The organism is Novosphingobium endophyticum (assembly GCF_014640675.1).
In the GTDB taxonomy this organism is placed as follows: Bacteria; Pseudomonadota; Alphaproteobacteria; order Sphingomonadales; family Sphingomonadaceae; genus Novosphingobium; species Novosphingobium endophyticum.
The window spans coordinates 55,762-111,949 of sequence record NZ_BMHK01000010.1; the positions used below are offsets into that span (position 1 = coordinate 55,762).

Annotated in this window: 53 protein-coding genes and 1 other RNA gene (2 of these 54 running past the window's edge); 24 read left to right on the forward strand and 30 right to left on the reverse strand. The window is 64.1% G+C overall.

The window, feature by feature from the left end; translation table 11 throughout:
* Positions 1-336 carry the 3' portion of a phosphoribosylaminoimidazolesuccinocarboxamide synthase gene (gene purC / locus IEX32_RS09280; protein ID WP_188770750.1) on the forward strand. 447 nt of this gene lie to the left of the window's left edge, so only the last 336 of its 783 coding nucleotides appear in the window; its start codon lies off the left edge, out of view; it ends in the stop codon at positions 334-336.
* Positions 337-429: 93 nt separating this feature from the next.
* Entirely contained in the window at positions 430-3,270 is a 2,841-nt protein-coding gene (locus IEX32_RS09285; RefSeq protein ID WP_188770752.1) for a M16 family metallopeptidase, read from the forward strand.
* Positions 3,271-3,638: 368 nt separating this feature from the next.
* On the opposite strand, the gene IEX32_RS09290 is transcribed toward IEX32_RS09285, so the two are convergent.
* Together IEX32_RS09290 and IEX32_RS09295 are read right to left on the reverse strand one after the other, a co-directional pair.
* Complete coding sequence (locus IEX32_RS09290; RefSeq protein WP_188770753.1) at positions 3,639-4,517, reverse strand: isocitrate lyase/PEP mutase family protein; 879 nt, start codon at positions 4,515-4,517, stop codon at positions 3,639-3,641.
* A 109-nt stretch (positions 4,518-4,626) separates the two neighbouring features.
* Positions 4,627-5,328: an HAD hydrolase-like protein gene (locus tag IEX32_RS09295; protein WP_188770755.1), complete on the reverse strand. Its 702-nt coding sequence runs from the start codon at positions 5,326-5,328 to the stop codon at positions 4,627-4,629.
* Between the two features lie 59 nt (positions 5,329-5,387).
* On the opposite strand from IEX32_RS09295, the gene glmU reads away from it, so the two are divergent.
* The 4 genes from glmU to IEX32_RS09315 all read left to right on the forward strand — a co-directional run bounded on the left by glmU (position 5,388) and on the right by IEX32_RS09315 (position 12,041).
* Entirely contained in the window at positions 5,388-6,755 is a 1,368-nt protein-coding gene (gene glmU / locus IEX32_RS09300) for a bifunctional UDP-N-acetylglucosamine diphosphorylase/glucosamine-1-phosphate N-acetyltransferase GlmU (RefSeq protein ID WP_188770757.1), read from the forward strand.
* Between the two features lie 61 nt (positions 6,756-6,816).
* Entirely contained in the window at positions 6,817-7,647 is an 831-nt protein-coding gene (locus IEX32_RS09305; RefSeq protein WP_188770759.1) for a TIGR00266 family protein, read from the forward strand.
* A 111-nt stretch (positions 7,648-7,758) separates the two neighbouring features.
* Positions 7,759-9,582, forward strand: coding sequence for a glutamine--fructose-6-phosphate transaminase (isomerizing) (glmS, locus tag IEX32_RS09310; protein ID WP_188770761.1), 1,824 nt, complete (start codon positions 7,759-7,761; stop codon positions 9,580-9,582).
* Positions 9,583-9,680: 98 nt separating this feature from the next.
* Positions 9,681-12,041: a putative bifunctional diguanylate cyclase/phosphodiesterase gene (locus IEX32_RS09315; RefSeq protein ID WP_229736274.1), complete on the forward strand. Its 2,361-nt coding sequence runs from the start codon at positions 9,681-9,683 to the stop codon at positions 12,039-12,041.
* On the opposite strand, the gene purQ is transcribed toward IEX32_RS09315, so the two are convergent.
* Complete coding sequence (gene purQ / locus IEX32_RS09320) at positions 12,038-12,715, reverse strand: phosphoribosylformylglycinamidine synthase subunit PurQ (RefSeq protein ID WP_188770762.1); 678 nt, start codon at positions 12,713-12,715, stop codon at positions 12,038-12,040. The genes IEX32_RS09315 and purQ overlap by 4 nt on opposite strands.
* Entirely contained in the window at positions 12,712-12,948 is a 237-nt protein-coding gene (purS, locus tag IEX32_RS09325) for a phosphoribosylformylglycinamidine synthase subunit PurS (protein ID WP_188770765.1), read from the reverse strand. The genes purQ and purS overlap by 4 nt, the downstream gene beginning before the upstream one ends.
* 209 nt (positions 12,949-13,157) lie before the next feature.
* Here purS and IEX32_RS09330 point away from each other — a divergent pair, with 209 nt between their 5' ends.
* Together IEX32_RS09330 and IEX32_RS09335 are read left to right on the forward strand one after the other, a co-directional pair.
* Positions 13,158-14,063, forward strand: a complete 906-nt coding sequence (locus tag IEX32_RS09330; protein ID WP_188770768.1) for an SDR family NAD(P)-dependent oxidoreductase — start codon at positions 13,158-13,160, stop codon at positions 14,061-14,063.
* A 74-nt stretch (positions 14,064-14,137) separates the two neighbouring features.
* Entirely contained in the window at positions 14,138-14,809 is a 672-nt protein-coding gene (locus IEX32_RS09335; protein WP_188770770.1) for a DUF4328 domain-containing protein, read from the forward strand.
* Here the strand turns inward: IEX32_RS09335 and IEX32_RS09340 are convergent, their stop codons facing one another.
* Genes IEX32_RS09340 through IEX32_RS09355 form a run of 4 tightly spaced genes read right to left on the reverse strand, consistent with a single transcriptional unit; the run spans position 14,810 to position 17,867 of the window.
* On the reverse strand, positions 14,810-15,181 hold the full coding sequence (locus tag IEX32_RS09340) for a DUF2794 domain-containing protein (protein WP_188770772.1): 372 nt from the start codon (positions 15,179-15,181) through the stop codon (positions 14,810-14,812).
* Between the two features lie 5 nt (positions 15,182-15,186).
* Entirely contained in the window at positions 15,187-15,888 is a 702-nt protein-coding gene (epsC, locus tag IEX32_RS09345) for a serine O-acetyltransferase EpsC (RefSeq protein ID WP_188770775.1), read from the reverse strand.
* Between the two features lie 51 nt (positions 15,889-15,939).
* Entirely contained in the window at positions 15,940-16,569 is a 630-nt protein-coding gene (locus IEX32_RS09350; RefSeq protein ID WP_188770777.1) for an HdaA/DnaA family protein, read from the reverse strand.
* Between the two features lie 14 nt (positions 16,570-16,583).
* Positions 16,584-17,867 carry a heavy-metal-associated domain-containing protein gene (locus tag IEX32_RS09355; RefSeq protein ID WP_188770779.1) on the reverse strand — a complete coding sequence of 428 codons (1,284 nt, stop codon included), beginning with the start codon at positions 17,865-17,867 and terminating at the stop codon, positions 16,584-16,586.
* Between the two features lie 68 nt (positions 17,868-17,935).
* Here IEX32_RS09355 and purM point away from each other — a divergent pair, with 68 nt between their 5' ends.
* Complete coding sequence (gene purM, locus IEX32_RS09360; protein ID WP_188770781.1) at positions 17,936-19,030, forward strand: phosphoribosylformylglycinamidine cyclo-ligase; 1,095 nt, start codon at positions 17,936-17,938, stop codon at positions 19,028-19,030.
* Complete coding sequence (gene purN, locus IEX32_RS09365) at positions 19,023-19,976, forward strand: phosphoribosylglycinamide formyltransferase (RefSeq protein ID WP_188770783.1); 954 nt, start codon at positions 19,023-19,025, stop codon at positions 19,974-19,976. Before purM ends, purN begins: the two co-directional genes overlap by 8 nt.
* Here purN and IEX32_RS09370 read toward each other — a convergent pair whose 3' ends face one another.
* The 4 genes from IEX32_RS09370 to IEX32_RS09385 form a co-directional block, all read right to left on the reverse strand.
* Positions 19,977-20,222 (reverse strand): hypothetical protein, encoded by a 246-nt coding sequence (locus IEX32_RS09370; RefSeq protein ID WP_188770785.1) that lies wholly within the window; start codon positions 20,220-20,222, stop codon positions 19,977-19,979. It abuts the gene before it with no gap.
* Between the two features lie 294 nt (positions 20,223-20,516).
* Complete coding sequence (ndk, locus tag IEX32_RS09375; RefSeq protein WP_188770787.1) at positions 20,517-20,939, reverse strand: nucleoside-diphosphate kinase; 423 nt, start codon at positions 20,937-20,939, stop codon at positions 20,517-20,519.
* Between the two features lie 83 nt (positions 20,940-21,022).
* Positions 21,023-21,460, reverse strand: coding sequence for a DNA polymerase III subunit chi (locus tag IEX32_RS09380; RefSeq protein WP_188770789.1), 438 nt, complete (start codon positions 21,458-21,460; stop codon positions 21,023-21,025).
* 19 nt (positions 21,461-21,479) lie between these two features.
* Entirely contained in the window at positions 21,480-22,943 is a 1,464-nt protein-coding gene (locus IEX32_RS09385) for a leucyl aminopeptidase (protein ID WP_188770790.1), read from the reverse strand.
* Between the two features lie 107 nt (positions 22,944-23,050).
* On the opposite strand from IEX32_RS09385, the gene IEX32_RS09390 reads away from it, so the two are divergent.
* The 4 genes from IEX32_RS09390 to rsmA all read left to right on the forward strand — a co-directional run bounded on the left by IEX32_RS09390 (position 23,051) and on the right by rsmA (position 28,835).
* On the forward strand, positions 23,051-25,324 hold the full coding sequence (locus tag IEX32_RS09390) for an LPS-assembly protein LptD (RefSeq protein WP_188770791.1): 2,274 nt from the start codon (positions 23,051-23,053) through the stop codon (positions 25,322-25,324).
* A 241-nt stretch (positions 25,325-25,565) separates the two neighbouring features.
* Positions 25,566-26,924, forward strand: a complete 1,359-nt coding sequence (locus IEX32_RS09395) for a peptidylprolyl isomerase (RefSeq protein ID WP_188770793.1) — start codon at positions 25,566-25,568, stop codon at positions 26,922-26,924.
* Positions 26,925-26,944: 20 nt separating this feature from the next.
* The gene (pdxA, locus tag IEX32_RS09400) at positions 26,945-27,955 is read left to right on the forward strand and encodes a 4-hydroxythreonine-4-phosphate dehydrogenase PdxA (protein WP_188770795.1); all 1,011 of its coding nucleotides are present in this window, start codon (positions 26,945-26,947) and stop codon (positions 27,953-27,955) included.
* A gap of 49 nt (positions 27,956-28,004) precedes the next feature.
* Positions 28,005-28,835, forward strand: a complete 831-nt coding sequence (rsmA, locus tag IEX32_RS09405; protein WP_188770797.1) for a 16S rRNA (adenine(1518)-N(6)/adenine(1519)-N(6))-dimethyltransferase RsmA — start codon at positions 28,005-28,007, stop codon at positions 28,833-28,835.
* 49 nt (positions 28,836-28,884) lie between these two features.
* Here the strand turns inward: rsmA and IEX32_RS09410 are convergent, their stop codons facing one another.
* Positions 28,885-30,996: a malate synthase G gene (locus tag IEX32_RS09410; RefSeq protein WP_188770799.1), complete on the reverse strand. Its 2,112-nt coding sequence runs from the start codon at positions 30,994-30,996 to the stop codon at positions 28,885-28,887.
* 279 nt (positions 30,997-31,275) lie between these two features.
* On the opposite strand from IEX32_RS09410, the gene IEX32_RS09415 reads away from it, so the two are divergent.
* On the forward strand, positions 31,276-31,542 hold the full coding sequence (locus IEX32_RS09415) for a hypothetical protein (protein ID WP_188770800.1): 267 nt from the start codon (positions 31,276-31,278) through the stop codon (positions 31,540-31,542).
* Between the two features lie 79 nt (positions 31,543-31,621).
* On the opposite strand, the gene ssrA is transcribed toward IEX32_RS09415, so the two are convergent.
* Positions 31,622-31,984, reverse strand: a transfer-messenger RNA (tmRNA) gene (gene ssrA, locus IEX32_RS09420).
* 37 nt (positions 31,985-32,021) lie between these two features.
* Positions 32,022-32,462, reverse strand: coding sequence for a large conductance mechanosensitive channel protein MscL (gene mscL, locus IEX32_RS09425; protein ID WP_188770801.1), 441 nt, complete (start codon positions 32,460-32,462; stop codon positions 32,022-32,024).
* A gap of 188 nt (positions 32,463-32,650) precedes the next feature.
* Here mscL and IEX32_RS09430 point away from each other — a divergent pair, with 188 nt between their 5' ends.
* Genes IEX32_RS09430 through IEX32_RS09445 form a run of 4 tightly spaced genes read left to right on the forward strand, consistent with a single transcriptional unit; the run spans position 32,651 to position 35,280 of the window.
* Positions 32,651-33,241: a LemA family protein gene (locus tag IEX32_RS09430; protein WP_188770898.1), complete on the forward strand. Its 591-nt coding sequence runs from the start codon at positions 32,651-32,653 to the stop codon at positions 33,239-33,241.
* Between the two features lie 4 nt (positions 33,242-33,245).
* Positions 33,246-34,040 carry a TPM domain-containing protein gene (locus IEX32_RS09435; protein ID WP_188770802.1) on the forward strand — a complete coding sequence of 265 codons (795 nt, stop codon included), beginning with the start codon at positions 33,246-33,248 and terminating at the stop codon, positions 34,038-34,040.
* Positions 34,041-34,051: 11 nt separating this feature from the next.
* Positions 34,052-34,735, forward strand: a complete 684-nt coding sequence (locus IEX32_RS09440; protein ID WP_188770804.1) for a TPM domain-containing protein — start codon at positions 34,052-34,054, stop codon at positions 34,733-34,735.
* The gene (locus IEX32_RS09445; RefSeq protein WP_188770806.1) at positions 34,732-35,280 is read left to right on the forward strand and encodes an NUDIX hydrolase; all 549 of its coding nucleotides are present in this window, start codon (positions 34,732-34,734) and stop codon (positions 35,278-35,280) included. The genes IEX32_RS09440 and IEX32_RS09445 overlap by 4 nt, the downstream gene beginning before the upstream one ends.
* A gap of 469 nt (positions 35,281-35,749) precedes the next feature.
* Here IEX32_RS09445 and IEX32_RS09450 read toward each other — a convergent pair whose 3' ends face one another.
* From IEX32_RS09450 to IEX32_RS09460, 3 genes are all read right to left on the reverse strand, one after another.
* Positions 35,750-37,975, reverse strand: a complete 2,226-nt coding sequence (locus IEX32_RS09450) for a glycoside hydrolase family 3 protein (RefSeq protein ID WP_229736277.1) — start codon at positions 37,973-37,975, stop codon at positions 35,750-35,752.
* A 484-nt stretch (positions 37,976-38,459) separates the two neighbouring features.
* Positions 38,460-39,143 carry a phosphotransferase-like protein gene (locus IEX32_RS09455; protein ID WP_188770808.1) on the reverse strand — a complete coding sequence of 228 codons (684 nt, stop codon included), beginning with the start codon at positions 39,141-39,143 and terminating at the stop codon, positions 38,460-38,462.
* Complete coding sequence (locus tag IEX32_RS09460) at positions 39,140-40,081, reverse strand: DUF7064 domain-containing protein (RefSeq protein ID WP_188770810.1); 942 nt, start codon at positions 40,079-40,081, stop codon at positions 39,140-39,142. The genes IEX32_RS09455 and IEX32_RS09460 overlap by 4 nt, the downstream gene beginning before the upstream one ends.
* Before the next feature lie 376 nt (positions 40,082-40,457).
* Between IEX32_RS09460 and IEX32_RS09465 the strand changes: the two genes are divergently transcribed.
* Positions 40,458-41,318, forward strand: a complete 861-nt coding sequence (locus IEX32_RS09465) for an SDR family oxidoreductase (protein WP_229736278.1) — start codon at positions 40,458-40,460, stop codon at positions 41,316-41,318.
* Positions 41,319-41,376: 58 nt separating this feature from the next.
* Here the strand turns inward: IEX32_RS09465 and IEX32_RS09470 are convergent, their stop codons facing one another.
* The 6 genes from IEX32_RS09470 to IEX32_RS09495 form a co-directional block, all read right to left on the reverse strand.
* Positions 41,377-42,141 carry an enoyl-CoA hydratase/isomerase family protein gene (locus tag IEX32_RS09470; RefSeq protein WP_188770814.1) on the reverse strand — a complete coding sequence of 255 codons (765 nt, stop codon included), beginning with the start codon at positions 42,139-42,141 and terminating at the stop codon, positions 41,377-41,379.
* Between the two features lie 87 nt (positions 42,142-42,228).
* The gene (locus IEX32_RS09475; RefSeq protein ID WP_188770816.1) at positions 42,229-43,836 is read right to left on the reverse strand and encodes a GMC family oxidoreductase; all 1,608 of its coding nucleotides are present in this window, start codon (positions 43,834-43,836) and stop codon (positions 42,229-42,231) included.
* Positions 43,837-43,931: 95 nt separating this feature from the next.
* Positions 43,932-45,092 carry a DUF1214 domain-containing protein gene (locus IEX32_RS09480; RefSeq protein ID WP_229736279.1) on the reverse strand — a complete coding sequence of 387 codons (1,161 nt, stop codon included), beginning with the start codon at positions 45,090-45,092 and terminating at the stop codon, positions 43,932-43,934.
* 38 nt (positions 45,093-45,130) lie between these two features.
* Positions 45,131-46,162 (reverse strand): zinc-dependent alcohol dehydrogenase, encoded by a 1,032-nt coding sequence (locus IEX32_RS09485; RefSeq protein ID WP_188770820.1) that lies wholly within the window; start codon positions 46,160-46,162, stop codon positions 45,131-45,133.
* The gene (locus IEX32_RS09490; RefSeq protein ID WP_188770822.1) at positions 46,159-47,367 is read right to left on the reverse strand and encodes a sulfotransferase family protein; all 1,209 of its coding nucleotides are present in this window, start codon (positions 47,365-47,367) and stop codon (positions 46,159-46,161) included. Before IEX32_RS09490 ends, IEX32_RS09485 begins: the two co-directional genes overlap by 4 nt.
* Positions 47,364-47,960: a VOC family protein gene (locus IEX32_RS09495; RefSeq protein ID WP_188770824.1), complete on the reverse strand. Its 597-nt coding sequence runs from the start codon at positions 47,958-47,960 to the stop codon at positions 47,364-47,366. Before IEX32_RS09495 ends, IEX32_RS09490 begins: the two co-directional genes overlap by 4 nt.
* Positions 47,961-48,106: 146 nt before the next feature.
* On the opposite strand from IEX32_RS09495, the gene IEX32_RS09500 reads away from it, so the two are divergent.
* Positions 48,107-48,667, forward strand: coding sequence for a nuclear transport factor 2 family protein (locus IEX32_RS09500; RefSeq protein WP_188770826.1), 561 nt, complete (start codon positions 48,107-48,109; stop codon positions 48,665-48,667).
* Between the two features lie 97 nt (positions 48,668-48,764).
* Here the strand turns inward: IEX32_RS09500 and IEX32_RS09505 are convergent, their stop codons facing one another.
* The 6 genes from IEX32_RS09505 to IEX32_RS09530 are packed head-to-tail and all read right to left on the reverse strand — an operon-like array spanning position 48,765 to position 53,172.
* On the reverse strand, positions 48,765-49,406 hold the full coding sequence (locus IEX32_RS09505) for a 3-oxoacid CoA-transferase subunit B (protein WP_188770902.1): 642 nt from the start codon (positions 49,404-49,406) through the stop codon (positions 48,765-48,767).
* Positions 49,406-50,113, reverse strand: a complete 708-nt coding sequence (locus IEX32_RS09510) for a CoA transferase subunit A (protein WP_188770828.1) — start codon at positions 50,111-50,113, stop codon at positions 49,406-49,408. The genes IEX32_RS09505 and IEX32_RS09510 overlap by 1 nt, the downstream gene beginning before the upstream one ends.
* Positions 50,114-50,121: 8 nt before the next feature.
* Positions 50,122-50,868, reverse strand: coding sequence for an SDR family NAD(P)-dependent oxidoreductase (locus IEX32_RS09515; protein ID WP_188770830.1), 747 nt, complete (start codon positions 50,866-50,868; stop codon positions 50,122-50,124).
* Positions 50,869-50,912: 44 nt separating this feature from the next.
* A complete protein-coding gene (locus tag IEX32_RS09520; protein WP_188770832.1) occupies positions 50,913-51,920 on the reverse strand; it encodes an alpha-ketoacid dehydrogenase subunit beta in 1,008 nt (335 codons plus the stop codon).
* Entirely contained in the window at positions 51,917-52,939 is a 1,023-nt protein-coding gene (locus tag IEX32_RS09525; protein ID WP_229736280.1) for a thiamine pyrophosphate-dependent dehydrogenase E1 component subunit alpha, read from the reverse strand. The genes IEX32_RS09520 and IEX32_RS09525 overlap by 4 nt, the downstream gene beginning before the upstream one ends.
* Before the next feature lie 2 nt (positions 52,940-52,941).
* Entirely contained in the window at positions 52,942-53,172 is a 231-nt protein-coding gene (locus tag IEX32_RS09530; RefSeq protein ID WP_188770834.1) for a biotin/lipoyl-containing protein, read from the reverse strand.
* A 305-nt stretch (positions 53,173-53,477) separates the two neighbouring features.
* Here IEX32_RS09530 and IEX32_RS09535 point away from each other — a divergent pair, with 305 nt between their 5' ends.
* The 3 genes from IEX32_RS09535 to IEX32_RS09545 form a co-directional block, all read left to right on the forward strand.
* Positions 53,478-54,347 carry a MaoC family dehydratase gene (locus IEX32_RS09535; RefSeq protein ID WP_229736281.1) on the forward strand — a complete coding sequence of 290 codons (870 nt, stop codon included), beginning with the start codon at positions 53,478-53,480 and terminating at the stop codon, positions 54,345-54,347.
* Positions 54,344-55,495 carry an acyl-CoA dehydrogenase family protein gene (locus IEX32_RS09540; protein WP_188770837.1) on the forward strand — a complete coding sequence of 384 codons (1,152 nt, stop codon included), beginning with the start codon at positions 54,344-54,346 and terminating at the stop codon, positions 55,493-55,495. Before IEX32_RS09535 ends, IEX32_RS09540 begins: the two co-directional genes overlap by 4 nt.
* Positions 55,496-55,636: 141 nt before the next feature.
* Positions 55,637-56,188, forward strand: partial view of a 2-oxo acid dehydrogenase subunit E2 gene (locus IEX32_RS09545; protein WP_188770840.1) — the 5' portion only. It continues 192 nt past the right edge of the window; the window shows 552 of its 744 coding nt (coding positions 1-552); the start codon lies at positions 55,637-55,639; its stop codon lies off the right edge, out of view.

Below are 56,188 nucleotides of genomic sequence, written 5' to 3' on the forward strand. Positions count from 1 at the left end.
GACATCTCCTCGATGGCGATCCGCGTGAACGACTTCATGTGCGGCATGTTCGCGGCGATCAACATCCGCCTGATAGACTTCAAGCTGGAATTCGGCCGCGTATGGGACGGCGAATACAGCCGGGTGATCCTCGCCGACGAGATCAGCCCCGATGGCTGCCGCCTGTGGGACATGGCGACCGGCGAAAAGCTCGACAAGGACCGGTTCCGCCGTGACCTTGGCGGCGAAGAAGAGGCCTATCAGGAAGTCGCCCGCCGTCTCGGCCTGCTGCAGGACGACAACGGCCCGAGCGAGGTCTTCGATCTTTCCAAGCACCGCAAGCTTCGCGGCAAGTAAACTCTCACCGAACGAGGCCAGGGGGCGGGATCGCAAGGAAAAGGCGATCCCGCCCCTTGTTATATCCGGCCGGCTGCGGCAGGTCTTGGGGCGATGAGAGCATTCCTGATCGCGCTCCTCCTGCTGGTGCTGCCGGCTCCGCTGGTCGCCAGGGAGGCCGCGCCCCCCGCCGAAGACCATTCCTGGGCTTTCGAAACCAGCGACATCCCCGTCGATCCGGCGTTCCGCTTCGGCCGTCTCGACAACGGGATGCGCTACATCGTGCGCAGCAATGCAACGCCGGCGGGCACCGCCGTGGTGCGGATGCTCGTCGAGACCGGCTCGCTCGACGAAAGTGACAGCGAACGGGGCTATGCCCACTTCGTGGAGCACATGGCCTTCAACGGCAGCAAACGCGTCCCCGAAGGGCAGATGGTGGCGTTGCTGGAACGCAACGGCCTGGCCTTCGGCGCCGACACCAACGCCTCGACTAGCTTCGAACGCACCGTCTACAAGCTGGACCTGCCGCGTAGCGATCCCGCGCTGCTCGATACCGCGCTCATGCTGATGCGGGAAACGGCCAGCGAGCTGAGTATCTCGCAAGAGGCGGTCGATCGCGAACGCGGCGTGATCCTGTCCGAAATGCGCGACCGCAATACCTTCAGCCTTCGCAACACGATGGACAGCATCGAATTCTTCTACCCGGGATCGCGCTATCTGCTGCGCATGCCGATCGGCACGGCCGAAACGCTCAACGCGGCAAGCGCCGCAAGCCTGCGGGCATTCTATGAGCGCGAATACGTGCCCGCGCACGTGACGCTCGTGGTCGTCGGCGACTTCGACGTGGCCCAGATCGTCACCGGCATCCAGCGCCATTTTGGCCACTGGCCGGCAGCGCCGTCCGAACCGCAACCCGATGCCGGGCCGATCGCGCGCAAGGACAAGGGGCGAACCGACATCTACGTGGATCCCGCCCTGTCGGAACGGGTCAGCGTGGTGCGCACCGGCCGCTGGCTCGAGGAGCCCGACAGCGTGGCGCAGCGCCAGGAAAACCTGCTGCGCTCGATCGGCTACGACATCGTCAACCGCCGCCTGCAGAGGCTTTCGCGGCAGGCCAATCCGCCATTCCGGGGCGCGGGCTTCGGCACCGGTGATGTCTTCGAGACGGCCCGCTCGACACGGCTGATCGTCGATACCGTGGACCGGCACTGGCGAGCCGGCCTGCTGGCCGCCGCAGTCGAATACCGCCGCGCCCTCGCCTACGGTTTCGCGGCATCCGAAGTGGCCGAGCAGGTTGCCTCGATCCGCAACGCGCTGGTCAACGCGGCGGGTTCGGCCGACACGCGATCCAACGCGACGCTGGCCGGTTCCGCTCTCGCCCTCGTCACCGACAGGACGGTGCCGTCCACGCCGCAGACCGTGCTCCAGCGGTTCGAGGCCTTCGCTCCGCGGATCACGCCCAAAGCGGTGCTGGCCGCGCTCAAGCGGGAGGTGATCCCCCTCAGGAAGCCGCTGATCCGCTTCGAAGGCCGCTTTGCCCCCGAAGGCGGAGAAAAGGCACTGCGCAAGACGTGGAAAGAAGCCACGAAAGCGGCGATAGATCGCGAGCTCGCTGCTGACGCAAGCGCCTTCGGCTACACCGATTTCGGGCCGGCCGGAAAGGTCGTGAGCGACCGGGTCGATCCGCGCCTCGGTATCCGCGAAGTGCGTTTCGCCAACGGCGTCATGCTCAATCTCAAGCGCACCGACATCGAACAGGACAAAGTGCGCGTCAGCGTCAGCATCGACGGGGGCGACATGCTCGATACCCCGAGCGATCCGCTCGCGACCGAAATGGTGAGCTATCTCGACGAAGGCGGCCTCGGCAAGCACAGCCGGGACGACCTCGAAACGATCCTCGCGGGGCGAACGGTCGGCTTCGGACTGCGCAGCGACGAAGCGAGCTTCGACGGCCTCTACCGGACCACGCCGCGCGACCTGCAACTGCAGCTCGAACTGATCGCCGCGCTCATCACCGATCCCGGCTATCGGTCGGAAGGACAGGTGCAATACCGCCAGCAGATCAACAACTACTTCGCCCGATTGCGCGCCACCCCCGACTCTGCCCTGCAGGCCGATCTGGGGGCGATCCTTTCCGGTGGCGATCCGCGCTTCAGCCTGCAGCCGGTGGAGACCTATCGCCGGCTCACTTACGCGAAACTCGGGCAGGAAATCGGCGACAGGCTCGCCCACGGCGCCATCGAAGTGGGCATCGTCGGCGACTTCGACGAGGATCAGGCGATAGCGCAGGTCGCCCGGACGCTGGGCGCCCTGCCCCCGCGCGAAACCTCGTTTCGCGATTATGCCGATCAGCCCCCCCGTCCCTTCACCAACGACCGCGACCCGCGTCTGATCCGCCACGGCGGCGCCCCCGATCAGGCCCTGCTGCGCCTGACCTGGCCGACCCGCGACGACAGCGATCCGGTCGAGACGCTCAAGCTCGAACTGCTCGAACGGGTCATCCGTATCGAACTGACCGACGAACTGCGCGAAGCGCTCGGAAAAGCCTATTCACCCTCGGCCAGCAGCTCGCTCTCGCGTCACTGGAAGGGGTACGGCGTGTTCTCGATCAACGCCTCGGTCGACGTCGCCGACGTTGCGGCGACGGGCAAGGCGATCGGCCAGGTGGTGCAGTCGCTGCGCTCGGCGCCGGTCAGCGAAGACCTGTTGCAACGCGCCCGTCAGCCTATGCTCGAAAGTCTCCAGAACGGCCTCAAGTCCAACGCCGGATGGCTCTCGCTGGTCGACCGCGCCCAGACCGAAAGCGAGCGCATCGATCGCTATCTCAAGGCCACGGGACGACTGGAGGCGCTGACCGCATCCGATGTTCAGGCCATGGCGCAGCGCTACCTCGGCCCGGCGGAAGGTATCGAAGTGCTCGTCCTGCCGGAAAGCGCGGAACTGCCGGCATCCTGACCGGCTGACGATCACGCGAGGACAGGGCCTCTGGTCCGGGGTGCGCAGACAAGTTCCGACCTGGAGGAATGCCCGCTACCGGCGAGGCCGGTGGGTGGGGGGGGGTGCGGTAACTTGAAATCCTCCCCTTCCGGGGGAGGTGGCTGTCACGAAGTGACTGACGGAGGGGGCGCGGTCGGGCGCAATGCTGGCGTGTGCAAACCCCCTCCACCGCCCTGCGGGCGGTCCCCCTCCCCCGGTGGGGGAGGATCGGCAACGTCCGTTTTGTCGGCGGCCCCGGAAAGACCGCTTTCGAATTAGAATCTTGAAAAACCGTCGCCTGCATTGATGTCAGAAATTCTCCGCGCGACCTTGCCATCGCGATCCGCTCAGCGCGCGTGATTGGGCCGGGTCGGCTTGCCCATTCGTTCGGCCCAGTCGACGATCAGCTCGTCGTAGAGGTTCTGGTCGATCAGATCGTACTTTTCGGGGAAGTTGCGGAACGCGTCCATGGCGCTCGCGACAGATCCCGTCTCCATCAGTTCGCGCGCCATCTTGAGATGGCCCACTGCCGCCGAGACCCAGCCCCAGCCCGTCGAGAGCGTGAACTGCGTATCGGGCAGGTTGAACCCGAGCGTGCAGACCGGGATGGTCATGTGCGGAATGACTTCCATCTGCTGTTCGGGCGGCGCGCTGGCGAAGACGATGGCGTCCGCCCCCGCCTCGGCATAGGCCTTGCCGCGCCTGATGGCCTCATCAATCGACCCGGTACCGCCGCCGCCGTTCTCGCTGGTGTAGAGCTCATCGCAGCGGGCGATGATGACGAGGCCCGAATCGCCTCGCGCCTTCACCCCCGCCTCGATCCGGCACTGCATCTCCTCAATCGGGCACAGCCCGTTGGCGTGCTTGGAGTGCTTGGGGTTCACCTCGTCCTCGACGTGATAGCCGGCGATTCCGGCGGCAACGTACATCTTGGTGAAGCGGTAGGCATCGGCCACCGTCTCGCCGAGGGTATCGGCGTCGGCGACGAGCGGAATGTTCATGGCCTGGGCGATGCGCCCGGCCTGGTCGATCTGCTCGATCTGGCTGAAGATGCCGTTGTCCGGAACGGCATAGTGGAACGCGGAGCAGGCGTGGCCGCCGAGGTAGGCCGCCTTGAACCCGACATGCTCGACAATCCGCCCGGTCAGTGCCGAATAGGCTTCGGCGGCAACGAAATGCTCGCCGCTCTCGATCAGCGCACGCAGCTTTTCTCCAGGTGTCGGCATCGTCTCGTCTCCCTCTGGTCGTCCAGATGAGGGCTTGCACGATAGCGGCAACGAGGCAAGACGGCGGCGCTCCCTCTCGCGGCGGTCGCTTCTGTTATCGTTGGGGCGCTTAAGTGGCTGAAACGGCGCCGACTGATTCGAGCACCGGGATCAGCTCGTCGAAGTGATCGATCACGGCACTGGCGCCCAGTTCGCGGACCGGCCTGTCGCAGAAGCCGAAGCTGACCGCTATGCAAGGCATCCCTGCCGCGGCGGCCGCGCCCGTGTCATACGTCGTATCACCGACATAGGCAGCACGTGCGCCCTCGCGCGGAACGCCTGCGCGATCGAGCATTTCGAACAGCAGGTCAGGCTTCGGCTTGGCCCTGCCCGGCCCCAGCGTGTCGCCGCCTATCACGGTATAGAAACGATCGGAAAGGCCGAGTTCATCGAATATCCGCACGGCCAGGCGCTCCAGCTTGTTGGTCACGACCGCAAGCTTCACGCCGCGCGCGGCAAGCCCGTCCAGCATCGCCTCTCCGCCGGGAAACAGCCGCGTCTCGACCGCGACGTTCGCCTCGTAGAACCTGAGCAGAATGCCGTGCAACTCATCCAGACGCTGCGCGCCGACACCGCCGCCCGTCACCTCGAGCGCCTTGACGAGCATTCGCTTCGCGCCGCCGCCGATGAGGGCGCGCACTTGTGAAGCGGGGATGCCGGGGCGGCCCTCGAACGCAATCGCGTGGTTCAGCGCGGCCGCGAGGTCGCCGTGGCTGTCGAGGAGGGTTCCGTCGAGGTCAAAACCCACGATTTCGAAGGGAAATGAAGTCATGTGCCCCTCAGTTAAGACTTGGTGTGGAAACCGCAACAATTTGCTGGCACATGGTCGCCATGACTACCGCCAGTACACCGCTTGCCATCATCGTCCTCGCCGCCGGCAAAGGCACCCGCATGAAGAGCGACCTGCACAAGGTGCTCCATCCGATCGCGGGCAGACCCATGATCGACCACCTGATGGCAAGCGCGCGGGAACTGACGCCGGAACGGCAGGTCGTCGTCGCGGGGCACGGGCGCGAACAGCTCGAAAAGGCGCTGGGCGCGCACGCGGCGATAGCGGTGCAGGAGCCGCAACTGGGCACCGGCCACGCCGTCCAGCAGGCCGAGGCAGCGCTGGCCGGCTTCGAGGGCGACGTGCTGATCCTCTACGGCGACGTGCCTTTCGTCCGCGCCGGGACCATGCGCGCCATGATCGAGCGGCTCCATTCGGACGATGCGCCCGCCGTGGTCGTGCTCGGCTTCGAGCCGGAAGATCCGCTGCAATACGGGCGCATCCTCGCGCACGACGACGGGCGTATCGCGATGATGGTCGAATACAAGGATGCCAGCAAGGAGCAGCGCGCCTGCCGCCTGTGCAATTCGGGGCTGATGGCGGTGAAGTCGGCCGACCTGTTCAGCATGCTTGCCAAGGTGGGCAACGACAATGCCCAGGGCGAATACTACCTGGTCGATGTCGTCAACATCGCCACGCTGGAAGGCCGGCACTGCGCCGTCATCACCACCGACGATCCCGACGAGGTGGGCGGCATCAACAGCCGCGGCGAACTCGCCGAGGCCGAGGCACGCTGGCAGAAAAAGCGCCGCGTGCAGGCCATGGCCGACGGTGCGACGCTGATCGCGCCGGAAACCGTATTCTTCGCCTGGGACACGCAGCTCGGCCGCGACGTCACCATCGAACCCAACGTCGTCTTCGGCCCCGGCGTCACGGTTGCCGACGATGTCGTCATTCATGCCTTCTCGCACCTCGCTGGCGCGACCCTGGAAAGTGGTGTCGAGGTCGGGCCTTACGCCCGCCTGCGCCCCGGCGCGGTGCTCAAGTCGAAATCGAAGGTCGGCAATTTCGTCGAAGTCAAGAAGGCGGTGCTGGGCGAAGGGGCCAAGGCCAATCACCTGACGTACCTCGGCGATGCCGAGATCGGTGCCGGCGCCAACATCGGCGCGGGTACGATTACCTGCAACTACGACGGCTACTTCAAGCACAAGACCATAATCGGCGAGCGCGCCTTCATCGGCTCGAACAGCGCCCTCGTTGCGCCGGTGAAGATCGGCGCGGACGCCATCGTCGCCGCCGGAAGCGCGGTGACACGCGACGTGGCCGACGGAGAACTTCGCATGGTGCGCGGGGACCAGCTCGTGAAACCCGGCTGGGCAGACCGGTTCCACGACGCCATGAAAAAGAAGAAGGCCGAACAAGACAAGTAAAGTCCAGCGGCGCGCCGGCCTGCACGGCGGCGCCCACGCTTTTCACCACGACGGAGTCATCATGGCAAGCAGCCCCTGGAGCCACACCCGCAGTTCGTCGGTTTCCGACGACGTCGATTTCGAGATCAAGGGACAGGAACTCCAGTTCGTCGAAATCGAACTCGATCCGGGCGAGAGCGCGGTGGCCGAGGCCGGAGCGATGGTCTGGAAGGACGCCACGATCGAGATGTCGACGGTATTCGGCGACGGTTCCGGCGGTCAGGGGAGCGGCTTCATGGGCAAGCTGCTCGGTGCCGGAAAGCGCCTCGTCACCGGCGAAAGCCTGTTCACCACCGTTTTTACCCATCAAGGGCAAGGCAAGGCGCGCGTCGCCTTCGCCGCCCCGGTGCCGGGCGCGATCCTTCCGATCAAGCTGGACGATGTCGGCGGCCGCCTGATCTGCCAGAAGGACGCCTTCCTTGCCGCCGCGCGCGGCGTTTCGATCGGCATTCATTTCCAGCAACGGATCATGACCGGGCTGTTCGGCGGCGAAGGCTTCATCATGCAGAAGCTGGAAGGCGATGGCTGGGTCTTCGTGCAGATGGGCGGAACCGTGGTCGAGCGCGAACTCGCCCCCGGCGAGGAACTGCACATCGATACCGGCTGCGTCGCGGCCTATACGTCCGGCATTGATTTCGACGTGATCCGCGCCGGCTCCGTCAAATCGATGATCTTCGGCGGCGAAGGCGTGTTCTTCGCCCGCCTGCGCGGTCCCGGCAAGGTCTGGATACAGTCGCTACCCTTCTCGCGGCTTGCCGGACGCATGCTGGCGGCGGCCGGCTCGCGCGGCGGACAGAACCGGGGCGAAGGCTCTATTCTCGGCGGCTTCGGCAACATGCTCGACGGCGATTAGGGCCTTTCAGGGTCTTTCCGGGCCGGATTAGTACGATTTTCTCACTTGTACCGTTGGCCGCGTGCTGCAACAGCCGGCCATCGGCAGACTACAGGGGCAGCGTTCTCTCTCATGTGTGGAATTATCGGCATCGTCGGCAAGGAAGAAGTCGCAGAGCGCTTGGTCGACGGCCTCAGACGCATGGAATACCGCGGCTATGACAGCGCCGGCGTATGCACGGTGGAAGATGGCCGGCTCGTCCGCCGCCGCGCCGAGGGCAAGCTGCTCAACCTCGTGAGGGAACTGGCGCAGAACCCCGCGCCGGGCCTGATCGGCATCGCCCACACGCGCTGGGCGACGCACGGCGCACCCACCGCCGCCAACGCCCATCCCCACGCGACCGAAGAACTCGCGCTCGTGCACAATGGCATCATCGAGAACTTCCGCCCCTTGCGCGAAGGGCTCGAGGCGCGGGGCCGCACGTTCGAGAGCCAGACCGACACCGAAGTCGTCGCCCATCTCGTCTCCGAACAGGTCGAGGCAGGCCTGTCGCCCGAGGACGCGGTGAAAGCGGTCCTGCCGCAGCTTCGCGGCGCCTTCGCGCTTGCCATAGCTTTCCGCCGCTACCCCGACATGCTGATCGGCGCCCGCCTCGGCTCGCCGCTCGTCGTCGGCTACGGCGACGGCGAGACATATCTGGGCTCGGACGCGCTCGCCCTCGCCCCGCTGACGCAGAAGATCTCGTATCTGGAGGAAGGCGACTGGGTCGTCATCACCCGCGAAGGTGCGCGCATCCACGATGCCGACAACAATCCCGTCGAGCGCGAGGTGGTGACCTCGGGCGCCTCTGCCGTGGCGATCGAGAAGGGCAATTATCGCCACTTCATGCAGAAGGAGATCTTCGAGCAGCCGACCGTGGTGGCTCAGACCCTGCGCAGCTACATCCGGCAGGTGGACCAGTCGGTCGCCCTGCCCCAGATCGATTTCGACGTTACCGGCGTGAGCCGCATAACTATCGTCGCCTGCGGCACCAGCTTCTATGCCGGCATGGTCGCCAAGTACTGGATCGAGCACTTCGCGCGCCTGCCGGTCGACATAGACGTAGCAAGCGAGTTTCGCTACCGCGAGCCGGTGCTCGAACCGGGCGGGCTTGCCCTGTTCATCTCGCAATCGGGCGAAACCGCCGACACACTCGCGGCGCTGCGCCACTGCAAGGACGCGGGGCAGAAGATAGCCGTTGTGGTCAACGTGCCGACCAGCACCATGGCGCGCGAGGCGGACCTGCTGCTGCCCACCCACGCCGGGCCGGAGATCGGCGTCGCCTCGACCAAGGCCTTCACCTGCCAGCTCGCGGTGCTCGCCGCCCTGGCCGCGCATCTCGCCGTCAAGCGTGGACACATGGACCGCGCCGAAGAGACCGAAATCGTCAAGCATCTCCTCGAAGCGCCGGCCTGCCTCAACGCCGCGCTCGCCTACGACGAGGATATCGCCGAGATGGCCCACCTCATCGCTCCGGCTCGCGACGTGCTCTACCTGGGCCGCGGCCCGGACTATCCGCTGGCGCTGGAGGGTGCGCTCAAGCTCAAGGAAATCAGCTATATTCACGCGGAGGGCTACGCCTCGGGCGAAATGAAGCACGGCCCTATCGCGCTGATCGACGATGCGGTTCCAGTCGTGGTCATCGCGCCCTCGGGTCCGCTCTTCGAGAAGACCGTCAGCAACATGCAGGAAGTGCGCGCGCGCGGCGGCAAGGTCGTGCTGATCTCGGACCGGGACGGTATCGATGAGGCCGGAGACGGCTGCATCGCGACCATCGAGATGCCCAAGGTCCACCCGCTGATCGCACCGCTAGTCTATGCCGTGCCGGTGCAACTGCTCGCCTACCACGTCGCCTGCGTGAAAGGCACCGACGTCGACCAGCCACGCAACCTTGCGAAGAGCGTGACCGTCGAATAGCGGCCCGGGTCTTCAATTCAGACAAGGCCGGCCGTATTTGCATCTGTGTTCGCCGGTGCTTTACTCCGTAATAACCCTCAGTCGGTTATAGCGGCGGCGTGAAGAAACCATCCACCGCCAGCGCTCTGCCCAAAGAGCTGCCCATCCCTGCCGTCCTGGGCCTGACCGATCCAGACGAAGGCGACTGGGCACGGCTGCGGGGCATCCAGTATTCCTGCCTCGGCCACTCGACTTTCGCGCGGATCGCCACGCAGGTTGCCGCGATGCTGGCCGTGGCCGCCCTCGTCCTGGGGCAGGTCCACCCGGTCATCGTCGCCGCCTGGGCGGTGATTGCCGCTACAACGCTGTGGCGCGGCGTCAGGATAGACCGGTCGCTGATCGATGCGGATCGCAGGCGCATTTCACGGGATGAAGTCAATGCCCAGATGATCTGCTCCGTCCTCAACGGTCTGGCATGGTCGGTCCCGCTCGGCGCCTTCGGGTTCTTCGTCGACACCGAAACGCAGGTGAAACTCTGGGTGGTGCTGGCCACGCTGATGACAGCCTCGGCGGTCCTGCTACCCGCTGTACCGCTGGGAACGTTGCTATTCACCTGCATTGCCGGCGGGTCTGCGATCGTATTCTTCCTCTCTTCCGGCATGTTCGACATGGTCGCCGTCAGCGTCGTGTTTTCCGGCATCGTGATCGCCGCGGCCATAGAAAGCGCGCGGCGTCACATCACCACCAAGGTCGCGGAAGCCGGGATTATCGAGAAAGACGAAGTCGTCTCCATGCTCCTTCGCGAATTCGAGGAGGGAGAAGCCGACTGGCTCTGGCAGATCGACACCTCGCGCCGTGTCCGCTCCGCCTCGCCGCGCTTTGCCTTTGCCCTGGGCATGGAGACAGCGGAGATCGAGGGGATGCCCCTCATCCAGCTCATCGCCGGCTCGGCGTGGGAAAGCGGACAGTTTTCCAGCAGCCTGCGCGACCTTGCCGAGCGTCTCAAGCAGCGCGAGAACTTCTCCAACCTACTGGTACGCGTGACGATTCACGGACGGTCGCGCTGGTGGGAACTGTCGGGCACGCCAAAGTTCGACGAGAACGGCAATTTCGACGGCTTTCGCGGCGTCGGCTCGGATGTGACCGAAGCCCGCGAGAATTCGGACAAGATCGCCTGGCTCGCACGGTACGATACGCTGACCGGACTCCCCAACCGCCTGATGCTGACCGAGACCTTGGGCGAAGCCCTGACTTATGCCGAGAAGTGGCGCACCCGCTGCGCCCTCCTGATGATAGATCTCGATCGCTTCAAGTCGGTCAACGATTCGCTCGGCCACCTCGTCGGCGACCAGTTGCTGGCGCGCGTCTCGGAGCGGCTCAAGGAACTGATGACCGACAACGAACTGTGCGGCCGTCTGGGCGGTGACGAATTCGCCATCGTCATTCGCGATGCCAGCGACCTGCAACATGTCGAGTGCGTTGCGGAGCGCGTGATCCAGCGGCTTTCACAGCCCTATGAGGTCGATCACCATACACTCTACGTCGGCGCTTCAGTCGGTTCGGCGATCGGGCCGCGTGACGGCTCCACGGTAGAGACGCTGATGCGCAACGCGGACCTTGCGCTCTACCGCTCCAAGGACACCGGCGGCAACGCGCATTGCACCTTCGAACCCGCCCTCCACGCCCATGCCGAGGAACGCCGCAAGCTCGAAGTCGCGCTGCGCCACGCGCTCGAGCGCAAGGAATTCGAGCTGGTCTACCAGCCCGTCGTCGCCGCTGACACGGAAGGCGTCGTGAGCTTCGAGGCCCTGCTGCGCTGGAACAGCAAGGAACACGGAAGCGTGTCTCCGGTGAAGTTCATTCCGCTGGCCGAGGACACGCGCCTGATCGTGCCCATCGGCGAATGGGTCCTGCACCAGGCATGCCGGGAAGCGATGAACTGGCCCGAGCATGTGCGTGTGGCAGTCAACGTTTCAGGCGAGCAGTTGCTGGAGCAGAACTTCGTTGCCCGCGTCGTCTCCGCCCTGACGCAAAGCGGCCTCAAGGCCAGCCGCCTCGAGGTGGAGGTCACCGAAAGCATCTTCCTGCGCGATACGGCCAAGGCCAATGCCGCGCTGGAGCAAGTGATGGCACTGGGCTGCAGCGTCGCGCTCGACGATTTCGGGACGGGCTATTCCTCGCTCGGCTACCTGCGCAAGCTGCGGTTCTCGACGATCAAGGTCGACCGAATGTTCGTTCAGGGCGCCGCGACGGGCAATCCGGAAAGTCTGGCCATCATCCGCGCCGTCGTCGCCATGGCCGACAGCCTGGGCATGTCGACCACCGCCGAAGGCGCGGAAACGCAAGCGGAGGTCGACATCATCCGCCAGCTCGGCTGCCGCAAGATCCAGGGATATTTCTTCGGTCGCCCGATGTCGGCAGCCGATGCCCTGGCACTGTTCCGCGATTCAACCCGGCTTACGAACCAAACCGCGGCCTAGGCCCCGACCAGCGCTTTCATCGCACTTTCGAACAGCGCCCGGCCGTCCGTGCCGCCATGCGTCGCTTCGATCGCCCGCTCAGGGTGCGGCATCATGCCGAGCACGTTTCCGGCACCGTTGAGCACACCCGCGATCTGGCGCGACGAACCGTTGACGTCCTCCGCGTAGCGGAAGGCCACCCGGCCCTCGCCTTCGAGGCGGTCGAGCGTCGCTTCGTCGGCGAAGTAGTTTCCGTCATGGTGGGCGACGGGAATCAGGATTTCCTGCCCGGCCTCATAACCGCTGGTAAACAGCGACTGCGCATTCTCGACCCTGAGCTTCACGTCGCGGCAGACGAAGCGGATCACCGAATTGCGCAGCAACGCTCCCGGCAGCAGACCGCTCTCGGTCAGGACCTGAAAGCCGTTGCAGACACCCAGCACGGGCACACCGCGGTTGGCGGCTTCCACCACGGCGCGCATGATCGGCGAGCGCGAGGCGATCGCGCCGCAGCGCAGATAGTCGCCGTAGGAAAAGCCGCCCGGCAGCGCGATGAAGTCGAGCCCCTCGGGCAGGTCGGCGTCGCCGTGCCAGACGCGAAGCGGCGCGGTGCCGGAAACCTTCTCCAGCGCCACCGCCATGTCGCGGTCGCAATTGGAGCCGGGAAAAGTGACGACGGCGCAGCAGAAGGTCATGTGGCGACCTTTTCGATGCGGTAGTTCTCGATCACCATGTTGGCGAGCAGCTTGCGGCACATGTCGTCGAGCGCCTCATCGGTGACGCTGTCCGCCACATCGAGTTCGATCAGGCGCCCTGCCCGCACTTCGTTGACGCCCGAGAAGCCGAGTCCTTCGAGCGAATGGTGGATCGCCCGACCCTGCGGATCGAGGACACCGGGCTTGAGGCTGACGTGGACGCGGACTTTCATCGCGGAAGGCCTTTCGCTTGGGCGGTCTGGTCAAGGCGGTCATCGAGACTCGCCGGATTCGTTTCGCACCGCCTATGGCGCCGGGAGCGCGCGGGAGCAAGCGGCAGAGCGCCATATGGTGCATCGCGCTTTGCAATTGAACCGCACCGACGAACCTGCCATTTCGCCTGACGTTCATCGGAAAACGCGCCAAGCCGGAGTGCCGCGACATGACTATCTCCTTCGAAGGACAGGTCGCAATCGTGACCGGTGCCGGCAATGGCCTCGGCCGCGCCTACGCGCTCGAACTCGCGCGGCGCGGTGCGAAAGTCGTGGTCAACGACATCGGCGGCACGCGCGACGGAACGGGCCAGTCCGACGCGGCCTTGTCCGTGGTCGAGGAAATCCGCGCCGCCGGCGGTGAAGCTGTGCCCGATGGCGGCGACGTTTCGGACTTTGCGCAGATGGAAGCGATGGCGGCGCGCGCGAAGGAGCAATGGGGCGCCGTCCATATCCTGATCAACAATGCCGGCATCCTGCGCGACCGCACGTTCGCCAAGATGGACCCGGCCGATTTCGAGCTGGTCGTACGCGTCCACCTCATCGGCAGCGCCTTCGCCACCAAGGCGGTGTGGGAAACCATGCGCGAGCAGGGATACGGCCGCGTGCTGATGACGACGTCCGCTTCGGGGCTCGGCGGCAATTTCGGCCAGGCCAACTACGGCGCGGCCAAGGCGGGCGTGCTCGGGCTTGCCCGCACGCTCCGGATGGAAGGCGCCAAGCACGACATCCGCGTCAACTGCATCGCACCGACCGCCGGCACCCGCATGACCGCCGACATCTTTCCGGACGAGGCCTACAAGGCCTTCGAACCCGAAGCGGTGGTCCCCGCCGCCCTGTTCCTTGTCTCGAAGGACGCGCCCAGCGACGCAATCGTCGCGGCCGGCGGCGGCGTGTTCCAGAGCGCCTTTATCACCATGAACGAAGGCGTGCTGCTACCGGAGGGCGAACGCACGGTGGAAGGCTTCGCCAAGGCGTGGGACCGCATCCGCGACCGGCGCGGTGATCGTGTGCTGGAGAACGGCATGGAGCAATCGCACCACGCGCTGTCGATGCTGTTGAAATCGCAGGGCTAAACTCTGGCAAGGCGGATTGACGCGAATGCCTCGTCCGGCCAAGCTTCACTTGGCGCGTAGGGGAATCTCCAAGTATGTCTAGCTATCTTGCTAAGCGCGACAGCGCACGGCTAACGACATTGTCGCGCGTCGCGCAGGTATCGATTGCTATTTACATTCTGGTCTGGATTGTCGTGGCCGCCATAAGCGGCTGGATGTTGAGCATCGTCATGACCGAACCGTATGGTCAGGCGTGGTACATCGCCTTTGGTGTGCGCAGCGTTGCGATGGGGATCGGCATTCTCTTCTTCGTCGCCAGCGTACCTCCGATCCTTGCCTGGTTTCACAAGAGCCTTGCCAACTTGCACGACGCGGGCCTTTCCGGACTTTCGGTTCGTCCCGGGTGGTCCGTCGGCAGTTTCTTCGTCCCGGTGGCAAACCTGTTCGTACCATTTCTTGCCATGCGAGAACTCTGGAATCGGAGCCACGGCGAGGACGAATGGCAGGCCAAGGCGAGTGTCAGCGAGATCACGATCTGGTGGACATGCTACCTCGCGGGAACGCTGCTGGTCAGCTTTGTGACCTGCATCTCGCTATTTAATATCTTCACGAACGCCGGAATCGTGACGCCGGTCGGTGTCAACCCAGCACTTGAACTGACCGGAGTTTCGCTGTGGTGTATCTCCGCGCTGTTTCTGTTCCGCATAATCGGCAAGATCACCAAGGCTCAACAATCGCTCGCGGATGAACGACTGACGTTCGCCTGATCACCCCTCGACCACCTTCAGCAGCCTGCGCTCGAGCGGGCTCAGCACCCCGGCCAGTTCGTGGCCGCGCTTGAGTATCTGCCCGGCCTCGCCGAACAGCGTCCACATGCCCTGCTTGCCCCGCAGCGAGGGGCGTTTTTCTACGCGGGCGTGGGGGCGTTCGGCAGCGCGTCGGAAGGCGCAGAAGCTGGCGGCATCCTTGCCGAAGTCCATCGCATAGTCGCGCCACATCCCAGCGGCGACCATGCGGCCGTAGAGATCGAGAATGCGCGTCAGTTCCAGCCGGTCAAAGCCGACCTGCAGCAGCCCGCGCCGGGGGAACGCTACGACACTGCCGGGAAGCGAATTCGATCCTGCCGGACCCGCCGCCATCCAGGTCAGACGCCCTTGCAGGCAGGCTCGGACGACTTGGCGGCCTCACGCTCCGCCATCAGCGCCTCCACCTGCGCGCGCAGAACCTCGATCTGCTCTTCCAGTTCGTCGACGCGCTGGTTGGGAGCCGGTTCGCACGGTTCCTTGCAGGGCGTGCCGTAAGGCATAAATTCCTTGGCATAGGTTTCGGCCCCGACCAACGTCGAGCGGGCCTTGACGCCGATCATCGTCGCGCCTTCGGGCACGTTCTCGGTCACGACCGCGCTGGCGCCGATACGCGCGCGCTTGCCGATCGTGACGGGGCCGATGATCTGCGCGCCCGAACCGACGATGACGTTGTCCTCCAGCGTCGGGTGGCGCTTGCCGCCCTTGCCATTGGTCGGGTTCGATCCGCCCAGCGTGACGCACTGGTAGATCGTCACGTTGTCGCCGATCTCGGCCGTCTCGCCGATCACGGTGAAACCGTGGTCGATGAAGAAATTCCTGCCGATCGTGGCGCCGGGATGAATGTCGATTGCGGTCAGAAAACGCGAGAGGTGGTTTACCGCGCGCGCCAGAAAGAACAGCCGCGCCCTGAACAGGCGATTCGCGACCCGGTGCCAAAACAGCGCCCAGACACCGGGATAGAGCAGCACTTCCCAGCGCGAACGCGGCGCGGGGTCGCGCGCCACCACGGAATCCAGATAGCGGACAAGTTTACCCAGCATTGTCCGAATCTCCCATCAAAAGGCCCGAAAGGCAAGCTCCGCGAGGCGAAGCTAATTGTCTAAATCCTTCTGCGCGCCGCCTTTAGTCTCGATCAGGGCGTCGCGCCAGATGGCCATTGTCGGTGCCTGTTTACGCTCCAGACTGAGCCGGTCGACCGTTTCAACCAGCCGTTCAACCCCCAGATGGCTACGTTCGCACCGGGGTACAAGATAATCGGTTGCGGAATGGTCAAGAACGAGGCCGCGCATTTCCGCGTGGATTTCCATCAGCGCCGCCAGCATCTCGTCGTCCGGCTCCCCGATTTCGAGATCGAGCGCGGCGCCCAGGCGGGAGCGCAGGTCCGGCAGGGCGATGCGCCAGTCGCCCTCGCCGCTCCCAAGCCGCCGGTTGCTGACGATCAGCAGCGGCTGGCCCGTCTCCTGCGCGCGGTTCCAGCGGTGGAACAGGTCGTCCTCGCCCGCGCGCTCGGCATTGTCGACCGCGTCGCCGAGTCCCGTATCCACGAACCAGCGCGCCAGCAGCGACTTGCCCGAGCGCGCCGGGCCGGTGAGGATCGCGGTGCGGAAAGGCCATTGCCCCGGTTCGGACAAGGCATCGAGCACCGCCGCATTGGCATTGCCCACGACAATGCGCGGCGGACTGTCGCTCGCGGGGGAAAGCGGTAGTGCGATCTGCCTCATGGCGAGTGCCCTGCCTAGCGGCTGATCCTCAGGGTGCCATTGGCGCTCGAAACGTCCCAGCCCTGACCTTTCAACGCAGCCGCCAGCCTCTCGGTTCCGCCCGCCACCGACACGCGCATCACCGAAGTACCGCCGATTGCGAGGCTGACCGTCGCCGCACCGCGGACACCGGGCACGCCGCGAACTGCCGCCAGCGCGGCATCGACGGCGGCAGCATTGGGCGTGGCGAACTGCACCGACACGGTTTCGACCACGCCGGAAACGGCGCCCTCGGTCGCAACCGTGGGGGGCGCCTGCGGCGTCGCGGCCACCGTCGGCACGCCCTGCGGGACCATCTTCCGGCGCAGTTCCTCGAAGGCGCTGTCCAGCGCGGCGCCCGCGGCCTGGAGAGTCGGATCGGGCCGCAGCAGGCCCCGCTCGAGCCCGTCGCGATAGATACCGTCGATGCGGCTGACCGCCTGTTCGAGCATCGCCGGCACCTGCTCCTCGCTGGGGGCGGTGAGAACGAAGCTGGCGAGAAACGTGTTGTCGGGGCCGTGGCGGGCAGTGAAAGTGCCCCTGACCGGGCCTCCCGGCCACTGCCGCTCCAGTCGCGCGACAGGGATCACGACGTCGGCCGCCTCAAACTGGTTGAGCACGTTGCGCCACCACAGGCGGCTGCGCCGCCCTGGCTGTCCGGCCGTGAGAATCAGCGATTCGCCGCCCGCGCCCACCGGCCGCACGTAATCGATCGTGCTCTGCGCCGCCTGAAACTCGGCCCAGGCGCGCTGCCACGGGCCGCGCACTTCGAAGACCTGGCGCACGCCGCCGGAATAGAGCACCGGGATCACCAGGAGCGGAGCCGAGCGAATCGCCGCGCCGCCACCGCCGACGAACTGCCCCGCCTTCGCCTTGTCGAAGATCACGCCGAGCGTCGCGATATAGCGATGCTCACCGATCTGCTCGCGCTCGATGACAATGGAGGAAACCATCGCGTCGATCGATTCGAGCGGCATGTCCGGCCCGCCCAGCTTCTTCCAGGCTTCCTTCTGGGCCTGTTTCCAGCCGGCGATGCGCGCTTCGGCCCCGGTCTTGCCGGTGACGTTGACCTTGATCCCGTTGACCTGGATGTCCTCGGAATTGGCGAGCGGCGCGATACCGCGATCGCCCTCTATCTGCGCCACGAGCGCGGTTCCGCCGACCACGGCAAGCGCCAACGCGGCCAGGCCTGCCAGCACAAGGCCCCTGCGCCTCGCCGTGCCAGGAAGCGAACCGACGCGGCCGAGCCGCCAAAATCTGTGGGAGGTTGTCATCGCCATTGTCAAAGCCGGGGCCTTTTGCCCAAACGGCGATGGAAATCCAAGTCGTAAAGCGATAGGGGCGCGCAATGTCCGACGATAAGAGCTATTCGTATGAGCAGGCCGGCGTGTCGATCGCCGCCGGCAATGCCCTCGTCAAGGCCATCGCCCCGCTGGCGAAAGCGACCGCGCGCCCCGGCGCCGACGCGGACCTCGGCGGCTTCGGCGGCTTCTTCGATCCGCGCGCGGCCGGGTACAAGGACCCGCTGCTGGTGGCCGCCAACGACGGCGTCGGCACCAAGGTCAAGCTCGCCATAGACCATGACCGGCACGACCACATCGGTATCGACCTCGTCGCGATGTGCGTGAACGACCTTATCGTCCAGGGCGCCGAGCCCCTGTTCTTCCTCGACTACTTCGCCACCGGCAAGCTGGAGAACGGCGTCGCCGAGCGCGTCGTGGCCGGCATTGCCGAGGGCTGCAAGATGTCGGGCTGCGCGCTGATCGGTGGCGAGACGGCGGAAATGCCGGGCATGTACGCCGCCGGCGACTATGACCTCGCGGGATTCTGCGTCGGCGCCGTGGAGCGCGGCGAGCAGCTTACCGGCGACAAGGTTTCGAGCGGCGACGTGCTGCTTGGCCTTGCCTCCTCCGGCGTTCACTCCAACGGCTATTCGCTGGTGCGGCGCCTTGCCGAGGACAAGGGCTGGAAGCTCGACCGCCCGGCCCTGTTCGATCCCGAAGTGCTGCTGATCGACGCGCTGATCGCGCCCACGCGAATCTACGTGAAGAGCCTGCTGCCCTTCATCCGCTCGGGACGAATCCACGCACTCGCCCACATCACCGGCGGCGGGTTACTCGAGAACATCCCGCGCGTCCTGCCCGATGGCCTCCACGCGCGCATCGAGGCAAGCGCCTGGCTCCAGCCGCGCCTGATGGCCTTCCTCCAGGCCCAGGGCCACATCGAGCCGGCCGAGATGGCGCGCACCTTCAACTGCGGCATCGGCATGGTCCTGGCCGTCAGAGCCGACGATGCCGCCGCGCTGCAGGGCGAGCTTGAAGCCGCGGGCGAGACGGTTTTCGTGATCGGCGCCATCGAACCGGGCGAAAAGGGCTGCACCGTGCAGGGCAAGGCCGAGGTCTGGTCCGCGCGGGAAAACTGGGAGGCGGTCCACCTTGCCTGACCGGGCAAAAGTCGCCGTCCTCATCTCCGGCAGCGGCACCAACATGGCGGCGCTGCTCTACGCCAGCCGCGACGAGTCCTGCCCCTACGAGATCGTGCTGGTGGCGTCCAACGACCCGGCGGCCAAAGGTCTCGCGCTTGCCGAAGCCGAAGGCGTTTCGACTTTCGCCCTCTCGCACAAGGGCATGACGCGCGCCGCGCATGACACTGCAATGGATAGGGCGATCCGCGAATCGGGTGCGCAATGGATCGCGCTCGCCGGTTACATGCGCATCCTGACGCCCGAGTTCGTGGCCGCGTGGGAAGGCCGCATGGTCAACATCCACCCCTCGCTGCTACCCAGGTACACCGGACTCCATACGCACCAGCGCGCTCTTGACGCCGGCGACCTGCAAGGCGGCGCGACCGTCCATCTCGTCACGTCCGAACTCGATGACGGCCCGATTCTCGGCCAGATTCCCGTGGCGATCGTTTCCGGCGACACGCCCGAGAGCCTCGCCGCGCGCGTGCTGATCGCCGAGCACCAGCTTTATTCGCGCTGCCTCGCCAAACTGGTGACGCGTGAAAAGAGCCCGGAATGGCTACTGGAGCGCGTGCGCGAAAAGGCCATGGCCATGCCTGAGGCGGACGAAACCCTCAGTCACGGAATGCCCTGCTTCGGCATCGTCAAGGGCAAGAAGTTCGCCTATTTCAGCCGCGACCACCACGGCGACGGCCGGATCGCGCTGCTGGTCAAGATCAGCGGCGTCGACGAGCAGATCATGCTCATCGAGCAGGACGAGCGGCGTTACTTCCGCCCCGCATACTTCGGCGACGGCTGGATAGGCATTCGGCTCGACATCGAGGGGACCGACTGGGATCTCATCGGCGAGCGCCTCGCGCGAAGCTGGCGGTCAGTGGCGCCGCGGCGGCTGACCGCGCTGATGGATGCTGCCGACGGGTTCTGATCAGACCTCGGAATAGTCGACCAGCGGCCGGCTTTCGCGCGTGCCGCGATAGTGCTTGTCCGGATCGTTCGGATCGCCGGCGATCATCACATGGTCGTCGTGGACTTCGACCAGGGTGCCGACGAAGGGGAACCCTTCGAGGCTGCCATTGACGCGAAAGCTCACGGTATCGCCGACCTTGAACGTCTTCTCGTCGAAGTTGAACTCGAACGGACAGGCTTCTCCCGCCTCACCCATGTCTTGCATTGAACGTCTCCCTCGCGAGGGAGTCTAGCGCAATGAAACGTGCTCGATCAAATGCAAAGGTGCGCTCGGCACCTCGACACGCGCCATCCCCGAAGTCAGCAGGGCCGCGATGAATGATACCCCTGCAGCGATCACGAATGTCTTCCCGTTCATGAAGAACTCCCATCCTCGATTGAAATGTCATGCGATGGGCGACCACTGACCGTCAGTTAGCCATGACCGGCGCCGGGCTGCAAAAGAAAAGGCCGCCCAAACGGGCGGCCTCCGGCATTCTTAACAAGAATTAACCCAAATTCAGCCGACGATCTCTTCCGGCTTGAAGAAGTAGGCGATTTCGATCGCGGCGTTCTCATCCGAATCCGAACCGTGGACCGAGTTCGCCTCGATCGATTCGGCATAGGACTTGCGGATCGTGCCCTCGGCGGCATCGGCCGGGTTGGTGGCGCCCATCACGTCGCGGTTGCGCTTCACCGCGTCCTCGCCCTCAAGCACCTGCACCACAACCGGGCCGGAGACCATGAAAGAAACGAGATCGTTGAAGAAGGGCCGCTCCTTGTGGACCTCGTAGAAACCCTCGGCCTGTTCCTTGCTCATCTGGATGCGCTTGGATGCGACGACGCGCAGGCCCGCCTCTTCCAGCATCTTGGTGACGGCGCCGGTCAGGTTGCGGCGGGTGGCGTCGGGCTTGATGATCGAAAAGGTGCGGGTAACCGCCATGGCTCATTGTTCCTTGCGAATTGTGTTATGCGAAGTCGGGCGCGCCCCTAGCCGGGAACGCTCCGGACCGCAAGCACCGGGCATCAGCCGGCCTGGACCCAGCGGCCGCCTTCCTGCTTCCAGTAAAAGTGTTCGACGCCCTCACGGCCGCGCAGATCGCGCCAGACCCCGCGCGCCTGCTGCACGGTGGCATCGCCGAACAGATAGAACGTACGCGCGAAAGGCGTGTCCCCTTCGCGCCACTGGCCATCTGCAATGGCAAGGAACCGCGCGCCATTGGCGGGTTCGGCCCGGTCGGAGAGCAGGATCGGCTGGCGCTCTTCCTGCCCTTCGCCGGCCTCGCCGTTGGCAAGAAAGGCCTCGGCGCCCGCGGACCACAACGCCTGCCGAATCCGCTGGCGCTGCTCGCCGTCGGCCGAGACGACGAGCAGCCGCTCGCCCGAGGCGATCACCTTGCCCGCGATCAGCGGTAGGGCCACTTCGGCGGGATCGCGGCTGAGCTGGTAGAAATCGACCCGCATCGGCCGCGCCCCCCCCCCCTTAACCTTCGAGAGTGTCGCGCACGAAGCGGTCGAGCAGACGCACGCCGAAGCCGGTGGCCCCCTTGTCCCAGGTCGCGCCCGGCTTGTCGGCCCAGACCATGCCCGCGATGTCGAGATGCGCCCAGGGCGTTTCGTTCTCGACGAAGCGCTGGAGGAACTGCGCCGCCGTGATCGAACCTCCGAAACGGGTGCCGATATTTTTCATGTCGGCAATCGGGCTGTCGAGCTGCTTGTCGTAGGCCGGCCCCATCGGGAAGCGCCAGAGCCTGTCGCCCGACGCGTCGCCGGCGGCCGAAAGCGCGGCGGCAAGCTCGTCATTGTTCGAAAAGAGCCCCGCATATTCATGCGCCAGCGCGGCGATGATCGCCCCCGTCAGCGTCGCGAGGTCGACGATCTTCGCCGGGGCGTATTCACGCTGCACCCATGTGATTGCATCGCACAGCACGAGCCGCCCTTCGGCGTCGGTATTGATGACTTCGATGGTCTGGCCGGACAGCGACGTCACCACGTCCCCCGGACGCTGAGCATTGCTGCCCGGCATGTTCTCGACCAGGCCACAAACGCCGACCACGTTGGCCCGCGCCTTGCGCAGCGCGAGCGCGAGCATGGCGCCGGCCACGGCGCCCGCGCCGCCCATGTCCCACTTCATGTCCTCCATGCCCGCCGCAGGCTTGATGCTGATTCCGCCGGTATCGAACGTGACGCCCTTGCCGACGAAAGCGACGGGCTTTTCGCCCTTGTCCCCACCCATCCATTCCATCACCAGCAACCGGCCCGGACGGTCCGAGCCCTGCGCCACGCCGAGCAGCGCGCCCATGCCGAGTTCGGCCATTTCCTTGTCGTCCAGCACGCGAAGCCTGATGCCGGTGCCGGCCATGCGCTTTTCGCAGCGTTCGACGAAACTTTCCGGATAGATTGTGTTGGCCGGCTCGGTGACCAGTTCCCGCGTGAAAGCGACGCCCTCGGCCACTGCCATTTCGATCGCCCATTGGTCGGACGCGTCCGCGGGCGCACCGATTACCGAAATGCCCGAAAGCGTCGGCTTCGCGTCATCGGCCTGCTTTGTGCGATAGACGTCGTGACGCCACGAGCGCAGCACCGCGCCGAGCAGCGCGCCGGCGACGTCCTCCGCCGAGAGCCCGGCCCCGGTCACGTCCAGCGCCAGCGCGGTCTCGCCCGAAGTCAGGTACCTGGCGACCACGGCGGCGCCGGCCTTCTCGATCGCCGCCCTGCGGTCCTTGGCCGAAGGCGCGCCGATCCCGGCGAGCACGACGCGCACGACCTTGCCGTCCCGTTCGACAAAGCCTTCGAAAACCTGCCCAGCCTTGCCCGAAAAGCGCGACTGCTTCGCGCCTTCGGTCAGCACCGGTTCCAGATCGGCGGGCATAGCATCCTGGTTGACCAGACGGGCGACGAGACGTTGGGAATTGGGAGCTGCCGCTTCTAGGAACTGGATATTCATGGATTCTCCTGGCTTCAGCCGATCTGGAAAGCCGGTAAAGGCACAAGCTGTGCGCTTCGCCGCATGACTGGATTGCAGTTAGGCACCGGCGGTGCGATAGGCAAGTGATGCTCCCCGCCGTGCCGCCCTTGCAGCAAGCCTGTTCCCGCCGCTTGCGTCCAATCCCGATGAGCATTGCAGCCGCAGGCTTCGCGATCCTGGCCATTTCCGAAGGGGCATTGGCGCAGGACGTTTCCGCTGCGACCCAAAACACCCCGCCCGCGGCGGAAGAGAGACTTCCGATCGCCTTCGAGGCGGATACGCTGGAATACGATCAGAATAATGATTCGGTCACCGCCAGCGGCAACGTCGTGTTGCGACGCGACGGGCAGTCGGTGCGCGCGGATACCGTCACCTGGAATCGCGGCACCGGCCAGATCGTCGCCACCGGCGATGTGCGCGTCCTCGACCGGGACGGCAACCAGCTCTTCACCGACCGCATAGAGCTGACCGACGAGCTCAAGACCGGCGCTATGGAGAACATGCTGCTGGCCCTGCGCGAAGGCGGACGGCTCGCGGCGGCCGACGGCGAACGCCTGCCCAATGGCGACGTCATCCTCAACAAGGCCGCCTATACCGGCTGCGACGTGGTCGATAGCGAAGGCTGCCCCAAGAAGCCGAGCTGGCGGATCACCGCCAAGCAGGTGATCTACAGCGAAGACCGCAAGCGCATCAGCTTCAGGGGCGCGCGGCTGGAGCTGTTCGGCGCGATCCAGTTGCCGCTGCTGGGCCTTACGGTGAGCACGGTCGGGCAGTCCGTTTCCGGCTTCCTGGTGCCCGATTTCCGCCTCTCGCCGTCGAACGGCGTCGAGATCAGCGAAACCTATTACTGGAAGATCGCCGAGAATCGCGATCTGGCCGCGACGGCCTATGCCTATACCAAGGCCGCGCCGATGGCCTCGCTGGAGTATCGCGCCCTCACAGGAAGCGGGGCATACCAGATCACCGGGTACGCCACGGCCAGTAACCGCATTCCCATCTTCGGTTCGTCAGGCAACGGCGGCGAAAACGCGTTTCGCGGCTATGTCTTCGCCAACGGCCGGTTCCAGCTGGATGAGAACTGGAGCGTCAGCGGCTCCATCCGCCGCGCTACGGACCGCACCTTCCTGCGCCGCTACGACATCAGCCGCGATGACCGCCTGCGCTCGATGGTCGCGGTCGAGCGGATCGATCAGGACAGTTACTTCTCTTTCGCCGGCTATGCCACGCAGACGCTGCAGGCGGATCGCAACCAGGGCCTGATCCCGGTCGCTTTCCCGGTGATGGACTACCGCCACCGCTACGAGGATCCGATCTTCGGCGGCAAGATCGAAACGCAGCTCAATACCCTGGGCATAACCCGCACCGATGGGCAGGATACGCAGCGCGCCTTCGCCAGCGCGCAGTGGTCGCTGCGCAAGCTGACGCCGCTGGGACAGGAAGTGACGCTGACCGGGCTCGTGCGCGGCGACGTCTATCACTCGGACGAGAACGCGGCGACGAGTACCCTGATCTACAGGGGCGATCCGGGCTGGCAGGAACGCGGCATCGCCACGGCCGCCATAGACGTGAAGTGGCCGTTGGTCGGCCAGATCTTCGGCGGCACCCAGGTGCTCACCCCGCGCGTGCAGCTCGTCGCCAGCCCCAATTTGAAGAACCTGTCGATTCCCAACGAGGATTCGCGCGCGCTTGAGCTGGAGGACAGCAACCTGTTCTCGCTCAACCGCTTTCCCGGCTACGACCGCATCGAGGACGGCGTGCGGTTCACCTACGGGGTGGACTGGCAGTTCGAACGGCCGCGCTGGCGGATCAAGACGAGCGTCGGCCAGTCGATCCGGCTGAGCGACAAGCCGACGCTGTTTCCCGACGGGACCGGACTCACCAACAAGGCCTCCGACATCGTCGGGCGCACCGAGGTGCGCTATCGCAACTTCATCAAGGTCATTCACCGCTATCGCGTCGACCAGAACAGCCTGGCGGTGCGCCGCAACGAGTTCGACGCGGTCGTGGGCAACAACCGGACCTACCTCGAACTGGGCTACATCAAGCTCAACCGCGACATCGCCAGCGACATCGAGGATCTTCAGGACCGCGAGGAAGTGCGCGCGGCCGGGCGTGTCGCTTTCGCCAGATACTGGTCGCTGTTCGGCTCCGCCGTCGTCAACCTGACCGACCGGTCGGAGGACCCGGTCTTCGGCTCGGACGGATTCCAGCCGCTGCGCACGCGTATCGGCGCAGCATATGAGGACGACTGCATGCAGATCGCGTTGACCTGGCGCCGCGATTACGAGGCTACAGGCGACGCGCGCAAGGGCAACTCCTTCCAGCTGCGTTTCAGCCTCAAGAACATCGGCCTGAAGTGAGGACGGACCCTCTCGGCGACATCGGGCGCAGGGGGCCGGCGGGAATAGCGCTGCCTTGCCGGCCCCCAGCCGTTGGCACGCCCGGTCAAAGCCGCTATCGGGTGTGCTCATTTTCGGTTAAGCCGCAGCACGGCAGGAACAAATACAGCTGCGGCAGGCATGTGCGACGCTCAAGGGCGTTGCGCCTTTCCTGCCCGGGCCAATCCGGTTGAGGCCGGTCGAAAACGGGATCTATATCACGGTGCAAGCAGTCAATCGCAGCAAGTTCATCAAGCGGGCGTTCCACGCGTTCGGCGCCATCGTCGCTCTCTCGGGCGGTGTTGCGGGCACGGCAGCCTACGCCCAGTCCGCGCCGCAGGGAGCGATCGTCATTCCAGACGACGTGAAGATCTTCGGCAACGACAATCCCAACGTGCGCCGCGCCACTGCCGTGGTGAACGGCTCGGTGATTACCGGCACCGATGTCGACCAGCGCCTTGCTCTGATCCTTGCCGCCAACCAGGGCCAGATCAGCGATGAGGAGAGGCAGCGCCTGCGCCTGCAGGTCCTGCGCAACCTCATCGACGAAACGCTGCAGATCCAGGAAGCCAAGGCTTCTGACATCGAGGTTTCGCAGGCCGAGGTAGAACAGTCCTATGCCCGCGTGGCAGCGCAGAACTTCAACCAGAACGTCGGCGCGATGGACGCCTACCTCAAGCGCGTCGGTTCCTCGCCGGAGTCGCTGAAGCAGCAGATCCGCGGAGAGCTTTCATGGCAGCGCCTGCTCCAGCGCAATGTGGCGCCGTTCATCAACATCTCCGACGATGAAGTGAACGAGGTCATCGCGCGCCTCAAGGCCTCCAAGGGCACCGACGAGTTCCGACTGGGCGAGATCTACCTGGCCGCCACGCCGGAAACGCGCGATCAGGTCCACAACAACGCGTCGCAGATCGTGCAGCAACTGCGCGAAGGCGGCAGCTTCGCCGCCTACGCCCGCCAGTATTCGCAGGCCTCGACAGCCGCGGTCGGCGGCGATCTGGGCTGGATCCGTCTGGCCCAGCTTCCCGGCGAGCTCGCCACCGCCGCGCGCGAGATGCAGCCCGGCCAGTTGGTCGGCCCGATCGAGGTCCCCGGCGGTTTCGACATTCTCTATCTGATCGACAAGCGCCAGGTGCTCACCGCCGACCCGCGCGACGCCCTGCTCGCGCTCAAGCAGATCTCCATCAACTTCCCCAAGGGCATCACCGAGGCACAGGCCAGCGCCAGGGCGGAGCAGTTCGCCAAGACGATCCAGACCGCCAAGGGCTGCGGCGACGTTGACAACGTGGCCGCCAGCATCGGCGCCCAGGTCGTAGCCAACGATCAGGTCCGCGCCCGCGACCTGCCCGGCCCGATCCAGAACGCGGTGCTCCAGCTCTCGCCGGGGGAGACGCTGCCGCCCTTCGGTTCGGTCGATGAGGGCGTGCGCGTACTGATGCTCTGCGGTCGCGACGATCCGCAGGTCGACGGCGGGCCGAGCTTCGACCAGCTCATGGCGCAGATGGAGGATGACCGCATCAACAAGCGCGCGCAGATGTACCTGCGCGACCTCAGGCGTGACGCGATCATCGAATACAACTGACCTCGAAGGGAGCCGCTGACATGGCGAAAGCGGCCCCGCTCGCCGTATCGCTGGGCGATCCCGCGGGGATCGGCCCGGAAGTGATCGCGCAGGCCTGGGCGCGACGCGAGAGTGCCGGGCTGGCACCGTTCTTCGCCGTCGGTGGCGCGGGCGTTCTCCTCGCGGCAGCCCGCAGCCGGGGCATCGATCTTTCGACCGTCAGGATCGCCGATCCCGCCGAAGCGGCGGCGGCTTTCCAGAGCGGCCTTCCGGTCCTGGGAGGCGAGGATTGCGATCCCACGTTTGGCGCCCCCAACCGGGCGGGCGCGGAACTGGCGCTCCATTCGTTGAGCCGTGCCACCGCGCTTGCCTTGTCCGGCGCGGCGGGCGCTGTCGTCACCGGCCCCATCGCCAAATCGAAGCTCGCAGAAGTCGGCTTTACCCAGCCCGGACAGACCGAATTCCTCGCTGACGCCTGCGAGCTGCCGCATGAAGACGCGGTGATGATGCTGGCCGGCCCCTCGCTGCGAACCGTGCCGCTGACGGTCCATACGGCGCTGGCACAGGTTCCGGGGATGCTGTCGCAGGAGCTGATCGTCCATCGCGCGCGCATCGTCGCCCGCTCGCTCGCCCGCGACTTTGGCCTGAAAACCCCTCGCCTCGCGGTCACCGGCCTCAACCCTCACGCCGGAGAGGACGGGCGCATGGGCAGCGAGGAGCAGCGGATCATCATGCCCGCGATTCAGGCGCTTCGGGCCGAAGGGCTCACGGTCACCGGCCCGCACCCCGCCGATGCGCTGTTCGCGGCACACGAGCGCGGAAAGTACGACGTGGCGCTGTGCATGTACCACGACCAGGCGCTGATCCCGATCAAGACGCTCGATTTCGACCAGGGCGTGAACGTCACGCTCGGCCTGCCTATCGTGCGCACTTCGCCCGATCACGGGACGGCCTTCGCCATCGCCGGCAAGGGCGTGGCAAGCGCGGGCGCGATGATTGCAGCCCTCCGCATGGCCGGCGAGTGTGCGGCACGGCGGGTAGAGGCCCTCTGATCCCCTTCGTGTCTCGACTTCGCTCGACACGAGCGGCTAGGGAAGCCCGGTGAACACCGTCGAACCATCCCTCCCCCCACTACGCGAAGTCATCGCGAAGCATGGCCTTTCGGCGTCCAAGGCGCTCGGGCAGAACTTCCTCTTCGACGAACAGCTGCTCGACCGCATCGCCGCCATTCCCGGCGCGCTCGAAGGGCAGCAGGTGCTTGAAGTCGGCCCCGGCCCGGGTGGCCTTACCCGCGCCCTGCTGCGCGCGGGCGCGCAGGTCACCGCGATCGAGATGGACCGGCGCTGCCTTCCCCCGCTGGCCGAGCTGGAGGAGATCTTTCCCGGCAAGCTGCGCGTGATCGAGGGCGACGCGATGAAGATTGCCCCCGCAACGCTGTTCGAGGGGGCGTATCATATCGTCGCCAACCTGCCCTACAATGTCGGCACGGCGCTGTTCACCGGCTGGCTTTCGGGCGAGGAATGGCCGCCGCAGTGGCGTTCCCTGACGCTCATGTTCCAGGAGGAAGTCGCACGCCGCATCGTCGCCGAGCCCGGCACCTCCGCCTATGGCCGGCTTGCCATTCTGGCGCAGTGGCGTTCCCGCGCGAAACTGGCGATGAAGGTCCACCGGAGCGCCTTCACCCCGCCGCCCAAGGTCATGTCGGCCATCGTCCAAATCACACCGGCGGAGGCGCCGCAAGGCGTATCGATGCGTGTGCTGGAACGGGTGACCGAAGCCGCCTTCGGTCAGCGCCGCAAGATGCTGCGTCAGAGCCTCAAGGGCGTTCCCGGCGGGCTCGACACGCTGGAAACGCTCGGCATCGACCCCCAGCGCCGCGCGGAAACGCTCAGCGTCGACGAGTTCGTCTCGATCGGACGGGTCTTGAGCTGACCGACATCCCGGAGCGAGCCCGGGATGCCGGACATTCGATCATGCGTCGCTAGGCCGAGGCCGCCGCCTTCTTTTTGAGGCGCCAGGCGTGCAGCAGCGGTTCGGTGTATCCGCTGGGCTGCTCGACACCCTTGAACACGAGGTCGCAGGCAGCCTGGAACGCGAAGCTCGTATCCCAGTTGCCAGCCATCGGTTCGTAGAGCGGGTCGCCCGCGTTCTGCGCGTCGACCTTCGCTGCCATGCGCTTCAGCGAAGCCATGACCTGCTCCTTGCTGCACACGCCGTGGAACAGCCAGTTGGCCATGTGCTGGCTGGAAATGCGCAGTGTCGCGCGGTCTTCCATCAGCCCGACGTCGTTGATGTCGGGAACCTTGGAGCAACCAACCCCCTGGTCGATCCAGCGCACGACATAGCCGAGAAGGCCCTGTGCGTTGTTGTCCAGCTCCTCGCGAACCTCGTCCTCCGACCAGTTCACCCGGTCGGCGAGCGGCACCTGCAACAGCAGGTCGAGACCGGGCACCTCGGCGCCTTCCATGTCCTTGCGCAGGGCAAAAACGTCGACCTCGTGATAGTGCATCGCATGGAGCGTGGCGGCGGCGGGAGACGGGACCCAGGCGGTGTTGGCGCCGGTCTTCGGATGACCGATCTTCTGTTCCATCATGTCGCGCATCTTGTCCGGCGCGGCCCACATGCCCTTACCGATCTGGGCGACGCCCGAAAGGCCGTGGCACAGGCCGATCGCGACATTGCGCTTCTCGTAGGCGGCGATCCAGGCCGAACCCTTCATGTCGTTCTTGCGGATCATCGCTCCCGCACGCATCGAAGTGTGGATCTCGTCGCCGGTGCGGTCGAGGAAGCCGGTGTTGATGAAGACGATGCGGTCCTTCACGGCATGGATGCAGGCGGCAAGATTGGCCGAAGTGCGGCGCTCCTCGTCCATGACGCCAACTTTGACGGTGTTGTGCGGCAGCTCAAGCAGATGCTCAACGGCATCGAACAAGTCATTGGTAAAGGCGCATTCTTCGGGGCCATGCATCTTTGGCTTGACGATGTAGATGCTGCCTTCGCGGCTGTTGCCGTATTTCGTCAGGCCCTTCACGTCCTGCGCCGAGATCGCGCTGGTGATCACGGCATCCAGGATGCCCTCGGGTATCTCGCTGCCATCGGGCAGGAGGATCGCCGGGTTTGTCATGAGATGGCCGACGTTGCGCACGAACAGCAGGCTGCGGCCCGGCAGTTCCTGCGCCTCGCCGGTGAGCGTGGTGACGACCTTGTTGTCCGCCAGCGCGCGGGTCATGGTCCTGCCGCCCTTCTCGAAAGTGTCGGTCAGGTCACCGCGGATCACGCCGAGCCAGTTCGAATAGGCCAGCACCTTGTCCTCGGCATCGACCGCCGCGACCGAATCCTCAAGATCGACGATGGTGGTCAGCGCCGATTCGAGGCGAATGTCCGCGATGCCCGCCTTGTCGGTGGCACCAACCTCGCTCGACGGGTCGATGACGATCTCGATGTGCAGGCCGTTCGACCTGAACAGGAACCCGTCCCTGGTCCCGCCAACGTACTGCTCGAGATCGGCGAGCGGAACTTCGACGGTTTCCACGTCGGCCCAGCTTCCCGAGGCCAGCGGCAGCACCTGGTCGAGAAACCGGCGGCCGGCCGCGATGACCGCCGCGCCGCGCTCCGCGTCATACCCCGGTCCTTTCGCCGGCGGCGCGTCGAGCGCGTCGGTGCCATACAGGGCGTCGTAAAGGCTGCCCCAGCGCGCATTGGCGGCATTGAGCAGGAAACGCGCGTTGAGCACCGGCACGACGAGTTGAGGCCCGGCCATGGCCGCGATCTCGTGGTCGACGTTGCGGGTACCGATGGTGAATTCGCCCGGTTCGGGAACCAGATAGCCGATTTCCTTCAGGAACGCATGATACTCGCCCTGCTCTATCGGCTTGCCGGCCCGCGCCGTGTGCCAGGCGTCGATCTGGGCCTGCAAATCGTCGCGCCTTGCGAGCAGCGCCCTATTGCGGGGGACGAACCTCCCCAGCAGGTCCGCGAAGCCGGCCCAAAACGCGGCCACGTCCTGCCCGATGGGGGCAAGAACCTGCTCTTCGACAAATTTCGCCAGCCCCGCGTCAACCCGGAGACCCGAACGTTCAACCCTGTCAGTCATCATTCCTCGCGCACGATCAGACGCGCAGGCGCGAACTGTCGCGCAAGCGCCATCATTGATACCAAAACTGTCCCGGGGAAGGATGGTGAGCCCTATGACGCAAGGCAAGGGGAATGGCAACCGCCCAGACTGTCGCCCTCCGGGACGGCTGCTATCACGCCGCTTTACGTTCCGCGTCGGAATGACTTACACTTTAGCTAACGTCGGGTACGGGAATCGGTAAAAAGCCTCGACTGGCACGATGGTTGCTAAGAGGAAGGTCGATACGAGAGGACAACAATGCTCAGGAAAATCGCCCGCCTCTTCATGATCAAGACGCGCTGGGAAGCGTACCTGATCATCTACGCCCTGGCGCTCGGCGCGGTCGAGCGGGGCAGCGTCTATCTCACGCGGTTTCCCGGCCTTGGGGGCAAGCTGCTGTTCCTGGCCTGCACCGGCGCGGTGTTCATGGCCGGCGCCAAGATCCTCGATTGCCTGAAATACGAAAAGGCGAACCGGGAACGTCAGGAGGCCGACGCGGCGCGGGAGCAGCGCAAAGCAGCCTGAGGCCCAGGCACGTTCGCGAGAGATATCGACAATTCGGCAAAGTGGGGCGATTCTGTTGTCAGGCTCGCCCCGGGCCCCTGGAATCCGCTTCTGTTGCCCGGTGGGTCCAACCGCGTTCTAACTTTGTAACTTCAGGGCGTTAGCCCCTAGAATTACGCAGCGAGAGCAAGTGCTTCGTTGTCGTTGGCACTTATGAGTTTTGAGCCTTTAACGGGTTACTCAGCCCGGACGAAAACACCGTCTTTTAACACACGTCGATCCTAGTTCGGCCCCATCAACACCCCTGCGACAACAGGGTTGCCCCTTCCGGGACAAGGTGATGGTGGAGCCGCCGGGTACCGCCCCCGGGTCCGCTGTGCCTATTACACGGCGCAGTTTATCGTCATAGCCGGCCAAAACCGGCACTGACCCATATAGGCGATCAATCGTGAATGTGAAGTGAGCGCGCCGGCGAAAAATCCGGCGGCGCGCATCGCCCGTCACCGCTTCTTGAGCTCGTCGCGGATTTCCGTCAGCAGCTCGATCTCGCTGGGGCCGGCGGGTGTCGCTGCCGCCGCTTCCTCTTTTTTCTCAACGGCTTCCATCAGCCTGTTCACATAACGAACCATCAGGAAAATGACGAAGGCGAGGATCAGGAAATTGACGATCGCGGTGGCAAAAGCCCCGTAGCCGATCATCGCCGCGCCCGCTTCCTTGAGCGCGGCATAATCGTCCATCGCGCCGGTGAACCCCTCGGGCGTGCTCAGCAGCACGAAATGGTTCGAGAAGTCCGCCCCACCGAAAATCTCGCCGACCGCGGGCATGATGACCTCATCGGTCAGCGACTTGACGATCGCCCCGAATGCGGTACCGATTATGACGCCGACGGCAAGGTCCATGACATTGCCCTTGGCGATGAATTTCTTGAACTCCTGGAACATTCCGCCCTCCTGAGTGCGGCCTCGCGCCACACGCATTTCATCGCAACCGGGCATTACGGCGGTCAAGTCCTTGAACCATCAATGTACCCCGCTACATTCGCCGCGAAGGCCGCGGCGCGGCCGATGAGGAGTAGGAATATCCCATGTCAGCTTCGAACGTGACAGCTTCGAACCCGTCCGCCCGTTTCATGTCGCGCCTGGGCCGCTATGCGCTCGTGACACTCGCGGCGATGAGCCTTGCCGCCTGCGGCTTCAACTCGGTGCCCACCAAGCAGGAGGCCGCCAAGGCCAAGTGGGCCGATGTGCAGGCCGCGTTCCAGGAGCGCGCCAACCTCGTGCCCAACCTCGCGGCCGTCGCTAGGGGCGCGGCCGAGCAGGAGAAGGAAATCCTCACCGGCGTCGTCGAGGCGCGCGCCAAGGCAACCTCCATCCAGATCAATGCCGAGGATCTCGACGATCCGGCAAAGATGGCGCAGTTCCAGCAGGCGCAGGCGAACCTCGGCGCCAACCTGGGCCGACTGCTCGCCAGCTTCGAGGCCTATCCCGATCTCAAGTCGATCACCAACTATCAGATGCTGCAAAGCCAGCTCGAGGGCCAGGAAAACCGCATCCGCATCTCCGTGCGCGACTACAACGCGGCGGTGCAGGACTATAATACCGAGGTCCGCACTTTCCCGACGATGATCGGCGCTGCGCTGCGCGGCGCGGACCCACTGGTGCCTTACCAGGCGGTGACGCCGGGCGCAGAAGTCGCGCCCAGCCTCGAAGGCAAGATGTGATCCGGTGACGCGTTTCCGGCCATTCCTTGCCCTGTTTCTGGCTTTCTGCGCCCTGCTTGCCCCCCAGGCGGGCACGGCGCAGGAGTTCCCCAAGCTCACCGGGCGAGTAGTCGATGCGGCGGGGATCATCCCCGATGCCGAGGAAGCGCGGCTGACGCAGAAGCTTGAAGTGCTCGAGCGGCAGTCACGGCGCCAGCTCGTCGTCGCGACCATCCCGGACCTGCAGGGCTACGACATTTCCGACTACGGGTATCAGCTCGGACGCGCGTGGGGCATCGGCCAGAAGGACGACGACAACGGCGCCCTGCTGATCGTCGCGCCCAATGAGCGCAAAGTGCGGATCGAGGTGGGTTATGGCCTCGAACCGGTACTGACCGACGGGATGAGCTTCCTCATCATCAACAAGGCTATCGTCCCCCGCTTCAAGGAAGATGACATGGCCGGGGGGATCGAGGCCGGGGTCGATGCGATCGTCCAGCAGCTCACCCTCCCGCCGGAAGAAGCGCAGAAGATCGCCGCACAGGCCGACCAGCAGCGCGAGAGAGGCGGCGGCATTCCGCTGGGCGTAATCGTCTTCATCCTCATCATCGTGTTCTTCGTCGTCATGCCGATGATAAACGAGGCGCGCGGCGGCGGTCGGCGGCGGCGCTACGGCGCGGGGCCGATCGTCTGGATACCCGGCGGCTTCGGTGGCGGTGGTGGCGGCGGCTTCGGCGGTGGTGGTGGCGGCTTCGGCGGTGGCGGCTTCTCGGGCGGCGGCGGCAGCTTCGGCGGCGGCGGCTCGAGCGGAAGCTGGTAGAGGAGACGAACATGCCCTCCCGCACTTATCTCACCCGGGAAGATCACGCGCGGATCAGCGCTGCCGTCGCGCAGGCGGAGCTGCAGAGTTCGGGCGAGATCGTCACGATCCTGGCCGACCGTTCCGACGGCTATACCGATGTCCAACTCGCCTGGTCGGCCGCCGCCTCGCTGCTGGCCTTGTGCGCGCTGGTCATTGTGCCTGATTTCTACCTCGGTCTTTACGATCGCCTCTTCGCCGGCTGGGGCCACGAGTGGACGCCCCGCGCGATCATCTCGCTGGCGGCGGTATTCGCCGCGCTGAAGTTCGGCGGCGTGTTCCTGCTGCAGTTCTGGCGGCCGCTCAAGTTCGCGCTCATCCCTCCGCAGGTAAAGACCATGCGCGTCCACGAGCGGGCGATCCGGGCCTTTCGCATCGGCGCCGAGCGCCGCACCACCGGGCGCACCGGCGTGCTCATCTACCTTTCCATGCGCGAGCACCGCGCCGAAATCGTCGCCGACGAGGCCATCGCCGGCAAAGTCGATCCCGACGTCTGGGGCGATGCCATGCAAGCCATGCTGGCCCATGTACGCGAAGGCCGTATCGCCGACGGCATGTGCGCGGCGGTGGACAAGGTCGGCGCGATCCTCGCCCCGCACTTCCCGCGCACGGACGACGACGTGAACGAACTTCCCGACAGGCTGATCGAAGTATGACGGCAGACGCACACGCTCCCGAGGAAATCATGTGGGAGGGGCGGTTCATCACCGCGAAGAAGCGCGGGCGATGGGAATATGTCGGCCGGGCGCGCGGCATCCATGCGGCGGTTATCCTGGCCGTCGACGATACCGGAAACGACGGAGACCACGTGATTCTCGTCGATCAATACCGCGTTCCGCTCGGCCGTCGCTGCATAGAGCTGCCCGCCGGCCTTGTCGGCGATCACGACCACACGGTTGGCGAGGACGCCGCCATTGCCGCGGCGCGCGAACTGGAAGAGGAAACCGGCTACCGCGCCGGGCGGATGGAGAAGATCGGCGAGTTCTATTCCTCGCCCGGAATGGTCAGCGAAAGCTTCACCCTGTTCCGCGCGCACGATCTGGAGAAGGTCGGCGACGGCGGCGGCGTCGATCATGAGGACATCGTCGTTCACCGCGTGCCGCTATCCGGAATCGACGAGGCGATAGCGCGGTTCCGCGACGGGGGCTTTGCCATTGACGTGAAGATGCTGATGCTGCTCGGCCCGAAGCTTTTGGGCTGACCCCGGTGCGCACCCGGCCGGGAATCTGCCAGCGAAAGTCTCGGTACCCGACCGAGGCCGCCGCGCTCATGGTGGCCGAGAAAGCCCCGTTCACCCTGCGCCCCTATCGCTGCGCGCTTTGCCGGCAGTTCCACCTGACAAGCCGCACAAAGGGGATGCGGCTGCCACGCTTTGAAATCGAACGGCGGCGTGCAGCGAAGCCGAAGACGGTTGGTAGCGAACGGAGAGGATAGTCGAGGTTGCGCTGAATGACTGACCGGCTGACGCCGGTAGAATCATGCGGAGGGGCGGAAGCCATCTTGTGGGTATGGCGATCGAAATGCCGGATGATGATGTCATGTAGCGCCGCGAGCGCTGGCGCTGTCGACGCGAACACCCTCGCGCCTGCAGCCGCTCGCGACTTGTTGAATCACCATCTCCCTCGCGTCGTTTCGGCCGCGGCAGTTCAACCTGCCACGGCCAAGTTCCCCTATTCAGGCGGGGCGAGACGCGCCAGCTCGGCGTCGATCGCCGACAGCGCTGCGTCCGGAACCATCTGCGGCGCCATGCCCTGCAGCCGGCCCAGGGTGAGTGCGCCCATGCGCTCGATGTTGCCCGACTGGACCACGGCTGGAAGGTGCCGCATGAGAATCTCGCGCGCGTCAGGATTGGCCATCAAGTCGGCGATCGGCGTGGTCGCGGTCGAGTACTGCCGCGCGCGCTGCGCCAGCGCCTTGGCCCACGCAGGAACCTCGGCCGGCACGGGCGGCCGCCCGGCGAGCGCGGGCAGCCTCAGGCCGAAGCCATAGGGGTACAACGGCCTGGCCGAATCGCGCGGCACGTCCTCGCGCTGCGCCTCTACCGCCGCCATGCTCGACGGCAACTCGATCGGCAACCGCCCGGAAATGCTCGACTGGCCGGTGATGGCGCGCAGCAGCGCCTGGTCGCTGACGCCGAAATCGCCGATCAACGCCGCCGCCTTGTCACGCAGCGGGGTGACGATGGCCGGCCGGTCAAGATAGATGCTGACGATCGTCGGCACCCGGCGGGCGGCCGCCTCGATCTCACGCAGCGCCTCGCTGTCGGGCGGAAAGGACAGATCGCCCTCATGCTGCGAGCGTCCCATGATCCATCCGGGATGCTCGCTACGCCAAGGGGCCGCTACGCGCATAATCGCAAGATCGGCCTCTTCGAGCGTCTCAACCGGGGTGAACCCGGCCTGCGCCGCCATCGTCGGATCGACTCCGCGCAGGAAGACTTTGACCCCCATGGGGCGCACCGGCAGGGTCGCCTTGCGGTTGCTCAGCAGGACGAGCGACCGTTGCTGCGCCTCGAGCGCAGCCGTCTGGAACGCCGGCTGCCCGACGACTTGCGAAACCCTGCTGAGGTCGACGTAAGGGTTCTCGAACAGCCCCTGCTCGAACTTGAGCACCATGATGCGGGTAACGGCTTCGTCGATCCGTGGCATCGACAGACGTCCGCTTCGCACCGCGGAGACGATCGGGGCTCCGTCTTCGGCTCCGCCGACTTGATCGACGCCTGCATTGATGGCGGCGACGAAACGGTCTTCCTTGCTCGCCGTCTCCATGCCCCATGGCTTGCCGTAGACCTCGCCCACCCCGCCGCTGAGGTCGCCGGTGATGCAGGACAGGGTGCAATTCTCGGTCACACCGAAATCGGAGAGGACGAGCCCGCTATAATGCTCCCGCTTGCGGAGGAGGTCATCGAGCAGATGCTTGCTGAACGCGCCACCAACCGGCTCGAAATCCGGAGTCTTGATGATCGAATAGGTCGGCATCACTCCCGCGACGCCGGCGGCGAACGACGGCCGGTATACAGCGATGTGTCGTTCGAGCATTTTTCCCGGAAAGACCGAGTAGCGGCCATAATAGTTGTGACTATCCCAGCCATCGTCTTGCGCGCCGTAGCCGGCGAAGTGCTTGACGATCGCAGCGACGCCGCCGCGCGCCAGACCGCGGGGATTTCCTTGAATTCCTTCGATATACGCGGCGGAGTGCCTGGCGACGGTGTCGAAGTCCTCACCGAACGTCCCCGAGATGCGCGACCAGCGGGGCTCTGTGGCGACGTCGGCCTGGGGCGACAACGCCATTGTGATCCCCACGGCGCGGTATTCCGCCGCCACCGTCTCTGCAAAATGGCGGGTCACTGCAGGATCTCCGATCGAACCAAAACCGAGGGCATCCGGCCACTTGGGAAAGCCTTCGGCCAAAACGCTCGCCCCTTCGACCTCGCTCATCCCGTGCCGGGGATCTGAACTGATGGTCATCGGAATGCCGAGGCGTGTGTCTTCGGCCGCCTGCTGCAGGCTGTTGTTCTCTGCGGCTATCACCGCCGGCGCGCTAGGCGATCTGGTCAGAACCGAGGTCAGCTTGAATCGCCGGACTTGATCGGCGTTGGTGAGGGCTGGATGAACCATCGCCCCGGCCTTTTCCTCCAGTGTCATGCGTGAGACAAGATCTCGAGCACGCACCAGAGGCGTCAGCCGCCAATCCTCGTAGGGAGTCAGTCGTCCATTGCGGTCGAGATCGCGGAAGCGCAGCCCGTCGGACATGATGATCGGCGCCGAGCGCGCGCCGAGCTCGGGCTGGACTGGCGGACGCTCGGCGGAATCGGGCTGCGCGGCGGCGCGTGCTCCCAGCACCAGAGCCACGCCTGTGATGGCGGCCATACTCCAGGAGGTCGTCGATTTTGGCATGGCAGCCCTTCCTTGATAGTGCTTATCGCGAGGCCTTCGCCGCCCCCGCCTACTCATTGCTCAATTCTCCCGGAGCAGGAAGATGCCGTAGCCGATGCCGACCTCGCGGCCGCCGAACGCCGGGGAGCGCATGCCAAGGCATTCCGGATGTAGACGAGGAAACGGCCCGGCGTCGATCGCGTATCAACCGTGTTGCGGAAAATTCCTCCAGTAGGATGAGAGGAAGCTGGCACAGTCCAGACTCGTACGACGGAGAGAAACGGTGGCCAATGCTCAAGAGCGAGCACCGTTCGGCGTTTCTCCCCGGCGGCGGCCATTTCCATTCTTCGGCCGCCGTCATTGCGGCTGTGCGCTGGGTGTATCTTCCCGCCAGGACTGCACATTCCGGCGAGTGTTGTTGTCAAACGAACCGGAGATTTGACCCCTTGGGCGAAGTGAACAACGGGCCGCTTTCATAAAGCGGCGGCGTTGTCGGTTTCGAGCGCTACCTGGGAAATTTCTCGCGCAATCGTGAAAACGCTGTCCCCGGTCCTTCGGCCAGGCGCGCTTCAATCATCGCGCAGACCTCGTCCACGCCGTGCGCCGCCGTGTCGATCGTCAGGTCGGCGATCTCGTTGGCATAGACCGTCTCGGTGAACCATGGACGCAGCCGTGCCAGTCGATCGACGATCTTCCTCGCGGCATCCTCGCCGAGCAGGTCGATCGGCAGCTTCTTGTCCATCTGCCGTTCGGCAACGCGCTTCTCCAGCACGTCGAGCGGCGGCTTCAACGTCACCAGCAGCACCGGCAGGCCTTCGAGCCGCCAGATGCAGTCGGTCAGCACCGGCGTATCGGTCATCAGCAAGTGGTCGAAGATGATGTTGCACCCCTGGCGCGAGGCCGAGGCGATCCATTCATGCAGCGTGGCGAAAGCCTGCACGCCCTTTGGCCCGATCGTCCACTTGAGCGGCCCGTCCGGATTCGCGGGATCGACCGGCTCGGCATGGATGCCCTCACGCGATTTCGGCCCATGGTGGCCGTACTGCGAGGGCTGGGTGCCGGCGAAGAAGTGGTCGATCCCGTAAAGCAGCCAATAGTCGTCCGACCGCTTCTGAAAACGTTCGGCGGCAGTTGACTTGCCCGAGCCGGAAGTGCCGTTGACAATGATGATCTGGCCGGGTTTGGTCATGCTGTCGCCTCGCCTAGTTTGATTTCACCGCGTGCCATCTGGCGGAACCATTCGGACGGGGCGAATTCCTGATTGTCGCCCCAGTGAGTCAGCCCGTCCCAGTCCCATTCGGCCAGTGACCAGACCACCGTGTGGTCGGTATAGCCGGTGAAGATCAGTCCGGGATCGATCGAGCCGGTGGCCTGCATCGAGCGGCCGAGCTTGTCGGTGCCCTCGAACAGCACCTTGGATGGGCCGAACTGACCGTATTCCAGGATCGTGCGCTTGCCGGATGCCAGGCTGGCCATCTCGCCATCCTTAAAGATGTAGCCGCCGATGCACTTGGCCTCGCGGCCTTCCCCCATACATAGTGCGTGGAAGCTGCTGTCGGCAGCAATGCCCCAGAAATAGCCGCCCAGCGCCAGCGATTCGTAATCGCGTGCGCCATACGAGGTGTCTCGCATCGAGAAGCAGTCGATCGCGAACGTCTCGCCGTGACGGCGCACCGTGCCCTTCATCCGTCCGGGTTGCTCGATGTGGAACTTGGCGGTCGCCGTCTGGCCTGGATCACCGGTCTTGAGCTCGTGGCAGGGGCCGAGCGCCTCCCACACGAGGTCCATTTGGAAGCCTTCCTTGTCGTAACCGATCTTATAGCGCTTCAGCGGTTCGAGCATCTTCACGCGAAGCGAGTTGCGCGCCTGCATGTCGAACTTCTGCGCCCCCTTCGGCATCGCCTGGAGGTGGCTCCAGTTATAATACAGGCAGTTCCACTGAAACCTGCCCGACGGATCCCACATCACCGGGCCGCCGTTAAGCATGCCCATGTTCGGCCGAAAATAGTACTGGATCGAACCGTGGATACGGCGCTCGGGGATCGAGAAAGAGAACCAGACGCTCTCATTCCAGTAGGGATTGTCGTCGCGACCCTCGCCGAAATGGTCAGCCATCAGCAGGGTCATACCTGGAATACCTTCGCATGTTTGCACCCCCGGCGTTTACCGCATATCCCGGATGTTGCGTCGCTCCAGAGGGTATATGTGTTTGCCCCATTGAGAACGGATGCCGTCTGATTTTCAGACTGCGCTTCTTCAACATTGCCCGCAAGGTGGCCCCGATAGAAGCACACTGAGCAGCCATCACCGCCTGCGTTGCAGAGTTTGTCAGGACGATTTCAAGCGCGGGCTTCCTTTGAAAATCGCAACAGGAAGCGCGAAATCTCATCCCAAAACAACTTGGGCCGTCTCGTTCCATCACTTGGCAGCTGACAGACTTCTAATGTATCGGCCGCGAGATTTTGCGGAATTGTCGAACTCGCATTCGAACGAGTTTCCGCCATTGAAAGGCCTGCCGCGGATGCAACAAACTCACAACGACGTCGTTATCGTGACCGGCGCCTGCGGCGGCATGGGTGCAGCCATAGCCCGATCGTTCGCCGAGGAGGGGCACGCCCTGATACTCAGCGACTTAAGGGAAGAACCACTCGAAAACCTCGCGAAATCCCTCCGGGACGACGCCGAGATCAGCCTGATTGCAGGGGACATCGCCGACACGAGCCTGCCTGGGCAAATTATCGCCGCACTCGGAACGCGCAAGATCGGCGCCCTCGTCCATGCCGCAGGCGTTTCGCCCTCGATGGCCGACGGACGACGCATTGTGGACATCAATCTGTTTGCGACGAGAAGGCTTGTGGAAGCCGTGCTGCCAGCCATGGCGCCGGATGGTGCGGCGATCCTGATCGCCTCGAATTCCGGTCATCTACTGGCGCGGCCGATGCTCGACAAGGCCATCAGAAATCTTCTCGCTGGACGGCGCTCGCTCATTTCGAACCTGCTGATGCGCAGCTCTCGAACGGCATATCCGCTTTCCAAACGAGGGGTCCAGCTTTACGCACAGTCCATGGCGCCGCGCTTCGGCGCGGTCGGCGCCCGGATCGTATCGCTGTCTCCCGGTATCATTGACACGCCCATGGGGGCTCTCGAGAATAACGCCGGCCCCGAAATGGCGCGAATGATTGACGTCACGCCGGCCGGACGTACCGGTCGACCCGAAGAAATCGCGGCGGTCGTGTCCTTTCTCGCATCTTCCTCGGCGAGCTACATCACCGGTACGGACATTCTGGTCGACGGGGGATCAGTAGCCGGCGTCCACCAGGCAGGCGGTGTGCGGGTCCTGCAGAACCAGAGGCGCGAGCGCTGACCCGGTAGGCACATTCGTGCCACGGCTTGGCGAGATGCGCCCCAATTTCCGGCAGCCATCATCCGTCCGGATATATCAGCGCTAACGCCTCGTAAGCGAGCCCGCCACCAAGCTCGTCGATCATCCGTCGACGCAGTTCGCGGTTCAGAAGCATTCGCGTATACCTGAGCGTGGGCGACGGCAGTTTGGCGAGACGCGCGGCCAGCTCCCGCGCACGAGGCAAAAGGCCATCTTTTGCCAGCACCTCACCGACGATGCCTAGCCGTTTCGCCTCTTCGGCACCGATACGCTCTCCTGTAAGCAGGAAATAGCGGCCGCGATTGGGGCCCAGCAGCATGGGCCACACAACCTGCACTCCATCGCCTGGCACAACCCCGTTCGGGACATGCGCGATGTCGGCGAACTCGGCATGCTCCGCGGCAAGCACAATGTCCGCCAGCACCGGCAGCTCGGCGTGGATCAGCGCCGGCCCATTCACTGCCGAGATGATCGGGACTGGAATAGCCAGAAAGTTCTCGAGCAGCGCCGTACCCTCTTCGTGAAGGCGTCGCCACGCGCTCGCTGCGTCTTTCTCCGGCTTAACCTCCACGCTGTCCATCGCCGCGACGAAACTGTCGCCCGTGCCCGTCAGTAGCAGGACCTTGACATCGCGATCGCGCGCGATGTCGAGAAATGCCGCGCCAAGCTCAGCATGGAGGCTCTTCTCCGATGTTCCCCATAGTGCCTCCCCGTCACGCGTATGCAGCGCCATTTCCAGTACGCCGTTGCCGCATTTCTCGAAGCGTATGCAGTGAAAGCGGCCAAGATAGTCGTCACTGGACATAATTGACTTTCCTTCGTTGTGCGAGCGGTGCGAGACATGTCGCTTATGGCCAAGTTAGGAGGGCCCGACACCTAGAGTGCGTCTCGATTAGAGTGCGTCTCGATCTTCGCGGATAAGGTCGGCTCCCCGCTCCGCAACGGCGTACGTTGCTGCCTGTGTGTTACCCGAGACCAGTCGTGGCATGACGGACGCATCCACCACCCTGAGGCCGCGGATCCCGCGCACCTGCAGGCGTTCGTTCACGACGGATCGGTCGTCGCTGCCAATTCGGCAGGTGCCTACAGGATGATAGCCGCTGCTGGCTGTCTCGCGGAGATAGGCGACCCATTCGTCCTCATTGAGCGGCAAACTTGGCGGGTTGATCCGCCCGTTGAAATGGTCGCGAAGGCCAGGCGCGCGAAACATCGCCTCGGACATCTTTACCGCGTCGATTGCCGCCACGATGTCCCGCTCATCATCGAACAGCGGGTGCGCGATGTTGGGACGGGTGTAGGGGTCTCTTGTCTCCAGGTGGATCACACCGCGGCTATGCGGACGAGCGACGTTCGACCCGATGGTCACGCCCGACCGCTTGTGCGGTGTAATGCCCTTCGGCCCGTGATCCACGGCGATGGGGATGAAGCTGAAGATGATGTCGGCCCGTCCGTCCGACAGGCTCGATCGTCCATACGCCATCGCGTGGACCGCGATCGAGGCGAGCGGCCCCTTGCCGGTAAGCAGCCACCGCAACCCGGCAGAGGCGAGCGAGACCGGCCCGGTCATGTTATTATAGGTGGGCACATCGACCTCGTGACATACAGCGAGTGCGGTGTGCTCCTGGAGGTTGGCGCCTACGCCCGGCAGGTCTGCGACAACATCGATCCCGTATGGGCGGAGATGGTCGGCTGGCCCGATGCCCGATCGCATGAGGATTGGCGGGGAGGCCAAGGTTCCCGCAGACAGAATGATCTCCCGGCCCGCGCTGACCCGTTCCCGGCCGTTTGGCCCGCACGTTTCGACGCCCCTCGCACGAGTGCCGTCCATCAGGATCCGGTCGACCAGGACGCCGGTCCGAACTGTGAGATTTCGTCGGCGACGCACCGGCGCCAGATAGGCCGTTCGCGCGCTGACGCGAACTCCGTTGCGCGTGGTCGACAGGTTGAGGAAACTGCCGAACATTTCGCCTGCACAATAATCATCCAGCTTGCTCATTCCCAACGCGCCGCACGAGCGGATAAACGCATGTGCAAGGGGATGAACCTCCGTGCTCGGCGATACGGTGAGCGGACCGCCGCGCGCGTGACTGGGCAGATCGGGCCCGGTATAATTCTCGCTTTTCAGGAAATATGGGTGAAGGGCGGCCCAATCCCAACCTTCAGCGCCATCGCCGGCCCAGTCGTCGAAGTCGGACTTCAATCCGCGCAAGTACACCATACCGTTGATGCTGCTGGAGCCGCCGAGGAGCTTGCCGCCGCTCCAGGTCTTTACCTGGTCGTTGATGGTGGGATCGGGGGCTACCGGAAATATCCAGTCAAACCGGGGATTGCCGATCAGCATGAAGCTGGATGCCGGCACGCGATTGAGAAACCCCTCGCCCTTGTGCCCGCCCTCGATCAGAAGGACCGAACTGCGCCCGTCCTCGCTCAGGCGATTGGCGAGTACGCAACCAGCGGTCCCTCCCCCGATGATCACATAATCGAAGGTTGTCTGGGCCATCGCTCGCGTGCCTTCTTTCTGTTCCCGGATAAACTTGCCCGGCGCCCGGAAAACGGCGCTGGCTGGCAGGAACGGCGGTCAAAATGAGGATTCGATTACCAGTGACGCCGCATCTGCGCCGCGCGGCGGCGCGCCGAGATCACTCCAGCGCGATCTTCTCGCGCCATGACGGGGGTATCTTTGGGCAGGAAGTCGCGCACGGCTGCCAGCGGAACTTTGGTTAGCGAAGGCAGCGGCCCTTCCCCGCAGCCAAACCAGCGTCCGATCAGGGTTCCATGCGAGAAGCCAGCGGTGTCGAGCCAGTTGGGCACCCCCGGATCCACTGCCGAGATCACCGCGCGAAACAGTCCATCCTCGTCGAGCCGCGCCTGACTCCCGTTGAGGCTGCTCTGCCGGTTCACATAATCGACCGCATTGAACAGCGGGTCGTTAAGTTGCACATTCCAGTACCGGATCGGATCGGGCAACGCCGTTTCGAGAATCAGCGCCTCGTCGGCACCAAGTTCGAAAATGCCGCTCCAGTAATGCTGTGGGACGGCCGCCGCCGCGAGCTTCGGATCGAGACCACCGAGCTCGGCAAAAGCGGTGAACTCAAGGGTATTGATCATACCCCGATCGCGCAGCCCCTGCTGATAGTCCATCCACGTCCTGGCATAACGTTCGACGTAGCGTGCGGTGGCACCAAGCCGCTCTGCGATCTCGGCCCTGGTTGCCACGGGCTTCTCGACCGGGCTGTCAAGGCACTCGATCGCAAGACGTCCATCGCGCTCCTTCGCCCAATCATAGAACCGGAAGCGCGCCTGGATCGTCGTCGCCCGAGGATCGAGATAGAGCCAATTGCCCACATGGCCTAGCGGCCGTTCCTGGCTGAGGAGCAACTCGAAGCTGCCATCCGCTTCCAGCTCGAGCGTGTCCACGTCGCAGAAGTTGAGCATCGGATGGGGCGGTTCGGCGGTACCGACCAGACCCTCCTTGATGCCCAAAGTGACCACCCGCGCCGTGCCGCGTTCCCCGACAATCCGGTAAGTCAGGTCACCGCGCAGCGGCGCGCGCAAGTAGATGTCGTCGGGATTGGGCTGGACGATGAAGGCCAGACTTGGCAATGGAATCCAATCCGGGTGCTCTGGCGTCGCGAGGAAGTAGATGAAATAGGCGGTGGCGATGTTGGTCAGAAGCTGCTGGCTAAGTTCCGCTTCCATCTGAGGATCAGACGGCCGGGATGTCAGCCGGATGAGCTCGGCGGCGGCCTTCAACATATCCAGGAAATCCGCCCAATCGGACGGTTGCCGCTGTGTCATCTTGCTTCTCCGCGTTCGAGCCACGGGTCCAGCATGAACTTCAGGTGGCTGTTTTTTGTGCGCAACTGCTCGAACACCGTGGGAAACTCGTCGAACGAGACAGGCGGCGCGAAAAGGTTCTGAAAATCGATCGATTCCCGCCCGAAGGTGTCGAGGCAGTGCGTAAACTGCTGACGCGTATAGGTATTCACGAAATGAAACTCCGTCTCTTTCAACAGAGCGGTAGCTGGAACGAAGCTGTCGTGGTCGGTGCAGAAGCCAAGAACGACCACTCGGCCGCCCGGCTTTGCCCAGTGCACGCTTCGATCGATCATCCCGCGCGCGCCCGAACATTCCATGACGATGTCGGGCGGGCCTCCCAGTGCCTCAATGAGTTCTCCGTCAAACTGGTCGTTCGAACGGATAAAATGCGTCGCGCCGAGCATTTGCGCAAAGGATGCTGCACGGTCCGTACGAGCCGTCGCCACGATCTTTCCCGCGCCCATACGCCGGGCCCAGAAGATCGCGGCAAGACCAATCGCGCCCACGCCGACAACCAACACCGTTGCCCCGGGCACGATACCCGCGCGCGACGCGCCGCGCAGACCGCAACTGAACGGTTCGGTCAGCGCAGCGTCCGCAAGACTGACATCCACCGGCAATCGCACCGTCGATCGCTGGTTGACGAGAACATATTGCGCAAAGCCGCGTGAAGCCGACTGCTTTTCGGGACCTGTGCATCGCATGGGATCACCTGCGATACAGGGACCGCACTGTCCGCATCCCCGCACGGGCAGGGACGTCACCAGATCGCCAACCTTGAGTGTCGTGACCCCCGATCCGAGTGCTACGACTTCGCCGGCATATTCGTGGCCGATGATCATTCCGGCCGAATAACTGCCTTCATGGCCGCCGGTCATGTGAAGATCAGTCCCGCAGATCCCGCAACGTGCGACCTTAAGCACTGCTTCACTGGAGCCGGGCGTCGGATCTGGGCACTCCTCGACCGACAGGGGCATTCCCGGAGCCCGGAATACGACCGCCTTCATCGTCCGCCCTCGCCGTCCTGCCGGTCGAAGCCATAATGAGCCCGGTAGGTCGCAAACCGCTGCGCTAATGCCTCTTGTGTGACGCCAACGGCTTCGGCGCTGTAGCGATGCTTTCCATGCTTGCCGACAGGATGCTGCGCCCACCAGGTGTGCATCGCCTGTTTCGTCTGCGCGGACAGTTCCATCCCGGCGAAGCTGTAGATCCGCTGGACGATCTCGAGCGGCGCGGCGATCATGTCGTGCTCCATGACCTCGATGACGCGATCACGGTGCCGCGCGGCGATATCGACCGCATCGGTGAGAGCCTTGCTCCACAATCCGATCTCCCGCTCCACAAGCGCGGGGAGATTGACTTGCTCGCCATCGAACTGGCGGTGGAGCTTGGAAAGCAGGCTGAAGGTCGACGGCATCGATTTGAGCGGATCGCGGTGGATGTGGACGACCATCGCGTCGGGGAAATGATCGAGCAGCATATCGAGGTCGAGGACATGGCTCGGATTCTTGAGCAACCACCTTTTATGGCTCTCGTTGGCCCCGATCAGCCGAAGATTGCGTTCGAGCGTCGCGAAGAGCGGACGGGCGTCCTGTTCAACGAACCATCGATCATAGCTCGGAACATAGGCGGTCGAACCGAAAGCGTTCGATACGAACGTCTGGGCCGTTATCCCAAGGCATTCGTCGACTTCGTTCGGCTGGGTGTAGTGGATGAACTTGAGTTCCGGCGTCGCGGCCAGACGACTCTCGAACCTCGCGACCGCTTGGCGATAATGCGGATTGTCGGCCCATTCACGCTTGGGGGGCCGCGGCATCGGCGTTTTGATAAGCCATGATTCGAGGCCTTGAAAGCGCTCGTCGCAGGCGAGGAGCTTATGCAGCGCGGTCGTCCCCGATCGCGGACATCCGACGACAAACACGGGAGCGACGACGCCGGCATCTGCGCTGCCGGCATATCGCTTCAGCCCGTCTTCGACGAAGAGGCGTGCGATCAGCGGCGCAAGCGCGAGCGCAAGACAAGCTTCTTTTCGGGCCGGGTCGCGCTCAAGATCCTCGTCGAACGAGCGGAGCAGCTTGGCCAGCCCCGTGCGATATGCCGGATCGCCGAAATCCTCCAGCCCGGTGGCCTCAACCGCCTTGGCGTGCAAATTGTCTTCACTGGATGCGAAGAACCCATCGGCCTGCGCGGTCTGCTCATCCCCCGTGATCACGCTTGTTCTCCTTGCGGGGTCCGGACCGGGTCTTCGCCCTGCCAATTGGCTGCAGCTTCCTTATAGATCGAGTCTCTCCGCGTGCTCTCCGACCTGACCGGCAGCAGCTCCACCAGGCCAGAACCACCGCCTGGTTCGAAGGCCAGATAGGCATAATCCCCCCCAGCAACGTTAAGCTCATAATGCACCCGCATGCCTCGGCGAACGAGGCGATCGGTTTCCCCGCGAACGTCCTGCGTCTGGAAGGCGAGGTGGTGGAGGTACTGTGCTTCGCCCCGAGGGGGAGCAGGATAAGGTGACCCATCACCGCCAACCACCTGGATAAGCTCAATTTGCATATCGTCGGAAAAGCCAAGCGCGATCCGGGCGGTAAAGTTGACGGGAGATCCGTCCATCGACCCGCCCAGCGCGAGCGTGCGCAGGAAGAAAGGCCCGACGCCGCACGCCGTCCAGCGATCCAGTGCCGCATTCATATCCGCGACTACGAAGCCAGTCTGATAGACCTGCCCAAGACCGAACATCCCGCTCTCCTTTTCCGTGCTGTCCCGGCTACCGGGGCGGCACAGCGCGCTCTTGCCAGTTGCAATACGCACGCATATTTTCTAAACCATGCATACCATTTCTGTATGATGCAACACCTTTTCAGGCCCCATCATTGCCGGCTACACACGCGTCAGGACATTCAGCCGATCGATGGTGAAATGCATGCAACGCCGAAATCGACGAAAGGACGAGGAAAATGAGCGAAGACGTCGTCGCTATGGTTCGCGAACTCTATGACCGCCAAAGTATCCATGACAAACTCATCGCCTATTGCAGAGGCGTGGACCGGCTCGACCGAGAACTTCTTCTGTCGACATATCATAACGACGGAATCGATGACCACGGCCTCTTCGTTGGAACGCCCGAAGAGTTTGCCGATTGGGTGTTTGCCTATCATTCGACCAACCAGACCGCGACGCAGCATATCATCACCAACCATTTCTGCGAGCTTGATGGCGATACGGCGCATACCGAGACATATTGGATGTCGGCTGCGATGAACGTTTCAGGCACACCGCTGACGCTGCGCGGTGGCCGGTATGTCGACCGGTTCGAACGGCGCGATGGCAAATGGGCAATAGCGCTGCGAAAATGCCTCATCGAATGGCATGGCCGGCCAGGCGAGCTCGCCCTGCCCGAAGCTGCGCGAAAGGCCCAGAACAGCGGCGCGGCGCCGCGCCGGGACCGGACCGACCCATCTTATGACCGTCCGCTGACCGCCGATCTGTCACGCATGGGTTTGCGAGCGCTGGGCTGAATGCCACCGCTTGGGGCTCGGCGTTCGCGCCGAGCGGCTCTACGCGCAAGTCGTGACGCTACCGCTCGACTACGCGGGTTTGCGGCTGGCCTCCTCTTCAACGCGTGTCGTTGAAATCCGCTTCGGTAACTGCTCGTAGTTCGTCAATCGAAACCCCTGGAGCCAACCTGGTCAGGCAGAACGGCGACTGCCTGTTTTCCCGGCGAAAGATCGCGCGATCAGTCACGAGCATGTCGACCACGTTCGTTCCCGTGAGGGGCAGCGAGCAAGCCTTGCGGAACTTCGGTTGTCCCACCTTGTCGACGTGATCCATCAGGACGATGATCCGACGCACACCGGCAACCAGATCCATCGCACCGCCCGGGCCCTTGACCATCTTTCCGGGCACCATCCAATTGGCGAGGTCACCATTCTCGGCAACTTCCATCGCGCCCAGGATCGACGCATCTATATGCCCGCCACGGATCATGCCGAAGCTGTCGGCCGACGAAACATAGCTGGTCCGATCGAGCTCCGTGATCGTCTGTTTGCCAGCGTTGATGATGTCGGGGTCGACATCGGCCTCGGCTGGGAACGGGCCAAGCCCAAGCATGCCGTTCTCGGATTGAAGCGTCACGTCGATTGCCGGATCGATTTGATTGGCGACGAGCGTCGGGATACCGATGCCCAGGTTCACATAAAAGCCGTCGGCAAGCTCGCGCGCGGCAATCGCCGCCATCTGGTCCCTGGTCCAGCCCATCATACTGCCCCCGCGCTAACTGTGCGCTTCTCGATCCGCTTTTCGTTGGATGCCGCCCGGATAAGCCGCTTCACGAATATGCCGGGCGTATGGACCTGGTCGGGATCAATCGTTCCTGGCCCCACCATCGCCTCGACCTCCGCTACTGTGATCTTGCCGCATGTCGCCGCCATCGGATTGAAATTGCGCGCCGACTTTCGGTAGATAAGGTTGCAGTAGGGGTCGGCACGCCATGCCTTGACAATGGCTAGGTCGGCCACGATTCCAGTCTCCAGCAGGTAGGGCTCGCCGCCGAACATCTTGGTTTCCTTACCCTCGGCAATGAGTGTCCCGACGCCTGTGCGCGTATAGAAGCCCGCTATTCCGGCCCCGCCAGCGCGCATCCTTTCCGCGAGCGTGCCCTGGGGACAGAATTCGATCTGGAGCTCGCCTGCAAGGTACTGCCGTTCGAATTCCTTGTTCTCGCCGACATAGGAGCTGACCATCCGGGTAACCTGCCCAGCCCGCAGCAGCTTGCCCAAGCCAAAGTCGTCCACGCCCGCATTGTTCGAGACCAGCGTAAGGTCGCGCACCCCCGATTGCTCGATCGCCGCAATCAATGTCTCGGGGATTCCGCACAGGCCGAAGCCGCCCGCTGCGATGGTCATGCCATCGAAGAGCAACCCATCCAGTGCGGCCACGGCATCGTCATAGACCTTGTCGACCATGCGTCCTCCTAAAGCGAGCTGACGAGGTGACCGCCGTCGACGACGAGCACCGAACCGGTCATGTAGCGGGAGGCGTCCGACGCGAGGAGCAACAGCGGGCCTTCGAGATCGCCGAGTTCGCCAAGGCGACGTTGAGGGATTCTGTGGATCATGTCCTGTCCTGCCGGGGATGAAAAGAAGTCACGATTGAGATCAGTTGCGAGATAACCTGGCGCCAGCGCGTTGACCCGAATACCGTAGCGGGCGACCTCGAGCGCAAGCGCCTTCGTCATCTGGATCACGCCCGCCTTGGACACGGCATAGGGCAGAACCGCGCCGGCCTGACGCAGGCCCAGGATCGAGGCCACATTGACGATCGACCCGCCCGCGCCAGCCCGCTGCATTGCATTTGCTGCCGCCTGCGCGACAATAAACATGCCTTTGAGGTTGGTGTCGATGACGTCGTCCCAGTCTTCCTCGCTCTGCTGGAGCGCCGGATTGCTGCGAACGATGCCCGCATTGTTGACGACGATGTCGAACGCGCCCGCCTGCTCGATCGCGTCGCGAGCAGCTGAAGCCGCAGTTACATCCATGACCAGGGTCTCGGCCGCGATTCCGTCGGCCGCCAGCCGAGCCGCCACCTCGTCCAGCGCCGCCTGTCGGCGGGCGGCGAGCACGACACGCGCACCCGCCCTTCCCAGCACGCCTGCGAAATGGGCACCGAGGCCCGATGAAGCACCCGTAACGAGCGCACGCTTGTCCTTCAGATCGTACATTGCCACCCCGGTTCCTGGTTCGCCGTGCCGTGATTGCCGGCGGGTTACATCAGGCTGCGGATTGCCGCCTCGATCTTATCGGCGTTCCACAGGATGGGTTTTTCCAGCGCCGACGAGAAGGGCACGGGAGTGTACGGCATGCCGAGGCGCAGGACCGGCTTTTTCAGATCGGCAAACAGCTCCTCGTGGATTCTGCTGGCTATTTCAGCGCCGACGCCAAACCGCTTGACCGCCTCATGCAGGACAACTGCCCGGCCGGTTTTCGCAACCGAGTTGAGGATGGTTTCCTCGTCGAATGGCACGATGGTCCGCAAGTCGATCAGTTCGACCGACAAGCCCTGATCGCCCAAGGACGCCGCCACCTTTTCCGCGTCGATCATCGGCCGGCCATAGCTGATGAGCGTGACGTCACTGCCGGACCGAACGATCCGGGCCTTGCCCAATGGCAGCGGCTTCTCGTTCGCGATCAGCGAACCCTTGGACTTGAGCTGCAGGGTGTTCTCGATGAAGATACACGGATTGTCGTCGAAAATGCAGGCCGTCAGCAGCGCCTTGTAATCGGCCGCGGTGGATGGCACCGCGATCTTCAAGCCGGGCACATGGGCAAGCCACGCCTCGAGCATGTCGGAATGTTGGCCACCAGTGCCCGCGCCCGCGCCCGTCATCGTGCGAATCGTCAGCGGAACACTGGCCTGACCGCCCGACATATAGCGGGTCTTGGCCGCATGATTGACGATCTGGTCCATTGCGACGGTGATGAAGTTCATCAACATGATCTCGGCGACCGGCCGCATCCCGGCAATGGCTGCGCCCACCGCAGCGCCGATGATCGCCTGTTCGGAGATGGGCGTCGAACGGACTCTGCCGTCGCCAAAACGTGTCGACAGACCTTGGGTGCATCCACGAATGCCACCACCCTGGAGATCGGCAACATCTTCGCCCAGGACGATCACACTGTCGTCGCGCTCCATCGCTTCGGCCAATGCCTCCTGCACAGCGTCGGCGCAGGTTACTGTGCGCTCGTCAGCGCGGTTCTCGGTTCCAGTGGTCATATCGCGATCTCTTCGTCATAAATGTCCAGCCTACCCTCGCTCTCGTCGGGATAGGGCTGCTCCATCGCGTAAGCGACTGCGTCCTCGATCTCAGCAGCGATCGATTCCTCGATTGCCGCTATTTCAGCTTCGGTCGCATGCCCTTCGGCAATCAGCAGGGCTCGCAACGCCGGATGCGGGTCGCGCAGTTGCCAGGCCGCCAATTCTTCCTCGGGAATATAATGCGCCGGATCGCCGAGGTTGTGACCGTTGAAGCGGAATGTCTTCGCCTCGATCAGCGTCGGACCGCCGCCGTTTCTCGCACGCTCAACCGCTTCACGCGCCGCCCCCCACATCGCGCGCGCGTCGTTCCCGTCGACCAGGATCGAGGGCATATCATAGGCAGCGCCGCGGTTTGCGATGTCAGTCACCGAGGTACCGCCAGCAAGCGAGGTGTGCTCGGCCCATTGATTGTTCTGACAGACGAAAATCACGGGAAGCTTCCACACCGCGGCCAGGTTCAGCCCCTCGTGGAAAGCGCCGATATTGGAAGCGCCGTCGCCAAAATTCGTGACCGCGATACGACCGTCGCCGCGCAACTGAGAGGCCCAGCCCAAGCCATTGGCGATGGGGATGCCGCTGCCGACAATTCCGGTCGTCATCACCACCCCCGATGCGGGGTGGGTAATGTGCATAGGACCGCCCTTACCCTTACAGTGGCCGGCGGCGCGTCCGAAATATTCTGCTAGAAGCCCTTTCAACGGCACGCCCTTGGCAAGGTGATCGTGCAGGCCGCGGTAGATTGTCACGACGTAATCATCGTCGTTCAATAACACCGAAATCGCCGCGGGGATCACTTCCTGACCGCGAGGGGAGTAATATGGTGCAGCAAGCCTGCCCGAGCGGATCAGGCGGATCAGCCGCTCATCGCACTGCTTGATGAGCGACACCTTACCATAGATGTTCAGGAGCGTTGCCCCGTCCGGGCCGTTCAATCTCTCCAAGGGTCGATCCTTTTCGTTTTCAGTCGAAATCAGCAAGTTCAGGCGATGCTCGCCAGTACCTGCCCCACGGGATATTCCTGGCCGGGCTGCGCCTTGATTGAGATGATGCCGCTTGCGGGGCTCTCGATCTCCTGCACTGACTTTTCACTCTCCAGAGCGTAGATCATTTCGCCCTCGGTGACGCTGGCGCCATCGGAAACCAGCCACTCGGTGAGCATTCCTGCCTCCATGCCAAATGCCAGGCTGGGCAAGAGAACGTCGGTCGCCATAAAAATGCCTCTCCTTGAACCATCGCGCCGATCGGCGCCGCGCCAAACAGTGACGCCGATTTCCACATCCTGAAATGATTTCTATATGATGAAACCATTTTCATCAACAAAAACCCGCCCGCCGATGCTCATTTTCCTTCCTAATGTTGCAACATTTTTCTAGATGTTGCAATGGCGGGGTTCGGGACGGCCTTCGGGAAACGATTGCGCGCCATATTCGCGGATCGCAATCGCTCCCCGGAGAGCCGCATGTGGATGGAGAAGGGAGATGACGAATGCCTCTCGATTATGAGCGTCTCATACGGATGCCGCCGCGCGAGACGATCCACACCTTTACGACGCGAGACACGATCCTCTACGCGCTCGGAATAGGCGCGGAACGGCTGGCGCACATCTATGAAGACGGGCTGATTGCTTATCCGATGATGAGCGTCATCGCCGCATATCCCGGCTTTTTCGCTCCTGAGCCCGAATATGGCGTCACGCCTCGCCAAGTGCTGCACGGCGAGCAATCAATTCGCCTCCATCGCATGATGCCGGCGGCGGGTACGGTTCGGGGCGTCACGACAATCACAGACATATTGGACAAGGGCGCGAAGGGCGCAGTGGTGAACCTCACGCGCAGCATACACGACGTTGCCGACGACTCTCTGATCGCCACCGTGGATACCGGGCTATTCCTGCGCGGCGGGGGCGGCTTCGGTGGCATCACGACCAACGGACGGCGTCCGCATCCGATACCCGACCGCCCGGCGGACAAGGAAGTCCGCACGCCCACACGAGAGAATCAGGCCGCCATTTATCGCTTGTCGGGTGATTACAATCCGCTCCACATCGATCCGGCGCGAGCGCAGGCTATGGGGTTCGACAAGCCCATTCTGCACGGTCTCTGTACCTTCGGCTTCGCCGGGCGCGCGTTGATCGAGGGTCAAGCCGGCGGGGATGCCTCACGCCTGTCTCGGCTCGGCGCCCGCTTTTCGACGCCCGTCTTTCCGGGCGAGACGCTGCTGACCCGCATCTGGATCGAAGGGAAGGAGCGCGTGGCCTTCCAGACCCTCGTTGAGGAGCGCGGCGTGATCGCGCTCACTAATGGCCTCGCCGAGTTTGGCGGACCGTCCCAACAAGATGACTGCGTCGACGACGCACACAGAACCCGAAGGAGCCAGGGCAAATGATACCCGATTATGACGACATCCGTGGCGAAATCCGCAAGCTCTGCGCCGAGTTCCCCGGAGAATATTGGCGCAAGAAGGATCGTGACCGACTCTACCCCGATGAATTCGTCGCGTCTCTGACCGCCGCAGGGTATCTTGCCGCGCTTATTCCCGAGGAATATGGCGGCGCTGGCCTGCCGCTTTCAGGCGGCGCCGCCATCCTCGAGGAGATCCAGGCTTCCGGTTGCAATGGCGGCGCCTGCCACGCCCAGATGTACACGATGGGTACATTGCTGCGTCATGGGTCGGATGAGCAAAAGGCCCAGTATCTTCCCCAGATTGCCAGCGGCGCGCTCAGACTACAGGCGTTCGGCGTCACCGAGCCGACCAGCGGTACCGATACGCTTTCGCTCAAGACAACCGCGCGGCGTGATGGAGATGATTATGTCATCAACGGCCAGAAAGTCTGGACGTCGCGGGCCGAGCATTCCGACCTGATGATCTTGCTGGTCCGTACGACACCGGCGAACCAGGTGAGCAAGCGCACAGAAGGCCTTTCGGTGATCCTGGTGGACATGCGCGAAGCACTCGACAACGGCCTGACCATTCGTCCGATCGAGACGATGATGAATCACGCAACGACCGAAATATTCTTTAACGATCTGCGTGTCCCGGTCGCCAGTCGCATCGGCGAGGAAGGCCAGGGCTTTCGATACATCCTCTCGGGCATGAACGCAGAGCGGATCCTGATTGCGGCAGAATGCATCGGCGATGCCCGTTGGTTCATCGAGCGCGCATCCGCCTATGCGCGTGAGCGGCAGGTGTTTGGGCGGCCGATCGGCCAGAATCAGGGCATCCAGTTCCCGATCGCGCGGGCTTACGCGCAGATGCGCGCGGCCGAATTGATGGTTGCGGAAGCCCTGCGCGTCTATGAAGCGGGCGGCAATGCCGGCGCTGAAGCGAATATGGCCAAGATGCTGGCGGCGGACGCCAGCTGGGCGGCCGGTGAGGCGTGCCTGCAGACCCACGGCGGCTTCGGATTCGCTAGCGAGTACGACATCGAGCGCAAATATCGCGAGACGCGCCTCTATCAAGTCGCTCCGATCTCGACGAACCTGATCCTGTCCTATTTGGCCGAGCATGTCCTTGACATGCCGCGGTCCTATTGAAGAGCAGCACCGCGCCACAGGGAGGCAGAACCCGCATCCCTGTGGCGAAAGGGCAAAGGCGGCCGCTTCCCCCCTGATGACGGCACCCACTCCGCAATGCCGCCCTCCCCTGCAATCCACTACATCACTGCGAGATAACCCATGAACCAGCCCCCTCCGTCATCAACCGCCTTCGAAGATTCATTCGCAGCCTTCGGCGATGTCGAAGTCGTCCCGCTCAATCGAATCGAAAAGGTCGTCGCCAAAACGATGGCTCGCAACGCGGCGACCATCCCGCACGTGACCCATCATGACGAGGCCGACATGACCACGGTGGAAGAAGCGCGCGCGCGGCTTGCCGCGGATGGACGAGTGATCTCCCCTCTGGCGTTCGTGGTCAAGGCCGTGGTCGCCGCGTTACGCGCCCACCCGCGCCTTAACAGCAGCCTGGACGCTGAGGGTGGCCGGCTTGTCCTCAAGAACTATTTCAACATAGGCGTGGCCATGGACACCCCGCACGGCCTGCTCGTACCGGTACTGCGGGGATGCGACGGCAAGAGCGTAATTGAGATCGCAAGCGAAATTTCGGAAGTCAGCGCTCGCGCACGTGACAAGGGCCTGCCGCTCAGCGAGATGACCGGTGGAAACTTTTCCATCAGCTCGCTTGGCGGCATCGGCGGGACCGGTTTCACCCCCATCATCAATTCCCCCGAT

Excerpts from the sequence above, each read along its gene's own strand:
- IEX32_RS09470 (WP_188770814.1), bottom strand. The coding sequence starts at position 42,141 with ATGTCCAGTGACGACTATCTTGGCCGCTTTCACTGCATACGCTTCGAG.
- IEX32_RS09480 (WP_229736279.1), bottom strand. The coding sequence starts at position 45,092 with ATGTTGAAGGCCGCCGCCGAGCTCATCCGGCTGACATCCCGGCCGTCT.
- purS (WP_188770765.1), bottom strand. The coding sequence starts at position 12,948 with ATGAAAGTCCGCGTCCACGTCAGCCTCAAGCCCGGTGTCCTCGATCCG.
- IEX32_RS09535 (WP_229736281.1), top strand. The coding sequence starts at position 53,478 with ATGCCGCCGCGCGAGACGATCCACACCTTTACGACGCGAGACACGATC.
- IEX32_RS09415 (WP_188770800.1), top strand. The coding sequence starts at position 31,276 with ATGCTCAGGAAAATCGCCCGCCTCTTCATGATCAAGACGCGCTGGGAA.
- IEX32_RS09330 (WP_188770768.1), top strand. The coding sequence starts at position 13,158 with ATGACTATCTCCTTCGAAGGACAGGTCGCAATCGTGACCGGTGCCGGC.
- IEX32_RS09440 (WP_188770804.1), top strand. The coding sequence starts at position 34,052 with ATGCCCTCCCGCACTTATCTCACCCGGGAAGATCACGCGCGGATCAGC.
- IEX32_RS09340 (WP_188770772.1), bottom strand. The coding sequence starts at position 15,181 with ATGGCGGCGGGTCCGGCAGGATCGAATTCGCTTCCCGGCAGTGTCGTA.
- purM (WP_188770781.1), top strand. The coding sequence starts at position 17,936 with ATGTCCGACGATAAGAGCTATTCGTATGAGCAGGCCGGCGTGTCGATC.
- IEX32_RS09410 (WP_188770799.1), bottom strand. The coding sequence starts at position 30,996 with ATGACTGACAGGGTTGAACGTTCGGGTCTCCGGGTTGACGCGGGGCTG.
- glmS (WP_188770761.1), top strand. The coding sequence starts at position 7,759 with ATGTGTGGAATTATCGGCATCGTCGGCAAGGAAGAAGTCGCAGAGCGC.
- IEX32_RS09335 (WP_188770770.1), top strand. The coding sequence starts at position 14,138 with ATGTCTAGCTATCTTGCTAAGCGCGACAGCGCACGGCTAACGACATTG.
- IEX32_RS09445 (WP_188770806.1), top strand. The coding sequence starts at position 34,732 with ATGACGGCAGACGCACACGCTCCCGAGGAAATCATGTGGGAGGGGCGG.
- IEX32_RS09520 (WP_188770832.1), bottom strand. The coding sequence starts at position 51,920 with ATGACCACTGGAACCGAGAACCGCGCTGACGAGCGCACAGTAACCTGC.
- IEX32_RS09390 (WP_188770791.1), top strand. The coding sequence starts at position 23,051 with ATGCTCCCCGCCGTGCCGCCCTTGCAGCAAGCCTGTTCCCGCCGCTTG.
- purQ (WP_188770762.1), bottom strand. The coding sequence starts at position 12,715 with ATGACCTTCTGCTGCGCCGTCGTCACTTTTCCCGGCTCCAATTGCGAC.
- IEX32_RS09510 (WP_188770828.1), bottom strand. The coding sequence starts at position 50,113 with ATGGTCGACAAGGTCTATGACGATGCCGTGGCCGCACTGGATGGGTTG.
- glmU (WP_188770757.1), top strand. The coding sequence starts at position 5,388 with ATGACTACCGCCAGTACACCGCTTGCCATCATCGTCCTCGCCGCCGGC.
- IEX32_RS09455 (WP_188770808.1), bottom strand. The coding sequence starts at position 39,143 with ATGACCAAACCCGGCCAGATCATCATTGTCAACGGCACTTCCGGCTCG.
- mscL (WP_188770801.1), bottom strand. The coding sequence starts at position 32,462 with ATGTTCCAGGAGTTCAAGAAATTCATCGCCAAGGGCAATGTCATGGAC.
- ndk (WP_188770787.1), bottom strand. The coding sequence starts at position 20,939 with ATGGCGGTTACCCGCACCTTTTCGATCATCAAGCCCGACGCCACCCGC.
- IEX32_RS09290 (WP_188770753.1), bottom strand. The coding sequence starts at position 4,517 with ATGCCGACACCTGGAGAAAAGCTGCGTGCGCTGATCGAGAGCGGCGAG.
- IEX32_RS09350 (WP_188770777.1), bottom strand. The coding sequence starts at position 16,569 with ATGAGGCAGATCGCACTACCGCTTTCCCCCGCGAGCGACAGTCCGCCG.
- IEX32_RS09500 (WP_188770826.1), top strand. The coding sequence starts at position 48,107 with ATGAGCGAAGACGTCGTCGCTATGGTTCGCGAACTCTATGACCGCCAA.
- IEX32_RS09305 (WP_188770759.1), top strand. The coding sequence starts at position 6,817 with ATGGCAAGCAGCCCCTGGAGCCACACCCGCAGTTCGTCGGTTTCCGAC.
- pdxA (WP_188770795.1), top strand. The coding sequence starts at position 26,945 with ATGGCGAAAGCGGCCCCGCTCGCCGTATCGCTGGGCGATCCCGCGGGG.
- IEX32_RS09485 (WP_188770820.1), bottom strand. The coding sequence starts at position 46,162 with ATGAAGGCGGTCGTATTCCGGGCTCCGGGAATGCCCCTGTCGGTCGAG.
- IEX32_RS09430 (WP_188770898.1), top strand. The coding sequence starts at position 32,651 with ATGTCGCGCCTGGGCCGCTATGCGCTCGTGACACTCGCGGCGATGAGC.
- IEX32_RS09285 (WP_188770752.1), top strand. The coding sequence starts at position 430 with ATGAGAGCATTCCTGATCGCGCTCCTCCTGCTGGTGCTGCCGGCTCCG.
- IEX32_RS09380 (WP_188770789.1), bottom strand. The coding sequence starts at position 21,460 with ATGCGGGTCGATTTCTACCAGCTCAGCCGCGATCCCGCCGAAGTGGCC.
- IEX32_RS09505 (WP_188770902.1), bottom strand. The coding sequence starts at position 49,406 with ATGGGCTGGACCAGGGACCAGATGGCGGCGATTGCCGCGCGCGAGCTT.
- IEX32_RS09295 (WP_188770755.1), bottom strand. The coding sequence starts at position 5,328 with ATGACTTCATTTCCCTTCGAAATCGTGGGTTTTGACCTCGACGGAACC.
- IEX32_RS09355 (WP_188770779.1), bottom strand. The coding sequence starts at position 17,867 with ATGGCGATGACAACCTCCCACAGATTTTGGCGGCTCGGCCGCGTCGGT.
- IEX32_RS09370 (WP_188770785.1), bottom strand. The coding sequence starts at position 20,222 with ATGCAAGACATGGGTGAGGCGGGAGAAGCCTGTCCGTTCGAGTTCAAC.
- IEX32_RS09460 (WP_188770810.1), bottom strand. The coding sequence starts at position 40,081 with ATGACCCTGCTGATGGCTGACCATTTCGGCGAGGGTCGCGACGACAAT.
- IEX32_RS09475 (WP_188770816.1), bottom strand. The coding sequence starts at position 43,836 with ATGGCCCAGACAACCTTCGATTATGTGATCATCGGGGGAGGGACCGCT.
- IEX32_RS09530 (WP_188770834.1), bottom strand. The coding sequence starts at position 53,172 with ATGGCGACCGACGTTCTCTTGCCCAGCCTGGCATTTGGCATGGAGGCA.
- IEX32_RS09385 (WP_188770790.1), bottom strand. The coding sequence starts at position 22,943 with ATGAATATCCAGTTCCTAGAAGCGGCAGCTCCCAATTCCCAACGTCTC.
- epsC (WP_188770775.1), bottom strand. The coding sequence starts at position 15,888 with ATGCTGGGTAAACTTGTCCGCTATCTGGATTCCGTGGTGGCGCGCGAC.
- IEX32_RS09450 (WP_229736277.1), bottom strand. The coding sequence starts at position 37,975 with ATGCCAAAATCGACGACCTCCTGGAGTATGGCCGCCATCACAGGCGTG.
- IEX32_RS09540 (WP_188770837.1), top strand. The coding sequence starts at position 54,344 with ATGATACCCGATTATGACGACATCCGTGGCGAAATCCGCAAGCTCTGC.
- IEX32_RS09515 (WP_188770830.1), bottom strand. The coding sequence starts at position 50,868 with ATGTACGATCTGAAGGACAAGCGTGCGCTCGTTACGGGTGCTTCATCG.